Origin of the sequence: Variovorax boronicumulans (assembly GCF_030812215.1) — a bacterium.
GTDB lineage: Bacteria > Pseudomonadota > Gammaproteobacteria > Burkholderiales > Burkholderiaceae_C > Variovorax > Variovorax boronicumulans_C.
This window is the reverse complement of record NZ_JAUSSG010000001.1, coordinates 167,585-222,928: the sequence shown is the minus strand read 5'-3', so window position 1 is coordinate 222,928 and position 55,344 is coordinate 167,585. Positions and strand designations below refer to the sequence as shown.

At 67.8% G+C, this 55,344-nt stretch carries 53 protein-coding genes (2 of these 53 only partly in view); 26 read left to right on the top strand and 27 right to left on the bottom strand.

Annotated elements, in window-relative coordinates:
• The 6 genes from sfnG to J2W23_RS01060 all read left to right on the top strand — a co-directional run.
• Positions 1-241: the 3' portion of a dimethylsulfone monooxygenase SfnG gene (gene sfnG, locus J2W23_RS01085; protein ID WP_307647355.1), read on the top strand. The gene continues 902 nt to the left of window position 1, outside the view; the window shows 241 of its 1,143 coding nt (coding positions 903-1,143); its start codon lies off the left edge, out of view; its stop codon occupies positions 239-241.
• A 136-nt stretch (positions 242-377) separates the two neighbouring features.
• Positions 378-1,211: an ABC transporter ATP-binding protein gene (locus J2W23_RS01080; protein ID WP_307648041.1), complete on the top strand. Its 834-nt coding sequence runs from the start codon at positions 378-380 to the stop codon at positions 1,209-1,211.
• Positions 1,211-2,107 (top strand): branched-chain amino acid ABC transporter permease, encoded by an 897-nt coding sequence (locus J2W23_RS01075; protein ID WP_307647354.1) that lies wholly within the window; start codon positions 1,211-1,213, stop codon positions 2,105-2,107. Before J2W23_RS01080 ends, J2W23_RS01075 begins: the two co-directional genes overlap by 1 nt.
• Before the next feature lie 3 nt (positions 2,108-2,110).
• Positions 2,111-3,115: a branched-chain amino acid ABC transporter permease gene (locus tag J2W23_RS01070; protein WP_307647353.1), complete on the top strand. Its 1,005-nt coding sequence runs from the start codon at positions 2,111-2,113 to the stop codon at positions 3,113-3,115.
• 57 nt (positions 3,116-3,172) lie between these two features.
• On the top strand, positions 3,173-4,495 hold the full coding sequence (locus J2W23_RS01065) for an ABC transporter substrate-binding protein (RefSeq protein WP_307647352.1): 1,323 nt from the start codon (positions 3,173-3,175) through the stop codon (positions 4,493-4,495).
• Positions 4,496-4,525: 30 nt separating this feature from the next.
• Positions 4,526-5,296, top strand: a complete 771-nt coding sequence (locus tag J2W23_RS01060; protein WP_176657971.1) for an ABC transporter ATP-binding protein — start codon at positions 4,526-4,528, stop codon at positions 5,294-5,296.
• Here J2W23_RS01060 and J2W23_RS01055 read toward each other — a convergent pair.
• The 9 genes from J2W23_RS01055 to J2W23_RS01015 all read right to left on the bottom strand — a co-directional run bounded on the left by J2W23_RS01055 (position 5,251) and on the right by J2W23_RS01015 (position 15,175).
• The gene (locus tag J2W23_RS01055) at positions 5,251-6,183 is read right to left on the bottom strand and encodes an SdiA-regulated domain-containing protein (RefSeq protein ID WP_307647351.1); all 933 of its coding nucleotides are present in this window, start codon (positions 6,181-6,183) and stop codon (positions 5,251-5,253) included. The genes J2W23_RS01060 and J2W23_RS01055 overlap by 46 nt on opposite strands.
• A 143-nt stretch (positions 6,184-6,326) precedes the next feature.
• Positions 6,327-6,779 (bottom strand): hypothetical protein, encoded by a 453-nt coding sequence (locus J2W23_RS01050; RefSeq protein ID WP_176657969.1) that lies wholly within the window; start codon positions 6,777-6,779, stop codon positions 6,327-6,329.
• A gap of 153 nt (positions 6,780-6,932) precedes the next feature.
• Complete coding sequence (locus J2W23_RS01045) at positions 6,933-8,318, bottom strand: amidase (RefSeq protein ID WP_176657968.1); 1,386 nt, start codon at positions 8,316-8,318, stop codon at positions 6,933-6,935.
• A gap of 62 nt (positions 8,319-8,380) precedes the next feature.
• Positions 8,381-10,030, bottom strand: a complete 1,650-nt coding sequence (locus tag J2W23_RS01040; protein ID WP_176657967.1) for a dipeptide ABC transporter ATP-binding protein — start codon at positions 10,028-10,030, stop codon at positions 8,381-8,383.
• Between the two features lie 2 nt (positions 10,031-10,032).
• Positions 10,033-10,968 carry an ABC transporter permease gene (locus J2W23_RS01035; protein ID WP_307647350.1) on the bottom strand — a complete coding sequence of 312 codons (936 nt, stop codon included), beginning with the start codon at positions 10,966-10,968 and terminating at the stop codon, positions 10,033-10,035.
• 35 nt (positions 10,969-11,003) lie between these two features.
• A complete protein-coding gene (locus J2W23_RS01030; protein ID WP_307647349.1) occupies positions 11,004-11,945 on the bottom strand; it encodes an ABC transporter permease in 942 nt (313 codons plus the stop codon).
• Between the two features lie 116 nt (positions 11,946-12,061).
• Positions 12,062-13,645 (bottom strand): ABC transporter substrate-binding protein, encoded by a 1,584-nt coding sequence (locus J2W23_RS01025; protein ID WP_307647348.1) that lies wholly within the window; start codon positions 13,643-13,645, stop codon positions 12,062-12,064.
• A gap of 6 nt (positions 13,646-13,651) precedes the next feature.
• Positions 13,652-14,188 carry a MarR family winged helix-turn-helix transcriptional regulator gene (locus J2W23_RS01020; RefSeq protein WP_176657963.1) on the bottom strand — a complete coding sequence of 179 codons (537 nt, stop codon included), beginning with the start codon at positions 14,186-14,188 and terminating at the stop codon, positions 13,652-13,654.
• Between the two features lie 270 nt (positions 14,189-14,458).
• Positions 14,459-15,175, bottom strand: coding sequence for a Crp/Fnr family transcriptional regulator (locus J2W23_RS01015; RefSeq protein ID WP_176657962.1), 717 nt, complete (start codon positions 15,173-15,175; stop codon positions 14,459-14,461).
• A 186-nt stretch (positions 15,176-15,361) separates the two neighbouring features.
• On the opposite strand from J2W23_RS01015, the gene J2W23_RS01010 reads away from it, so the two are divergent.
• From J2W23_RS01010 to J2W23_RS01000, 3 genes are all read left to right on the top strand, one after another.
• Positions 15,362-17,563 carry a xanthine dehydrogenase family protein molybdopterin-binding subunit gene (locus J2W23_RS01010; RefSeq protein ID WP_307647347.1) on the top strand — a complete coding sequence of 734 codons (2,202 nt, stop codon included), beginning with the start codon at positions 15,362-15,364 and terminating at the stop codon, positions 17,561-17,563.
• A gap of 10 nt (positions 17,564-17,573) precedes the next feature.
• Positions 17,574-18,032 carry a (2Fe-2S)-binding protein gene (locus J2W23_RS01005; RefSeq protein ID WP_013541876.1) on the top strand — a complete coding sequence of 153 codons (459 nt, stop codon included), beginning with the start codon at positions 17,574-17,576 and terminating at the stop codon, positions 18,030-18,032.
• Positions 18,033-18,102: 70 nt separating this feature from the next.
• Positions 18,103-20,097 carry a sensor histidine kinase gene (locus J2W23_RS01000; protein ID WP_307647346.1) on the top strand — a complete coding sequence of 665 codons (1,995 nt, stop codon included), beginning with the start codon at positions 18,103-18,105 and terminating at the stop codon, positions 20,095-20,097.
• Between the two features lie 21 nt (positions 20,098-20,118).
• Here the strand turns inward: J2W23_RS01000 and J2W23_RS00995 are convergent, their stop codons facing one another.
• On the bottom strand, positions 20,119-20,463 hold the full coding sequence (locus J2W23_RS00995; RefSeq protein WP_307647345.1) for a c-type cytochrome: 345 nt from the start codon (positions 20,461-20,463) through the stop codon (positions 20,119-20,121).
• A gap of 162 nt (positions 20,464-20,625) precedes the next feature.
• Here J2W23_RS00995 and J2W23_RS00990 point away from each other — a divergent pair, with 162 nt between their 5' ends.
• Entirely contained in the window at positions 20,626-21,297 is a 672-nt protein-coding gene (locus tag J2W23_RS00990; RefSeq protein WP_176657958.1) for a hypothetical protein, read from the top strand.
• 63 nt (positions 21,298-21,360) lie between these two features.
• Here J2W23_RS00990 and J2W23_RS00985 read toward each other — a convergent pair whose 3' ends face one another.
• The 5 genes from J2W23_RS00985 to J2W23_RS00965 all read right to left on the bottom strand — a co-directional run bounded on the left by J2W23_RS00985 (position 21,361) and on the right by J2W23_RS00965 (position 25,112).
• The gene (locus tag J2W23_RS00985; protein ID WP_052810687.1) at positions 21,361-21,549 is read right to left on the bottom strand and encodes a hypothetical protein; all 189 of its coding nucleotides are present in this window, start codon (positions 21,547-21,549) and stop codon (positions 21,361-21,363) included.
• A gap of 152 nt (positions 21,550-21,701) precedes the next feature.
• Entirely contained in the window at positions 21,702-22,508 is an 807-nt protein-coding gene (locus J2W23_RS00980; RefSeq protein WP_176657957.1) for a PPK2 family polyphosphate kinase, read from the bottom strand.
• Positions 22,509-22,551: 43 nt separating this feature from the next.
• Complete coding sequence (locus J2W23_RS00975; protein WP_176658957.1) at positions 22,552-22,986, bottom strand: RNA-binding S4 domain-containing protein; 435 nt, start codon at positions 22,984-22,986, stop codon at positions 22,552-22,554.
• Positions 22,987-23,005: 19 nt separating this feature from the next.
• On the bottom strand, positions 23,006-24,424 hold the full coding sequence (locus J2W23_RS00970) for a sensor histidine kinase (RefSeq protein WP_307647344.1): 1,419 nt from the start codon (positions 24,422-24,424) through the stop codon (positions 23,006-23,008).
• A gap of 7 nt (positions 24,425-24,431) precedes the next feature.
• Positions 24,432-25,112 (bottom strand): response regulator transcription factor, encoded by a 681-nt coding sequence (locus J2W23_RS00965; RefSeq protein ID WP_176657955.1) that lies wholly within the window; start codon positions 25,110-25,112, stop codon positions 24,432-24,434.
• Positions 25,113-25,251: 139 nt separating this feature from the next.
• Between J2W23_RS00965 and J2W23_RS00960 the strand changes: the two genes are divergently transcribed.
• From J2W23_RS00960 to J2W23_RS00950, 3 genes are all read left to right on the top strand, one after another.
• Positions 25,252-26,211, top strand: a complete 960-nt coding sequence (locus tag J2W23_RS00960; RefSeq protein ID WP_176657954.1) for a Bug family tripartite tricarboxylate transporter substrate binding protein — start codon at positions 25,252-25,254, stop codon at positions 26,209-26,211.
• A gap of 96 nt (positions 26,212-26,307) precedes the next feature.
• The gene (locus J2W23_RS00955) at positions 26,308-26,859 is read left to right on the top strand and encodes a tripartite tricarboxylate transporter TctB family protein (protein WP_307647343.1); all 552 of its coding nucleotides are present in this window, start codon (positions 26,308-26,310) and stop codon (positions 26,857-26,859) included.
• Between the two features lies 1 nt (position 26,860).
• On the top strand, positions 26,861-28,384 hold the full coding sequence (locus J2W23_RS00950) for a tripartite tricarboxylate transporter permease (protein ID WP_307647342.1): 1,524 nt from the start codon (positions 26,861-26,863) through the stop codon (positions 28,382-28,384).
• Between the two features lie 61 nt (positions 28,385-28,445).
• Here J2W23_RS00950 and J2W23_RS00945 read toward each other — a convergent pair whose 3' ends face one another.
• The 6 genes from J2W23_RS00945 to J2W23_RS00920 all read right to left on the bottom strand — a co-directional run bounded on the left by J2W23_RS00945 (position 28,446) and on the right by J2W23_RS00920 (position 37,537).
• Positions 28,446-29,387, bottom strand: coding sequence for a peptidoglycan-binding domain-containing protein (locus J2W23_RS00945; protein ID WP_176657951.1), 942 nt, complete (start codon positions 29,385-29,387; stop codon positions 28,446-28,448).
• A 191-nt stretch (positions 29,388-29,578) separates the two neighbouring features.
• Entirely contained in the window at positions 29,579-30,829 is a 1,251-nt protein-coding gene (locus J2W23_RS00940; protein ID WP_307647341.1) for an acyltransferase family protein, read from the bottom strand.
• Positions 30,830-30,876: 47 nt separating this feature from the next.
• A complete protein-coding gene (locus J2W23_RS00935) occupies positions 30,877-34,017 on the bottom strand; it encodes an efflux RND transporter permease subunit (RefSeq protein WP_307647340.1) in 3,141 nt (1,046 codons plus the stop codon).
• An 18-nt stretch (positions 34,018-34,035) separates the two neighbouring features.
• The gene (locus tag J2W23_RS00930; protein ID WP_307647339.1) at positions 34,036-35,253 is read right to left on the bottom strand and encodes an efflux RND transporter periplasmic adaptor subunit; all 1,218 of its coding nucleotides are present in this window, start codon (positions 35,251-35,253) and stop codon (positions 34,036-34,038) included.
• Positions 35,250-36,776 (bottom strand): efflux transporter outer membrane subunit, encoded by a 1,527-nt coding sequence (locus J2W23_RS00925; RefSeq protein WP_176657947.1) that lies wholly within the window; start codon positions 36,774-36,776, stop codon positions 35,250-35,252. The genes J2W23_RS00930 and J2W23_RS00925 overlap by 4 nt, the downstream gene beginning before the upstream one ends.
• Positions 36,773-37,537: a TetR/AcrR family transcriptional regulator gene (locus tag J2W23_RS00920; RefSeq protein ID WP_373423854.1), complete on the bottom strand. Its 765-nt coding sequence runs from the start codon at positions 37,535-37,537 to the stop codon at positions 36,773-36,775. Before J2W23_RS00920 ends, J2W23_RS00925 begins: the two co-directional genes overlap by 4 nt.
• Before the next feature lie 139 nt (positions 37,538-37,676).
• Here J2W23_RS00920 and J2W23_RS00915 point away from each other — a divergent pair, with 139 nt between their 5' ends.
• The 10 genes from J2W23_RS00915 to J2W23_RS00870 all read left to right on the top strand — a co-directional run bounded on the left by J2W23_RS00915 (position 37,677) and on the right by J2W23_RS00870 (position 47,471).
• Positions 37,677-39,200, top strand: a complete 1,524-nt coding sequence (locus J2W23_RS00915; RefSeq protein WP_176657945.1) for a sigma-54 interaction domain-containing protein — start codon at positions 37,677-37,679, stop codon at positions 39,198-39,200.
• The gene (locus tag J2W23_RS00910; RefSeq protein WP_176657944.1) at positions 39,197-39,460 is read left to right on the top strand and encodes a hypothetical protein; all 264 of its coding nucleotides are present in this window, start codon (positions 39,197-39,199) and stop codon (positions 39,458-39,460) included. Before J2W23_RS00915 ends, J2W23_RS00910 begins: the two co-directional genes overlap by 4 nt.
• A gap of 157 nt (positions 39,461-39,617) precedes the next feature.
• A complete protein-coding gene (locus J2W23_RS00905; RefSeq protein WP_013541857.1) occupies positions 39,618-40,805 on the top strand; it encodes a substrate-binding domain-containing protein in 1,188 nt (395 codons plus the stop codon).
• 164 nt (positions 40,806-40,969) lie between these two features.
• A complete protein-coding gene (locus tag J2W23_RS00900; protein WP_307647337.1) occupies positions 40,970-42,427 on the top strand; it encodes an extracellular catalytic domain type 2 short-chain-length polyhydroxyalkanoate depolymerase in 1,458 nt (485 codons plus the stop codon).
• Positions 42,428-42,474: 47 nt separating this feature from the next.
• Positions 42,475-43,239 carry an ABC transporter ATP-binding protein gene (locus tag J2W23_RS00895; protein WP_176657942.1) on the top strand — a complete coding sequence of 255 codons (765 nt, stop codon included), beginning with the start codon at positions 42,475-42,477 and terminating at the stop codon, positions 43,237-43,239.
• A complete protein-coding gene (locus tag J2W23_RS00890) occupies positions 43,236-43,961 on the top strand; it encodes an ABC transporter ATP-binding protein (protein WP_176657941.1) in 726 nt (241 codons plus the stop codon). The genes J2W23_RS00895 and J2W23_RS00890 overlap by 4 nt, the downstream gene beginning before the upstream one ends.
• A complete protein-coding gene (locus tag J2W23_RS00885; RefSeq protein ID WP_042580076.1) occupies positions 43,958-44,938 on the top strand; it encodes a branched-chain amino acid ABC transporter permease in 981 nt (326 codons plus the stop codon). Before J2W23_RS00890 ends, J2W23_RS00885 begins: the two co-directional genes overlap by 4 nt.
• Before the next feature lie 10 nt (positions 44,939-44,948).
• Positions 44,949-46,016, top strand: a complete 1,068-nt coding sequence (locus J2W23_RS00880) for a branched-chain amino acid ABC transporter permease (RefSeq protein WP_176657940.1) — start codon at positions 44,949-44,951, stop codon at positions 46,014-46,016.
• Positions 46,013-46,903, top strand: coding sequence for an alpha/beta fold hydrolase (locus J2W23_RS00875; RefSeq protein WP_307647336.1), 891 nt, complete (start codon positions 46,013-46,015; stop codon positions 46,901-46,903). Before J2W23_RS00880 ends, J2W23_RS00875 begins: the two co-directional genes overlap by 4 nt.
• 61 nt (positions 46,904-46,964) lie before the next feature.
• Entirely contained in the window at positions 46,965-47,471 is a 507-nt protein-coding gene (locus J2W23_RS00870; RefSeq protein ID WP_176657939.1) for a DUF1993 domain-containing protein, read from the top strand.
• Positions 47,472-47,511: 40 nt separating this feature from the next.
• On the opposite strand, the gene hemH is transcribed toward J2W23_RS00870, so the two are convergent.
• The gene (gene hemH, locus J2W23_RS00865; RefSeq protein WP_307647335.1) at positions 47,512-48,531 is read right to left on the bottom strand and encodes a ferrochelatase; all 1,020 of its coding nucleotides are present in this window, start codon (positions 48,529-48,531) and stop codon (positions 47,512-47,514) included.
• Between the two features lie 15 nt (positions 48,532-48,546).
• Here hemH and J2W23_RS00860 point away from each other — a divergent pair, with 15 nt between their 5' ends.
• The gene (locus J2W23_RS00860) at positions 48,547-49,278 is read left to right on the top strand and encodes an HAD family hydrolase (protein WP_307647334.1); all 732 of its coding nucleotides are present in this window, start codon (positions 48,547-48,549) and stop codon (positions 49,276-49,278) included.
• A gap of 4 nt (positions 49,279-49,282) precedes the next feature.
• Here J2W23_RS00860 and J2W23_RS00855 read toward each other — a convergent pair whose 3' ends face one another.
• A complete protein-coding gene (locus tag J2W23_RS00855) occupies positions 49,283-49,588 on the bottom strand; it encodes an NIPSNAP family protein (RefSeq protein WP_176657936.1) in 306 nt (101 codons plus the stop codon).
• 121 nt (positions 49,589-49,709) lie between these two features.
• Between J2W23_RS00855 and J2W23_RS00850 the strand changes: the two genes are divergently transcribed.
• Entirely contained in the window at positions 49,710-50,351 is a 642-nt protein-coding gene (locus tag J2W23_RS00850; protein WP_307647333.1) for a LysE family translocator, read from the top strand.
• Positions 50,352-50,364: 13 nt separating this feature from the next.
• Here the strand turns inward: J2W23_RS00850 and J2W23_RS00845 are convergent, their stop codons facing one another.
• From J2W23_RS00845 to hpnC, 4 genes are read right to left on the bottom strand one after another with little or no spacing between them, the layout of a single operon-like run.
• Positions 50,365-50,667: a hypothetical protein gene (locus J2W23_RS00845; protein ID WP_176657934.1), complete on the bottom strand. Its 303-nt coding sequence runs from the start codon at positions 50,665-50,667 to the stop codon at positions 50,365-50,367.
• On the bottom strand, positions 50,664-51,923 hold the full coding sequence (gene hpnE / locus J2W23_RS00840; protein ID WP_307647332.1) for a hydroxysqualene dehydroxylase HpnE: 1,260 nt from the start codon (positions 51,921-51,923) through the stop codon (positions 50,664-50,666). The genes J2W23_RS00845 and hpnE overlap by 4 nt, the downstream gene beginning before the upstream one ends.
• Positions 51,920-52,759 (bottom strand): presqualene diphosphate synthase HpnD, encoded by an 840-nt coding sequence (gene hpnD, locus J2W23_RS00835; protein WP_176657932.1) that lies wholly within the window; start codon positions 52,757-52,759, stop codon positions 51,920-51,922. The genes hpnE and hpnD overlap by 4 nt, the downstream gene beginning before the upstream one ends.
• Positions 52,756-53,670 (bottom strand): squalene synthase HpnC, encoded by a 915-nt coding sequence (hpnC, locus tag J2W23_RS00830; RefSeq protein ID WP_307647331.1) that lies wholly within the window; start codon positions 53,668-53,670, stop codon positions 52,756-52,758. The genes hpnD and hpnC overlap by 4 nt, the downstream gene beginning before the upstream one ends.
• A gap of 147 nt (positions 53,671-53,817) precedes the next feature.
• Between hpnC and J2W23_RS00825 the strand changes: the two genes are divergently transcribed.
• Positions 53,818-55,344: the 5' portion of a potassium transporter Kup gene (locus J2W23_RS00825; RefSeq protein ID WP_307648040.1), read on the top strand. Its footprint extends 318 nt past the window's final position; 1,527 of the gene's 1,845 nt are visible here — the first part of the coding sequence; the start codon lies at positions 53,818-53,820; its stop codon lies off the right edge, out of view.

The following is a 55,344-nucleotide window of genomic DNA, read 5'->3' as shown; positions in this document are numbered from 1 at the left end:
CGTGCAATACAACGACGGCTTTCGCACCAACCTCATCGGCACGCCGCAGCAGATTGCCGAACGCATCGTGGCGCTCAAGGCCATCGGCGTGGACCTGATCCTCACTGGCTTCCTGCACTTCATCGAAGAGGTGGAGTACTTCGGCGAGAAAGTGCTGCCGCTGGTGCGCAAGCTCGAAGCCGAGCAGGGCGCAGCGAATGCCGGCAAGCAAAGCAAGCCGGCATTGGAAGCCGTGGCATGAGCCGCCGGGCCGCCCCAAGGCGAAATCCGCAGCCGAAAGCGGAGGTCTTTCAATGAACCTGGCGATGGCGATGGCGATGCCCGATCTTTTCTTCGAGGCGGGTCCGGTCTCGCTCGGTGCCGATCCGGTGGCCTTCATGCCGGCGGGCCGCGCGGCACCGGCCGGGAAAGACACGGGCACCTCGGCCGTGCTGCGGCTGGAAGGCGTCGACCTGTCCTTCGGTGGCGTCACCGCGCTGTCGGGCGTGGATCTCTCGATCGCCAAGGGCGAGATCCGCGCCGTCATCGGGCCCAACGGCGCCGGCAAGAGCTCGCTGGTCAACGTGATCAGCGGGCTGTACCGGCCCGACCGCGGGCGCGTGTGGATCGGCGGGCGCAGCTTCGGCCATGTGCCGACGGCGCGGCTGGCCCGGCTGGGCATCGCGCGCACCTTCCAGAACCTCGCGCTCTTCAAGGGGTTGAGCGTGCGCGACAACATCGTGCTGGGGCGCGTCGATGCGGCGCGCTCGACCTTCGTCGAACAGCTCATCGGGCTCGGCCGCGCGCGGCGTGAACGCGACGATGCGCGTGCGCGTGCCGACGCGATCATCGGCTTCCTCGGGCTCGGCGCCGTGAGCGAGCGGCTGGCCGGCACGCTGGCCTATGGGCTGCAGAAGCGTGTCGAGCTAGCGCGCGCGCTGGTCGCCGCGCCGCAACTGCTGCTGCTCGACGAGCCGATGGCCGGCATGACCGTCACCGAGAAAAGCGAGATGGCGCATTTCGTGCGCGCCGCGCGCGACGAGTTCGGCACCACCATCCTCCTGATCGAGCACGACATCGGTTTGGTGCTGGGCCTGTCGGACCGGGTGGCGGTGTTCGACTACGGCCGCAAGATCGCCGACGGCACGCCGGCCGAGGTGCGCAGCGACCCGGCGGTGATTGACGCCTACCTGGGCGTGGCCCACGACGACGACCAGGCGGAGCAGGGCTGATGGACGCCTCCGATCTCAGCTTCTTCGCCGAGGTGCTCATCGGCGGCCTGCTTTCGGGCGTGATGTATTCGCTCGTGGCCATCGGCTTCGTGCTGATCTACAAGACATCGGGCGTACTCAACTTTGCGCAGGGCGCGCAGCTGCTGTTCGCCGCGCTCACTTTCGTGAGCCTGGTGGAGCGCGGCGTGCCTTTTGCGCTCGCCTTGCTGCTGACCTTCGCGCTCATGGTGCTGTTGGGTCTGGTCATCGAACGCACCGTGCTGCGACCGCTGGTGAACCAGCCGCCGATCACGCTCTTCATGGCAACGTTGGGCCTCTCGTACGTGATCGAGGGCGTGGCCCAGCTCGTGTGGGGCACGCAGGTGCATGCGCTGGAACTGGGCATCGCGGACGAGCCGCTGCAGTTCCTCGGCATCATGGTCTCGACCTTCGACCTGTTCGCCGCCGCAACGGCCGGCGTGATGGTCGCGCTGCTCTCGGCTTTCTTCCGCTACACCCGCGTGGGCCTCGCGTTCCGCGCGGTCGCCGACGACACCTACGCGGCGATTGCCGTAGGCCTGCGGCTGCCACGCATCTGGGCCACGGTGTGGGCCGCGGCCGGTGTCATCGCGCTGGTGGCCGGGCTGCTGTGGGGCGCGCGGCTGGGCGTGCAGTTCTCGCTCTCGCTGGTGGTGCTGAAGGCGCTGCCGGTGCTGGTGCTGGGCGGCTTCGATTCGATCCTGGGCGCCATCGTCGGCGGGCTGGTGATCGGCGCGCTCGAGAAGTTGGCCGAGGTGTACATCGGGCCTTTCGTGGGCGGCGGCATCGAGAGCTGGTTCGCGTATGTGGCGGCGCTGGCATTCCTGCTGATCCGGCCGAGCGGGCTGTTCGGGCAGAAGCTGGTGGAGCGCGCCTGAGCCATGCGTACCGTTTCCGTGCCTCCATGGACCTGGCCGCTCGCGGTGCTGGCTGTCGCCTTCGGCGTCGTGCCCTTCATCGCATCCGGCTACGTGTTCGACGCGCTGCTGATTCCGTTTCTCGCGCTGTCGCTCGCGGCAGTCGGCCTCAACCTGCTGACGGGGTATGCAGGTCAGCTCTCGCTGGGCACCGCGGCCTTCATGGCGGTCGGCGCCTTCGCGGCCTACAACTTCAACCTGCGCGTGGAAGGGCTGCCGCTGCTCGTGAGCATCGGCCTCGCGGGGCTGGCCGCCACGGCCGTCGGCCTGGTGTTCGGCTTGCCGAGCCTGCGGCTGCGCGGCTTCTATCTCGCGGTGTCGACGCTGGCCGCGCAGTTCTTCGTGCAATGGGCGCTCACCAAGTTCAGCTGGTTCAGCAACGACAACGCCTCGGGCGTGATCGATGCGCCCACGCTCGAAGTGGCGGGCATGGTGTTCGATACGCCGCTGGGCCGCTACATCTTCTCGCTGAGCATCGTCACCGTGCTCACGCTGCTGGCATGGCGCCTTGTGCGCACGCAAACGGGCCACCACTTCATCGCCGTGCGCGACAACGAACTGGCCGCGCGCGTCATCGGCGTGCCGGTGCTGCGCACCAAGTTGCTGGCGTTCGCGGTGTCGTCGTTCATCGTCGGCGTGGCGGGCGTGCTGTGGGGCTTCGTGTACCTGCGCACCGTGGAGCCCGCGGGCTTCAACCTCGACCGCTCGTTCCAGATCCTCTTCATCGTGATCATCGGCGGGCTCGCGACGATCCGCGGGGCTTTCTTCGGCGCGGCGCTGATCGTGGTGTTTCCGCTGCTGCTCTCGCGCGCCGGCAGCTTCTTCTTCGGCAGCTGGTTCGATTCGGGCGTGCTCGACATGAGCCAGCGCATCGTGCTGGGCGCACTGATCATTTTCTTTCTCGCTGTGGAGCCGCAGGGGCTGGTCGCCCTGTGGGACCGCGCGCGCAAGCGGCTCGCACCGGCCTGAGCCCACGCAGGCACGCACCTTTCCTTTTTCCTTCGCATCCTCAGAACCTTCACCACCATGTCCTTCCTCAAGCACCTGAAAACCGCGGCCCTGGCCGCCACCCTGTCCGTGGCCGGCCTGCAGTTCGCGCATGCCGATGGCAACGAGCAGTTCTTCCCGCTGCAGAGCTACCGCGTCGGTCCCTATGCGGCCGGCGGTACCGGCTTCTTCGGCGGCTTCATCGACTACCTGAACCTGGTCAACACGCGCGACGGCGGCGTGGGCGGCGTCAAGCTGACCTGGGAAGAGGGCGAGACGCAGTACGAGGTGGAGCGGGGCGTAGAGGTGTATGAGCGCCTCAAGCAACGCCCCGGCATCGCGACCTGGAACCCGCTGTCGGTCGGCATCGCCTATGCGCTCATCGACCGCGTGACGGCCGACAAGGTGCCGCTGCTCACCATCAACCACGGCCGCACCGATACCACCGATGGGCGCGTGTTCAAGTACATCTTTCCGTTGCTGCTCAACCCGTACAGCGAAACCTCGGGCATCGTGAACTACATCGCGGGCAAGGCGGGCGGCACCGACAAGCTCAAGGGCAAGAAGATCGTGGTGCTGTACCACGGCTCGCCCTACGGCAAGGAGACCATTCCGGTCTACGAGTTGCTCGCGAAGAAGTACGGCTTCACGCTGCAGCAGATCGAGGTGCCGCATCCGGGCAACGAGCAGCAGTCGCAGTGGCTCACCATCCGCCGCGTGAAGCCCGACTACGTGGTGCTGCGCGGCTGGGGCGTGATGAACCCGGTGGCACTCAAGACGGCGCAGAAGACGGGCTTTCCGGTCGATCACATCGTGGGCAATGTGTGGTCCAACTCCGAGGAAGACGTGATCCCCGCGGGCGATGCGGCCAAGGGCTACGTGGCCATCACCACGGTGGCGGCCGGCGCGCAGTACCCGGTGCTGCAGGACATCAGCAAGATCGTGTACGGCGCGGGCAAGGGCAACCTGCAGGACACCAGGCGCATCGGCAGCGTCTATCACAACCTGGGCGTGCTCAACGGCATCCTGAACGTGGAGGCGATCCGCATCGCGCAGGCGAAATTCGGCAAGCGCACGCTCACCGGCGACGAGATCCGCTGGGGCCTGGAGAACCTGAAGATCGACGAGGCGCGCGCCGCCGCGCTCGGCGCCAAGGGCCTGTTCCACTCGATCAACGTGACCTGGGACAACCATGAAGGCGACGGCCGCGTGGCCTTCCAGCAATGGGATGGCAGCAAGTGGAACGTGGTGTCCGACTGGATCGCGCCCGACTGGAAGCTGCTGCGCCCGATCATCGAGAAGTCTTCGCTGGCGTACGCCAAGGAAAAGAACGTCAAGGTGCGCAAGAGCATCGATGACTGAACGAGGCCGGCCCGCAAGGAGGCCACTGCAATGACCACACCGCTGTTGCGCATCGAGGCCGTCGAGGCGGCCTACCAGCGCTCGATCGCGGCGCTGCACGGCGTGAGCCTGGAGGTGCGCGCCGGCGAGATTCATGCGCTGCTCGGCGCCAACGGGGCGGGCAAGTCGACCACGCTCAAGGCGGTGTCGAACCTGCTGCCGGCCGAGCGCGGGCAGGTCACGGCCGGGCGCATCGTCTTCGACGGACACGACACGGGCCGTACCAGCCCGGCCGACCTCGTGCGGCTCGGCCTGGTGCAGGTGCTGGAGGGGCGCCACTGCTTTCGCACGCTGACGGTGGAAGAGAACCTGCTGACCGGCGCACTCGGGCGCAGCGCGCGGCGTTCGGAAGCAGTCGAGGACCTGGCGCGGGTCTACGCGATCTTTCCGAAACTGAAGGACCGGAGAAAGACCCTGGCGGGCCTCAGCTCGGGCGGCGAGCAGCAGATGACGGCCATCGGCCGTGCCCTGATGTCGCGGCCCCGATTGCTGGTGCTCGACGAGCCCTCGATGGGATTGGCGCCGCTGGTGGTGCGCGACATCTTCGAGCAACTGCGGCGGCTCAACCGCGAAGAGGGCCTGTCGATTCTCGTGGCCGAGCAGAACTCCACCGTGGCGCTGCAATACGCCGACCGGGCGACCGTGCTCGACGCCGGCATTGCAGTCTTGAGCGGCGATGCGCCGGCTTTGCGCCAGCGCGCCGACATCCAGTCTTTTTATTTCGGCGAAGGCGCTGTCGCGGACGCGCGCTCGAAGCGATAGAACAGGTTGGGTTCGGACAGCAGGTAGAGCCTGCCGTCAGGGCCGACGGCAACCCCTTCGGGCTGCGGCACCTTGCGCTGCAGGCCGTTGAATCCGCGCCACAGCGGCAGCATGCTGACCGGGCGTCCGTCCGGCGCGTATTCCACGATCAACGCCGACTCGTCGCTCAGGAGCAGCAGATGCCCGGTCTCGTCATGCACGGTGACCGACGAAAGGTCGCTCATGAACAGCGAGGCCGCGCGCGAGGATTTCCATTCGCTGATGTCGATGTTGAAACCGCTGGAGGGCGTGGACGGGTCCAGCCCGGTGACCATCAGCACACGCATCGGAAGCTTTTCGCGGACCACATACAAGCGCTTGTGCACGCCGTCCCAGGAAATGCCCTCGAAGCTGCTGTTGTGCAGCTTGTCGATGCCGATGCCCAGGCTCGGGCGGCCGGCCACTGACACCCGCTGCGTATCGCGGCCGATCTGCACCCAGTACATGCGGTGGCTGTCCTCGTCCGAGATCACGTAGCTGTCGCCCTGCACGTAGGTGATGCCCTCGGGGTCCTTCACCCCGTCGAGCGCGACGACGCGCAGGAGCCGGCCCTCGGTGGTGAGTTCCGCGATCTGCGGCGGGCGGTTGATGACGGTGAAGAGGGTGCCGGTTTCGGTGTTGAAGGTCAGCCCCGAGGCATTGCGGGTCAGGCCCTGGATCGGCATGCCCTCGACAGCCACCTGGTAGCCCGGCAGCCACAGCGAGGTGCCCGCCCATTGGGATGCACCGAGCGTCGTGCTCAGCCAGTAGTAGCCGAAGGCCAGGACCTTGAAATACCAGACGAAGAGCGCGCCGAGTGCCAGGACGACGGCATAGAGGAGGGGCTTGCGGAAACTCGGGCGGGTCATGCGGCCGAGTCTAGGGGCTTCGAAAGCGACAGGATGCCGCTCGATGATTGCGCGCCGTCGTGCGCAACCCGTGCCCGGCGAATCCGCCGTTGCGGTGTAGCGAAGGCCGCGGACCGGGCCTTCGCTACGGCTGCTTCACCGCGTTACTTGACCGTGGCCGGTGCCGCCGGATTGCCGCCGGTGCTGGCAACGTTGGGTGCCAGCGTGCTCTGGACCTTGTCGGGGAAGCTGTACATGCCGCCGGAAGCTGGATCGACGATCAGCATGCCCAGGAGGCCTCCCAACATGATGTTGGCAACGTACCAGCCGCTGACCTGGCTATCGACATGTTGCGAGGCGTCCGCGAAGCCGTCTTTTTTCATGTTGACCGTGTAGGCCTCGGACTTGAAGTACCCCGCGCCGCGCTTGAGGGTGACCGTGGACGGCGTGGTGCCGGTGTGCACTGCTTCGCCCGCCCGGTTGGTGATGGTGAGCGCGGCGCCTTCGGGGGCGCTGCTGAAGACGACTGGCTGGGTGGTGCCGTTGAAGATGCTGGCGCAACCGCTGAGGCACACCACGACGGCAGCCGCTGCGGCCGCTTGGGACAAACGGATCATTTCTTCTCTCTCCCTGAGGAACTTATTGGGGCCGCAATGCTATCCAGCTTCGCAAGGGGCCCTGCTGAACTTTCACACGCTTCCATCAAAAAGATGTCGGCGTGCTGACGAACGGCTTGCGCGGCTACCGCCGCACCGCGATGCCTTGGCCCGTCACACAGGTTCTGGCCACGGTGCCTGCGCCCCGCGCACGGACTCGTAGAAAGCGGCCATCTGCAGCACCCCCAGGTCGTCGAACCGGCGTCCGGCGATCTGCAGGCCGATGGGCAGGCCGCTTGCGGCGTAGCCGCAGTTGATCGATGCCGCGGGCTGCTCCGACTGGTTGAACACCGAGGTGAAGTGCGAGTCCTTCAGCGGATTTTCCGGACCGCTGTTGATGGCTTCCGCCGCGAACGGAAGCACCGGCGACACGGGCGACAGCACGTAGTCGTACGGCTGCGTGGCGGCGACGGTCGCCGCGCGCAATGCCTGCATGCGCGTGAAGGCCCGGAAGGTTTCCTCGGGCGAGAGCGAGCCCGCGAACTCGCCCGCCGCATGGATGTAATCCGCCGCCAGCCTGGCGCGCTCCAGCGGCATGGCCGCCAGGTCGACGCGGCAGCGCATGGTGAAGAAATGCGCCATGCCCATGCGCATCTCCAGCGTGGTCCAGTCGGCGAGCGGCTCCACGATGGCGCCTGCCTGCTCGAAGAGGCGTGCCGCGGCCAGCACGGCTTCTTTCACTTCGGGGTCGATCGGCCAGCCGCCCGCGGTGTCGGTCCACAGGCCGATGCGCAGGCCCCGCACATCGCGGCCGAGGTGCTCCCATGCAATGTCTTGCGCCGGCAGGCTCATGTAGTCGCGCGGATCGGGGCGCGAGACGACCTTCATCAGCAGCGCGGCGTCGGCGACGGTGCGCGTCATGGGGCCGATCACGCGTGCGGCCGCCGGCGGGTCGACCGGAATCCGTCCGTGGCTGGGCTTGAGCCCGAACACGCCGCAGAAGTTGGCGGGAATGCGCACCGAGCCGCCGATGTCGGTGCCCAGGTGCAAGGGGCCGTAGCCCGCGGCCGCTGCGGCGCCCGCACCGGAGCTGGAGCCGCCGGTGTTCTTGCTGAGGTCCCAGGGGTTGCGCGTGAGCGCATGAAAGCTCGACGGGGCCGCGCCCAGGAAGCCGAAGTCCGGCATCGTGGTCTTGGTGACGATGACCGCGCCCGCTTCGCGCAGGCGTGCGGCCGCGGGCGCATCCGCCGCGGCGGGCGACAGCACCGTGGCGGCGCTGCCGATCGGCGACGGCGTGCCGCGCGTGGCGATGTTTTCCTTGAGCGTGACCGGCACGCCGTCGAGTTCGCCCTGCGGCGTGCCCTGTGTCCATCGCGCTTCGGAGGCCCGGGCCGAGGCGAGGGCGGCTTCGGCATCCAGCCCGTAGGTGGCGTGGATGCTCGGCTCCCAGCGTTCGATGCGCGCGAGCACGGCCTTTGTCACGTCGACGGGAGAGAGGGTGCGGGCGCGATAGCGCTCGAGCAGTTGAACGGCGCTGAGGGCGTACAGGGGTGTGTCCATGATGTTGTCTTTGTTTGCGGGTCGAGGATGTTGATCGGAGCCAGTGGTCGATGCGCGTTGCATCAGCCCTGGCCGAATGCGTAGCCCTGACCAGGGGCCGCGGCCAACAGGGAGCGGGTGTAGGCCTCGCGCGGCGACAGCAGCACGTCGCGCGCGGTGCCTTGCTCGACGATGCGGCCCTTGTGCATGACGATCAGCCGGTCGCAGATCTGGCTGGCCACGCGCAGGTCGTGCGTGATGAAGAGGATGCCGATGGACAGGCGCTGCTGGATCTCCGCGAGCAGCTTGAGGATCTGGTCCTGCACCGACACGTCAAGGGCGGAGACGGCCTCGTCGGCAATCAGCACCTGGGGCTCGCAGGCCAGCGCGCGCGCAATGCACAGGCGCTGCCGCTGGCCGCCGGAGAACTCGCTCGGATAGCGGTGCAGCACTTCGGGCTTGAGCCGCACCAGGTCCATCAGCTCCTCGGCGCGCTGCCAGGCCTTCTCGGGAGAAAGGCCGAAATTCACCGGCCCCTCGATGATCGACTGGCCGACCGTGCGGCGCGGATTCAGCGAGCGGTTCGGGTCCTGGAACACCACCTGCACCATGCGCCGGAATGCCGAGAGCCGGGCGCGCGGCGCGTGCTGCGCCTCGAGGTGGGGCACCCAGACCTCGCCGCCGGTCGGCTCGATCAGTCGAGCGATGCAGCGCGCCACCGTGGACTTGCCCGAACCCGACTCGCCCACGATGCCCACGGTTTCGCCGGCACGCAGCTGGAGCGACACGTCGGTTGCCGCATGCACCGTGCGGCGCTTGCCGGGCCAGGAGCCGGAGCGGTAGGTCTTGGTCACGCCGCGCGCGTCGAGCAGCGGCGGTGCGTCGGCGACGGGAGGGCGCGAGGCGGGTTCCAGGCGCGGCACGGCGTCGAGCAGCATGCGCGTGTAGGGCTCCTTCGGCCGGCGCAGCACGTCGTCCTTCGGGCCGCTTTCGACCTGGCGGCCCAGCTGCAGCACCACGACATGGTCCGCGATGTCCGCGACCACGCCGAAGTCGTGCGTGATGAACAGCACGGCCGTGCCGTTCTCCTGCTGCATCTCGCGGATGAGCGACAGGATCTCGGCCTGCGTGGTCACGTCCAGCGCGGTGGTCGGCTCGTCGCAGATCAGCAGCGCGGGGCGCAGGATCAGCGCAATGGCGATCACGATGCGCTGCCGCTGTCCGCCCGAGAGCTGGTGCGGATAGGCGTCGTAGATGCGCTCGGGCTCCGGCAGCTTGACGCGCGCGAAGATGGCCAGCACCTTCTGCCTGCGCTCCGCGGCGCCGAGCGCCGTGTGCTCGGCCAGCATCTCGTCGACCTGCGCGCCGCAGCGCATCACCGGGTTGAGCGCCGTCATCGGCTCCTGGAACACCATGGCCATGCGGGCACCGCGCCATGCGCGCAGGCGCGCGGCGTCGGCCGCAAGGACGTTCTCGCCCAGCACCTCGATGTGTCCGCCCGAGGGCTTGAGCGAATCGGGCAGGAGCCCCATCACGGCCTGGGCGATCACCGACTTGCCGGAGCCCGATTCGCCCAGCAGGCACACGACCTGGCCAGGCATCACGTCGAAGGAAACGCCGCGAACGGCATGCGGCCGGTCCGCGCCCTGGGGCAGGTCGATGCACAGGTCGCGCACGGCGAGGCAGGGCGATCCGGCGGCGGGCCGGGGAGTGGAAAAAGGCGTGCGTGCCATGCTCAGCTCCCGCGCTTGTTGAACTTGGGATCGAGCGCATCGCGCAGGCCGTCGCCCAGCATGTTCACCGCCAGCACCGTGGCGGCGAGGAAGGCGCCGGGCAACAGCACGGTCGATGGATGCGAGGTGAAATACGCGCGGCCCTCGGACATGATGTTTCCCCAGGTCGGCACGTCGGAAGGCAGGCCGATGCCGAGGAACGACATGACCGCTTCCGCCAGCATGGCCGCTGCGCAGACGAAGGTGCCTTGAACGATCAGCGGCGCCACGGTGTTGGGCAGGATGTGGCGCAGCATCAGCTTCCAGGCGGGCGTGTCCAGCGCAATGGCCGCCTCGACATACGGCTCTTCGCGAACCGACAGCACGACCGAGCGCACCAGCCGCGCCACGCGCGGCGTCTCGGGAACGACGATGGCGAGGATCACCGTCCACAGGCTCGGGCGCCAGACCGCGACGAGCACGATGGCGAAGAGGATGCCGGGGATCGCCATCACCCCGTCCATCACCCGCATGATGGTGCCGTCGAGGCGGCGAAAGTAGCCCGCGACCATGCCCACCAGCATGCCGAGCGCGATCGAGCCCAGCGCGACCGCCACGCCCACCGACAGCGAGATGCGCGCGCCGTAGGCCGTGCGGCTCCAGATGTCGCGGCCCATGCTGTCCGTGCCCATCGGGAAGAAGCGCTGGAAGCTGTCGCCGGCCAGCGTCGTGAATTCGGCATGTGCGCCCGGCGACAGGTGCGAGTTGGCCGGGTCCATCGCGTTGGGGTCGATGGTGTAGAGCCACGGGGCCGCGACCGCCAGCACGACCATGAGGCACAGGAGCACGCTGCCCGTGCGCACGGCGGCGTTCGCGAAGACGCGGCGCGGCAGGGAGGGCTTGGGGCGGCTGCGCGGCGCGGCGGCCGCCGTGTCCGCCGGCAGGGAAATCGAAGTCATGGAAAGGGTCTCCGAAAGAAAGAGGGCCGCGTGGGTCAGTAGCGGATGCGCGGATCGAGCAGCAGGTAGCTCAGGTCCACCAGCAGGTTCACGACCACGTAGACGAGCGAGAAGAAGAGGGTGATGCCCTGGATGAGCGGGTAGTCGCGCGAGAGCACCGCGTCCACCGTGAGCTGGCCGAGGCCCGGTATGGCGTAGATGGTCTCGGTCACCACCACGCCGCCGATGAGGCCGGCCACGCTCAGGCCGATGATGGTGGCGATCGGCACGGCCGCATTGGCCAGCGCATGGCGAATCAGCATGCGCCGCTCGGAGATGCCCTTGGCGCGCGCGGTTCGCACATAGTCCTCGGTCAATGCCTCGGAAACCGCCGCCCGCGTGACCCGCGCGATCAGCGCCGCATACATCACGGCCAGCGTGACGCAGGGCAGCACCAGGTTGCGCAGCCACGGGCCGACGCCTTCGCCGATGCGGTTGTAGCCCTGCGACGGCAGCCAGCCCAGCTGCATCGAGAACAGCCAGATCATCAGGTAGCCCGCGACGAACACCGGCACCGAGAAGCCGAGGACCGACGCGCTCATGATGAAGCGGTCGAGCCGGCCGCCGCGCCGCGAAGCCGCCAGCACGCCCAGCGGCACGGCGATGAGCACGGTGAGCACGACGGTCACGGCAGCCACCGAAAGCGTGGGCTCCAGCCGTTGGCCGATCAACTCGGTCACGCTCATCTTGTAGAAGTAGGAATAGCCCAGGTCGCCGCGCAGCACGTGGCCCAGCCATCCGAAGAACTGGCTGACGACCGGTGCGTCCAGGCCGAGCTGCGCGCGGATGCGCTCGATGTCCTGCACGGTCGCTCCGTCGCCCGCGATGGCCGCCGCGGGATCGCCGGGCGTCATGCGCAGCAGGAGAAAGACGATGACGGCCACGATCAGGAGCACGGGTGCCGTGGCCAGGCCGCGCCGCAACAGGAAGTTGAGCATGTGAGAAGGTCTCGTTCGAGCGATGGATCGGCTGGCGCGGGCAAAGGAACTCCCCGACCGGCCGCAACGCGTGCAACCGGTCAACGCCTCGATGAGAGAAAGAGAAGGGGCGGCGCCTACTTCTTGCGCACGTTCCAGTACAGGACGGCGGGCGAAGGCAGCAGGCCGCTCACCACGCCACGGCGCACGGCCGTGGGGGCCTTGCCCTCGCCGAGCGGCGCGATCACGCCGCCTTCGAGCACGCGCAGCTGGATCTGCGTGGCGATGTCCTTGCGCTGCGCGATGTCGGCCGTCTCGATGAACCGCGTCTTCAGCTTTTCCAGCTCGGGGTCGACGGGCCAGCCGAAGTAGCCCTGGTCGTCGTTGCCGGTCAGCGGGCTGTAGGTGATGGGGCTGCTGGCGTCCACGCCGCCCCAGAAGGTGATGAAGGCATTCCAGCCGCCGTTTTCCGGCAGGTCTTTCTTCGTGCGGCGCGTCACGAGCGTGGCCCAGTCGGTGGTCTGCACGTCGACGTTGAAGCCCACCTGCTTGAGCAGTTGTCCGTAGATGGCCGGCAGCTTGTTCAACGCCGGTGCATCGCCCGGCAGCAGGATGACGACCGGCTTGCCGTCGTAGCCCGACTCCTTCAGCAGCTTGCGGGCTTCCTCGAACTGCGGCTTGCCGGTGAAGAAGCCCGTCTTGTCGCTCGCATAGACCGAGCCGCACAGGTAGATCGAGGTGCAGGGCTTGTAGAAGTCGCGGAAGGTGGCCTGGGCGCGCAGCATCGCTTCCTGGTTGATGGCGAGCATGGCGGCCTTGCGCGCCTTCGGGTTGTTGAAGGGCGCGACCTTGTGGTTGTAGATCACGGTGAACGGGCCTGCGGGCATCACGTCGACCAGCTCGATCTTCTGGTTGGTTCGCATGTCGGTGTAGCCGGAGGAGGGCACGGTCTCGAGCATGTCGACCTCGCCGTTGAGCAGGGCGTTGACCTGCGTCTGCGGGTCGCGCAGCAGCACCCATTCCACGCGGTCCAGGTTCACCACCTTGCCGCCCGCGAGGCCCGAAGGTGCTTCCTTGCGCGGCACGTAGGCGGCATTCTTGCGATAGATCACGCGGTCGCCGGGGCGAAAGTCCGCCTTGGCCAGCGTGAAGGGGCCGGAGCCGATCATCTCTTCGATCTGCTTGTCGGCGGGTGTCTCTGCCACGCGCCTGGGCATGATGAACGGCACCAGCGGATTGGGCTTGCCCAGCGCATCGAGCACCACGCCGAAGGGCTGCTTGAAGGTCATGCGAAAGGCGTTGGGGCCTTCCGCGGTGATGCTGTCCATGGCCTCGTACATCTTCTGGCCGAGCGTGTCGCGCTTGGCCCAGCGGGCGAGCGAGGCGATCACGTCCTGCGAAGTGACGGGCGCGCCGTCGTGGAACTTCAGGCCCGGACGCAGCGTGAAGGTCCAGACCTTGTTGTCGGGGCTGGTGGTGTATTTGTCCACCATCTGCGGCTTGATGGCGCCCTTCTCGTCCATGCCGAAAAGGGTGTCGTAGATCATGAAGCCGTGGTTGCGCGTGATGTTGGCGGTGGTCCAGATCGGGTCGAGGATCTTCAGGTCCGACGAAGGCACGGTGCGCAGCACGGTGTCGGCAGAAGCCGTGGCCGAGAACGCGAGAGCCAGTGCCGGCAGGGCGGCCGCGAACGCGCGGCGCAGCGAGAGGGAAATAGCCATGAAGCCTTACTTCTTTCGAGAGGTGCCAGAGGCAGGTGGTGAAGAGGAATCCGCAGACTTGCTTTCGCGCAGCTGGGCCAGCAGAAATTCGAAGATGTCGCGCGAACCGGCTTCCGCATCGATGATCTTGTGCAGGATGCGGCGAAGGGTGTCGACCTCGGCCACGGTGAGGCAATCGAGGAAGCGCGCTTCCATTTCCTTCCCGATGGGCTCGGCCTGCAGCACGAGGTCGATGCCGGAGGGCGTCAGGCACAGGTGGATCTGCCGGGCGTCTTCGCTGCCGATCTGGCGCTGCACCAGCTCGCGTTGCACCAGCGAGCCCACGAGCTTGGACACCAGCGTCTTCTCGATGGCGCAGGTCTGCACCAGCTGGCCCATCGTGATGCCGGGTGCGCCGCCGATCATGCGAAGCAGCCGCACGTCGCGGATCGACAGGCCGACTTCGATTTCGTACACGCGAGAACCACGGTCTCTCGTTCGCTCGGAGGCCAGGTCGAGCAGGACGTTGATGTAGTCGGTTTTCAGTTCGAGTGGGGCATGCATGGTCGAATGAGAGAAATCTTCAATAGTTGAAGTATTCAACTATCTGGAGTGCTTACGCAAGTGCTGGGCCAGGTGACGAGGGAAATCACCTAGGAGCAATGCTGTCGAGGTGAAGAGGGACGAGGCGCCGCTTTTTGCGAGGCCGAGGCAGTCACATGGCTGCCGTCATGAGGCACGTGCTTGGTGCAGCGCGTGCACCAGAATGCCGACGCTTTCCGGCCGGTTCGCCGAAGCTTTGCGCGCCCGGGCCTGCCGCTTGCCTGGCCTGGCCTATCGGCGCGCGTACGTCGTCGCGACTGATTCGGCCTCGCCGAGATAGCCGCGCAGCCCGGCAAGATCGAGCACCTCGACGCCGCCATGCTCCACGCGCAGCAGCCCCGCGCGCTCGAGCTCGTGCAGCGCCCGGTTCGCACGCTGGCGCGAGACGGCTGACAGGAGGCCGATCTCGTCCTGGCTCAGGCGCACGAAGCTGCTGGTCTGCGGATAGAGCACCGGGTCGAACAGGCTGGCCAGGCAGCGTGCGACACGCGCGTCGGGGCCCAGCAGGCGGTCGAATTCCATGAGGCCGATGAACAGGCTCAGGCGCGCGTTGATGTGCGACAGCAGGAACCGGTTGAATTCGATGTTCGTCGAGAGCAGCCGTTCGAAGGTGTGGCGCGGCACGCAGGCCACGCGGGTCGGCCGCATGGCCACGCCGTCGTAGCGCCACGGTCCGGGCTTGAGCAGCGAGCCTTCGCCGGCCCACCCGCCGGTGGTCACGCCGGTGAACGTGGAGACGCGGCCGTCGGCCAGCGAGACCGACATCTTCACCAGGCCCTCGATGACACCGATCCAGAGATCGGCAGGCTCGCCGCGGCGCAGCACGAAACCGCCGGCCGGCACCTCGCGCTCGTGCGACTCGCGCACCACGCGGTCGAGCTCCTCGGCCGTCAGGGTCTGTGCCCACAGGCTCTCGCGGAGCATGGTTTCCATGGCGTTCGACGACATACGTGCTTTCCTTGCTCGCTTGCTTGCTTTTCAGCTGGCTGGCTTGCTCACTCCTCCACCCGCGTGGGCCTGCATGGAAAGGCCCGCGGATCCGCGCGTAAGGAATGTCTTTGAAACGACACTCCTGGCGAAACGATCATGACATATTGACTCCTGTTCGCCACAACCAGAAGACAGGAGACAAGGATGGAACATTCCGAATCCGGCGCGGTCCCCACGCATGTGCCGCTCCAAGACGAACCACCCGGCATGCGCCGGCGGGACCTGTTGGGGTACGCGGCTTCCGCGCCTTTGGTTTCAGCCGCAGCCGCCGCAACCGTGGGTCTGGGCGGGCTCGCTGCCCCTGCCTCGGCCGAGGCAGCGATCCTGCCGATGACACCGCCCGACACGACCGACCTGATCGACATCGGCGATGCGGTCACGCTCACCGCGCTGCCGACCATGCCGCTGGTCAAGGTGACCCCCATCGCCAATGGCCGTGTGCGGCTGGAGCTTCCGCGGCTGGAGTCGGGGCAGGGCATTGCCACCGCCGCCGCGATGATGCTGGCCGACAAGCTGCGCCTGCCGCTCAGTGCCATCGAGGTCGGCTCGGCGGACGCCAGTCCCGAGCTGATCTTCAACCAGCTCACGGGTGGCTCGTCGAGCGTGCGTTCGCTGCATGCCGGCATGCCGGTGCTCGGCGGCCTGGGCGGGCTGCTTTCGGGCAACGCGAACGCGGTGGTCGGCCAGCGCACGACGCGGCTCGATGCGCTGGACATCGTGACCGGCCGCAAGAAGTTCTCGATGGACCAGGCCGTGCCCGAGGCCAAGCCGACCATGGTGTGCCGGCCGCCGACCATCAACGGCAAGTTCGTGCGCATCAACAACCTGAACACGGTGATGGCGATGCCGGGCGTGCTGGGCATTGCGCCGATCCCACCGACGAACGGCATCGTGCCCACGCCGCCCGGCGTGGCGGTGATGGCCGAGACCTTCGGGCAGGCCTGGGCCGCGGTGAATGCGCTCGATGTCACCTGGACGGCCGGTCCGGTCGCGGGCGAGTCGAACGCCAGCATCCAGCAGAAGCTCAAGAGTGCGCTGCTGCCGTTCCTGCTGCCGCCGCTGGGTGCGCTCACGGTCGAGGGCGAGTTCGAGTTCGCGGCGGTCTCGCACTGCCCGATGGAGACCGAATGCGCCATCGCCGACGTGCGCGCCGACCGGGCCGAGATCTGGTCGGGCCTGCAGAGCCCGATCGTCACGCAGCAGGCCGTTGCCATCGAGCTGGGCCTGCCGCTGGACAAGGTCAAGGTGCATGCGGTGCCCTCGGGCGGCTCCTTCGGGCGCCGGCTGTTCTGGGACGCGACGCTGCAGGCGGTGCAGGCCTCCAAGGCGCTGGGCCGGCCGTGCCGCCTGATGTACCACCGCACCGACGACATGCGCCACGGCCGCGTGCGCCCGCCCATGTTCCACCGGGCGCGCGCGACGATGCTGCTGGGCCAGGTCATCGCGTTCGAGCAGCGCATCGCCGGGGTGCGGCTCGATACGCGCCACGGCTTCGGCGAGATGCTGGGCGCCGCGGCCATCGCGCTGCCCAACGGCTTTCCGCAGACGGTGGGCAACTTCGCCATCGAGCAGGTCATGTTCAAGACCATGGTCACCTCGCCCTACAACTTCGGCGTGACCACCAAGCTCCTGACGCCGGTGGCGATGGACATGAACACCTGCTCCTACCGCTCGGTGCACATCCAGCCCTCGCGCTTGGTGGAGGAGATCCTGGTCGACGACATGGCCCGGGCGCTGCGCAAGGACCCGGTCGCGTTCCGCCTCGAGTACCTGCGGCTGCCGCGTGCACGCGCGGTGTTGAAGGCCGCGGCCGAGGCGGCGCAATGGGGCAAGGCGATGCCCGCAGGCTTTGCGCAGGGCGTGGGCGTGCACCAGGAGTCGAAGTCGTTCACCGCCTGCATCGTCGAGATCGACGGGCGGGTGCCGACCGACGTGAAGGTGGTGCGCGCCACCATCGTGATCGACGTCGGCACGCCGATCAATCCCTCGGGCATCGAGGCGCAGATGCAGGGCGGGCTGTGCGAGTCGATCTCCATCGTGCTGACGGCGGGGCTGCACATCCAGAACGGCCTGCCGCTGGAAGGCAGCTATTCGCAGTACCACTTCGCGCGCATGAAGAACTACCCGAAGGACGTGAAGGTCATCATCATGCCGGCCAGCACCGGCGAGGCCATCGGCGGGCTGGGCGAGGTGGGCCTGTCGGCCAGTTCGGGCGCGATCGCCAACGCCTACGCGCGCGCCACCGGGCGCAAGCCGCGCAGCTTTCCGCTGAACTTCCCGGTCGATTTCACTCCCATCCCCCCGGGCAAGCTGCCCACGCCGGTCGTCGTGCCGGTACCCGCCTGAGGAGGCCACCATGCCCGTGCAATCTTTCAAGGTGAACGGCAGCAATGTCGATGTCGAGGCGCCCGACGACATGGCGCTGCTCTGGGTGCTGCGCGACAAGCTCGGCATCACCGGCCCGAAGTACGGCTGCGGCATCAACGTGTGCAAGGCCTGCACCTGCCACGTGGACGGCAAGGCGGTCACGACCTGCTCGACGCGGGTGGCCGACGTGCGGGGCCGGCAGGTGACGACCATCGAAGGCCTGGCCAACGGCAACGTGCTGCACCCGGTGCAGCAGGCCTGGATGAACCTGGACGTGCCGCAATGCGGCTTCTGCCAGCCGGGGCAGATCATGGCCGCAGTCGATCTGCTGCGGCGCACCCGCAACCCGACCGACGCGGACATCGATGCCATCGAGAACGTGTGCCGATGCGGCACCTATGGGCGCATCCGGGAGGCGATCAAGGCGGCCGCGGCCATGATGGGGTAGCGGGAAGCGCGTCCGCGAAGGGCGAATCCGTCATGCGGATGGAAGGTGCGGGAGACATAATTGTTAACTAATGCACGCATCTCCCGCCGATTCCAACCGCCGCACCGGGCCGGGCCGCGGGATCGCAAGGTTGTGCTGCCTGACCCTGTCGCTGGCTGCGCTGTTCCTCGCGCACGCGGCACACGCGGCCGATGCCGCGCCGCAGTCCGATGGCGCCGTTCATATCACCCGCGCCGAACTGCTGTCCGTTCCCGGCACGGGATACACCGCGCCTCCGCAGCGCGTCGAGGACGCCCAACTGCCGAACGACGGATGGCAGGAAATCGAGCTCCCGCACACGGCCGGGCGTGAACTGGTCCCCACGCCGCTGGGCGGCGTGCGGACCGTCACCGACTGGTACCGCATCGACCTGTCGGGTCGGCTGCTGCCATCGAAACAGCAGCGTCTTCTTTATCTCCCGCGCTGGAAGACGCTGGGCCATATCGCGGTGTACGGCGATGGCGTGCTGCTCTACCAATCGCACGGCAGTCCGATCCACAACGGCTACAACCATCCGCTGCTGCTGCCCCTGAACGCGACCGATGGCGCGTTTTCCCCGACCTCGGTGCTGATCCGCGTGGACCGCCTGCGCAGCAGCGGGAGCGGGTTTTCCACCGTGTGGGTGGGCGACCAGGCCTCGCTGAACTGGCGCTACCAGATCCGCGAGTTGCTGCAGGTGCAGGTGCCGGCGATGGGCAGCGCCGCGTTCCTGGCGGTGGGCGCATTCGCCTTCGCGGTATGGCTGGGCAAGCGGCGCGAGTCGCTCTACCTGCTGTTCTTCGTCATCTCGGCGCTGGCCTTCCTGCGGACGCTGCATTACTACGCGGGCGGCAACTACTTTCCGGTCTCGGACGAGCTGTTCGAATGGATGACGGTGTCCTCGCTGCTCTGGCTGATCGTTGCGATCCACCTCTTCCTGGAGCGCCTGCACCAGCAGCCCTCGCCCTGGCTGACCCGCCTGTCGATTGCGCTGGTCGCGGCCTGCAGCATCGCCACGCTGCCGCACCTGTCGCCGTCCATCGCGAGCCTTTACCTCATCACGCCGCTGCTCAACCTGATGGTGCTGCCCGTCGCGGTGCTGATCTTCGCGGTGAACCTGCGCAAGGCGTTGCGTGCCAAGCTGCCCGAGGGGCGGCTGGTGGCGGGCTGGACGGTCTTTGCCGTCACGTTCACTTCCTACGACGGGCTGCTGCAGAACAACCTCGTGAGCCCGGAGAGCGTGTACACCTCGCCCTACGCGATCATCAGCCTGTTCTTCGTCTTCTCCTACATCATGTTCGAGCGGTACACCGGCGCGTTTGCCGAGGTGGCCCGGCTGAACAAGGGGCTCGCGCAGCGCCTGCAGGCGCGCGAGGCCGAGCTGGAGCAAAGCTACCAGCGGCTGCGGGTGATCGAGAACCAGCAGATGCTCGATGCCGAGCGCCGGCGCCTGATGCAGGACATGCACGACGGGCTGGGCTCGTCGCTCATCAGCGCCATCCGTTCGGTGGAGCGGGGCGCCATGACGGATGCCGAGATCTCCGACGTGCTCAAGGGCTGCATGGACGACCTGAAGCTGGCGATCGATTCGATGGAGAGCGTGGACGCCGACCTGTTGCTGCTGCTCGCCACCCTGCGTTTTCGCCTGGCGCCGCGCATCGAGAGCGCCGGCGTGGCGCTGCGCTGGGAGGTGCAACCCGTGCCCGCGCTGCCCTGGCTGGACCCGGGGAGTGCGCTGCACATCCTGCGGATCATGCAGGAGTGCATCGCCAACGTGCTGCGCCACACGCGGGCCACCACCATCGGCTTCAGCACCGCGACGGCGGGTGAGGGCGTCTCCGTGGTGATCGAGGACAACGGTGCGGGTTTCGACGTGCAGGAAGCCCTGCAGCGAAGCGGCCGGGGCCTGCGCAACCAGCAGCAGCGCGCCATGGCGATCGGCGGGACGGTGAACTGGGAGTCCGGCAGCGGCGGAACCCGCTTCACGCTGTGGCTGCCGCTTCAGCGCAAGGTCGATGCAGAAAAGGCAGTGCGGGCTGCTGCCTGATGATGCGCGGGCGCTTTGGCGTTACTTCGGGCCCTGGCTTTTCGCCACCGAAGGCTGCGAAAGCACCCAGGTCGCCAGCACCCGCGAGTCGGCCTCCGACACCAGGCTTTGCCGCGGCATGATGACCCGGCCCCAGGTGCCGACACTGCCGTTGCGGATCTTCTCGGCCAGGCGCGGCGCCGCGTCCGGATCATTGCGATAGCGCTCCGCGATCTGCGCGAAACCCGGGCCGACCTGCTTGTGGACGAGCCCGTGGCAGGCGATGCAGCCGTTTTTCCTCAGGAGGTCCATCGGCGCGGTCTGCGCGATGGCAACGGACGCGCTGTTCAAAAGCAACATCAGGGCGGCGATCGGGAGGAGCTTCATGCGGGGTCGTAGGTACTTTGATTTGCGGCCCGCCGAGAGCGGGAACGCATGGTCGCATGCCGCTGCATCGGTCGTCGTGCATTCGCGACAAGTCGATTCAAGAGTAACTATATGTATGGTTAAATCCGCGGAACTACCGCGAAAGAGGACGAGGGAAACCCCATGAAGCTGTTGCTGAGCATTGCGTTCGCCGCTGTGGCCCTGATGGGCTGCACCGCCAGGGCGCCGCTGGTGCCGACCGAACCCGGCACCGGGTCTGGACTCACCTACGTCCCCATGGTCGCCATGGAAGGCGTCGACAAGGTTCGCTACGACAACGACGTGCAGGCCTGCCGCACCGCAGCCACCCGCATCACCGCACGCAGCGAGACCGGCGACACCATGTGGCTCGCGCTGGGCCTCGGCCTCATCACCGTGCACGGCCAGGGCATCGTGGCCGCCGCTTCGTACACCGGCATCAGCGCCGCCGTCATCGACTGGAACGGCCGTCCGACCTCGGAGCTCATGGCCGAGCATCAAGAGATCGCCATCGTCCATTGCATGGCCAAGCGCGGCTACCGCAACCTCGACCCCGATGTGCGCGACACCTTCTACGGCCACACCTTCGATCCGGTCGTCGCCGCCAAGCCGCGCCGTACAGGCATCGACACCTACAACGTCGAATCGCTCGCCAAGGCCGGCCGCTGCAACGTGCAGCCGCGCGCCGAACTCACGGCCAAGGGCCCGGGCTTCGAGTCGTACAACGTGCCTTGCGAAAACGGCGGGACCTGGGCGGTGCGCTGCGAATTCGGCAAGTGCCGCGTGTTGGCGCAGGCGCCGGTCCGCCGTTCCTGACCGGGTTTCTTCAGGCCAGACAAAAGCCGGCTTTCATGCCGGCTTCTTTTTTATGGGGCTCCTTCAGCGCCAGACGTAATGTCCCGGCACGCGGCGGCCATGCTCGCGGTGCGCCGGCACCCAGACCTTGTGCTTGCGGTGATGCGGCGCTGCATGCGGGCGGTCGTAGCCCGGTCCGTGTCGGGGCGCCGGTTGCGCGAGTGCGGCGCTCGAGAGCACACAGGCGGCGAGAACGAAGAGTATCTTTTTCATGTTGGAGTCCTTCGGTTGATGAATGCACCTGGAGCAGGTACACCATGAACCTTAGTTTGCAGAGGTGCCCTGCCTCGTAGGCCGGCGAGCACTTTACAAACAACACGTTGCGACGGCACGACGCCGCTGCAACCAGCGGCACGGGCTTTTTCTTACTTGACGATCATTCCCTTGAGCGCCGGGTCCGGCGGCGGGGTCTTGAATTTCATCTGCCGCAGCGTCTTCATGAGCAACTGCGCAATCATCAGGTTGCGGTGCCGCTTGCTGTTGGCCGGTATCACGTACCAGGGCGCATGCTCGGTCGAGGTGGCCGCCAGGGCGTTTTCGTAGGCGCGCTGGTAGGCGCTCCACTTGGTGCGCACCTCCAGGTCGCCCATGCTGAACTTCCACTGCTTGCCGGGCGTGTCGATGCGGGCCTGCAGGCGCTCGCGCTGTTCGTCCTTGTCGATGTGCAGCATGCACTTCACGATGACCGTGCCGGTCTCGACCAGGAGGCGTTCGAAGTCGTTGATCTGCGCATAGCGGCGCTTGGCCTCGGCCTTGTCGATCCAGCCTTCGACCACCGGCACCAGCACGTCTTCGTAGTGGCTGCGGTTCCACACCGCGATCTCGCCGGTGCGCGGCACGACGGCATGGCAGCGCCAGAGATAGTCGCGCGCCCGTTCTTCTTCGGTCGGCGCCTTGAAGGCCGCCACGCGCACGCCCAGCGGGGAGGTGCGCGAGAACACCCAGCGCACCGTGCCGTCCTTGCCGCTGGTGTCCATGCCCTGCAGCACCAGCAGCACCTTGCGGCGACCTTCGGCGTGCAGCAGGTTCTGCAGCTCGTCGAGCTCGACGGCCATGGCGTCGACTTCTTCGCGCTGCGCCGCTTCGTCGCCCTCGCAGAAGGCGGTGTCGCCGGGATCGATCTGCGAAAGCTTGAACTTGCTGCCGACACGGTATTTCTTGAAGCTGGCCATGAACCGGAACCCCTTGAAGAAGGAAAGCCGACAGCGTACGCGATCAGCGCTCGGTGTCTTCCGGGTCGATCGACGCGCTCCAGCGGTTGTCCCATTCGGCGTGGCGCACCGCGCCATCGAGGTCGCGCCGGTCGCGCTTGGTCGGGCGTCCCTGCTCGATGGCCAGGGCGGGTTCGCTGCCCATGCGGCGCTGTTCGCGCAGCGCGGCCTGTGCGGCGATGCTTTCGGCCGTTTCCTCGTAGAGCAATTGCGCGACGGGCGCCGGCCCGCGCTGGCCGCTGATGCCGCGCACCGTCACTGTCCGCGTCTGCACGCCCAGGCGCATCGTCACCGTGTCGCCGGTTTTCACCTCGCGCGATGCCTTGGCGACATCGCCGTTCACCTGCACCCGGTTCTTGCCGATTTCCTCCGCGGCCAGCGAACGCGTCTTGAAGAAGCGTGCGGCCCAGAGCCATTTGTCGATGCGCAGACGTTCCATGGGTTCCATAGGTGGGAATTCAATTGTGCCGCCAGAGCGGAAGGTGCACGACAGCATCCAGCCCGACCACGCGTGCGGTGTTGCCCTGCGCGGTGCGGTTGTCCAGGTCGATGCGGCCGTCCAGCGCCAGCACGATCTCGCGGCAGATCGCCAGGCCCAGCCCCGAGCCGCTGGACGTGCTGCCGGCGGAGAACGGCGCGAACAGGCGCTGCCGCAGTTCGGGCGAAATGCCCGGTCCTTCGTCGCGCACGGTGAGCACCGCCTGGTCGCCCTCGGCCCGCACGATCACCGACAGCGCCGCGCCCTGCGGGCTCTGCTTGATCGCGTTGTGCAGCAGGTTGCGCGTGAGCTCCTGCAGCATCCACTGGTGCGCGCGCACGGCCACCGGCTCGCCCGCGGCCAGTTCGAAATCCAGTGCCTTGTCGGCCACCAGCGGCGACAGGTCGAGCACGATGTTGCGCACCACCTCGCCCAGGTCCAGCGTCACCGACTCGGGCTGCTGGCGCAGTTGCTCCACCTTGGCGAGCGAGAGCATCTGGTTGGCCAGCATCGTGGCGCGCTCGACCGTCTGGCTGATCTCGCCGAAGGCCTGCTCGGGCGCCACGTCGCCGCGGCGCGCCGACTGCACCTGCGCCTTGAGCACCGCGAGCGGCGTGCGCAGCTGGTGGGCGCTGTCGCGCACAAAGCGCTTCTGGTGATCGAGCAGCCGCTGCAGCCGGCCCATCACCTCGGTGGTGGCGTCGATCAAGGGGCGCAGCTCGCGCGGCGCGTCGGGCGCATCGATGGGCGAGAGGTCGTCGGCCGGCCGCTTCTCGATGGCTTCGCCCAGTTCGCGCACCGAGCGCGTGGCGCGGTGCACCACGAACACCGTGACGCCGGCGATCACGCCCATCAGCAGCAACTGGCGCCAGAGCGTGTCGAGCAGCAGCTTGCGCACCAGCGTTTCGCGCAGCTCGAGCGTCTCGGCCACCTGCACCACGGCCATGCCGCGGCCGCGCGCGCTGGCCACCGGCTGCAGCAGCACCGCGACACGAACCGGCTGCCCACGGAACTGCGCGTCGTAGAAATCGACCAGCGCCGCATACGCGCTGCGGTCCGGTATGCGGCCGCGCCAGAACGGCAGCTCGACGAAGCCCGAGATCAACTCGCCGTCGAGCGCGGACACGCGGTAGAAAAGCCGGCTGCGGTTGTCGGCCTCGAAGGCCTCGAGCGCGGAGTAGGGCACGATCGCGCGCAACTGCGCCTTCTCGTCGTAGCCCTCCACGTCGAGCTGCTCGCCGATGGTCTTGGCCGAGGCGAGCAAAGTGCGGTCGTAGGCGGTGGTGGCGGCCGCGAGGCTCTGGCGGTACAGGCTCACGCTGTTGATCACGATGAACACCGCCACCGGCGCGAGGATGCCGAACAGCAGCCGCGCGCGCAGCGAAGACACCTTCTTCATGCGGCCTTCATGCTTCGGGCCGCAGCAGATAACCGAGACCGCGCATCGTCATGAGCACCGCGCCCGTGCCCACCAGCTTCTTGCGCAGGCGATACACCACCACTTCGATGGCCTCGTACTGCACATCGGTTTCGCCCGGAAACACCAGCTCGAACAGGCGCTCCTTGGTCACCGCATGACCCGGCTTCATCATCAGCGCCTTCATGAGCGCGAGTTCGCGCGGCGTGAGCTCCAGCAGGTCGGCGCGGTTGTAGATGGCGCCGTTGTCGGGCTCGAAGCGCAGGCCGCCGATCTCCTGCGGGTTCAGGCCCGTGTCGGGCCCGGCGCTCTGGCTGCGCCGGCGCAGCGCGCGGATGCGGGCTTCCAGTTCGTCCAGGTCGAAAGGCTTGGGCAGGTAGTCGTCGGCGCCGGCGTTGAGGCCGACGATGCGGTCGCCCACCGTGCCGCGGGCCGTGAGCAGCAGCACCGGCGTGCGCAGCCCCTCGGCGCGCGCCTGCGCCAGCACCTGCAAGCCGTCGAGGTTCGGCAGGCTCAGGTCGAGTGCCACCACGTCGGGCTCGATGGCACGCCATTGCGCCACCGCCTCGGCCCCATCGCCGCACACGCGCACGTCGATGCGGCGGCGGCCGAGCGTGCGCTGCAGCGTGATTTGCATCGAGGGATCGTCTTCGACCAGCAGCAGCTTCATACGGGAGGGGGCGGAATGGATACTTTGGTGTTTTCCCCAGTCCGGCGGACAGCCAACTGACAGCGGGGCGGCGCATGATAGCGGCTCAGGTCCGAGTCAGGTTCCTCTCATTTCCCTTTCAGCCCCTCTGGAGACAACGATGCGTCGCGATACCTTTTTGAAGTCCCTGGCCGCTCTGGCCGCCGCCGGCGCGTTGCCGCTCTCGGCGCGTGCCGCTGCCAACGTCAAGATGATGATCCCCGCCAACCCGGGCGGCGGCTGGGACACCACCGGCCGCGCATTGGGCAAGGCCCTGAGCGATGCCAAGGTGGCCGATACCGTCACCTACGACAACAAGGGCGGCGCCGCCGGCGCACTGGGCCTGGCCCAGTTCGTGAACGGTTCCAAGGGCGATCCCAACGCGCTGATGGTCATGGGCTCGGTCATGCTGGGCGGCATCATCACCGGCAAGCCGCCGGTCAAGCTGGAGCAGGCCACGCCCATCGCGCGCCTGACCACCGAATACAACGTGTTCGTGCTGCCCGCCAACTCGCCCCTGAAGACCATGAAGGACGTGGTCGACCAGCTCAAGAAGGACCCGGGCAGCGTCAAGTGGGGCGGCGGTTCGCGCGGCTCCACCGAGCACATCGCCGCGGCCATGATCGCGCAGAAGGTCGGCGCCGATCCCTCCAAGATCAACTACGTGGCCTTCCGCGGAGGCGGTGAAGCCACCGCCGCCATCCTGGGCGGCAACGTCACCGTCGGCGGCAGCGGCTACAGCGAGTTCGCCGAATACATCGCCGCCGGCAAGATGAAGGCGATTGCCGTCACCTCGGCCCAGCGCCTGCCCGGCATCAACGTGCCCACGCTCAAGGAGCAGGGCATCGATGTGGAAATCGGCAACTGGCGCGGCGTGTACGGCGCCCCCGGCATCTCGGCCGAGCAGCGCAAGGCGCTGACCGACATGGTGCTGGCCGCACTCAAGAGTCCGTCGTGGGCCGAGTCGCTGAAGAAGAACGACTGGACCGCGGCCGTGCTGTCGGGCGAAGCCTTCGCCAAGTTCGTCGATGACGATTTCGCCAGCCTCCGGGCCATCATGACCAAGTCCGGCATGGTCTGACCCCCGGCACACCAATGCCTGCCGAATGGCACGCTGTCCTCGCAAGAGACGACAGCGTGCCGTTTTCAAATCCAGCACCACATTCCGGGAGCAAAAATGACAACTCCAGATTCCTCGGTCTCGCCGTCTGACGCGGCGGCGCAAGCAGCGGCAGTCTGGCCGCAAACCCTCGTCGGCGCGGGCGTCCTGCTCACGGGCCTCGCACTGGCCTTCGGTGCCATCGACATCTCTTCCGAAGCCGGCTACGGCGGCGTCGGCCCCAACTTTCTGCCCTGGCTGGTGTCCGTGGTGCTCGTGCTGTGCGGCGCCTGGATCCTCTGGGAAGCGCGCACCGGCGGCTTTCGCGAACTCGATCCGCCCACCGGTGCCGACCGCGCCTACTGGCCCGGCTTCGTCTGGGTCTCGGCCGGGCTGCTGCTCAACGCGGCGCTGATCACCACGCTGGGCTTCATCCTGAGCTGCACGCTGTGCTACGTGCTGGCCGTGCAGGGCCTTCGCCGCGCGAGCGGGCAGGCCGGCGTGAACGCACCGCGCACCTGGGTCATCGATTTCGTCACCGGCGCGCTCATCGCCGCCCCGGTGTTCTGGATGTTCACGCAATTCCTGGCCATCAACCTGCCCGGCCTCACTTCCACTGGGTGGCTCTGACATGGAAATCTTCAACGCACTCATGGCGGGCTTTGCCGCCGCCATCACGCCCGTCAACCTGCTCTGGTGCCTGGTCGGCTGTGCGCTCGGCACGGCCGTCGGCGTGCTGCCCGGCATCGGCCCGGCGGTGGCCGTGGCCATGCTGCTGCCGATCACCGGCAAGGTCGACATCACGGCCTCGATGATCTTCTTCTCGGGCATCTACTACGGCGCCATGTACGGCGGCTCGACCACGTCCATCCTGCTCAACACGCCCGGCGAAACCGCCAGCATGGTGACCGCGATGGAGGGCAACAAGATGGCCAAGAGCGGCCGGGCGGGCGCGGCGCTCGCCACCGCCGCCATCGGCTCCTTCGTGGCCGGCACCATCGCCACGGTCGTCGTCACGCTGTTCGCGCCGTTCGTGGCCGACTTCGCGGTCAAGCTCGGACCGCCCGAGTATTTCCTCCTGATGCTGCTGGCCTTCACCACGGTGAGCGCGGTGCTCGGCAAGAGCACGCTGCGCGGCATGACGGCGCTGTTCGTCGGCCTGGCGGCCGGCTGCATCGGCCTGGACCAGATCTCGGGCCAGGGCCGCTACACCGGCGGCGTGCCCGAACTGCTCGACGGCATCGAGATCGTGCTGGTCGCGGTGGGTCTCTTCGCGGTGGCCGAGGTGCTCTACGCCGTGCTGTACGAGGGCAAGGTGGTCGAGGGCCAGAACAAGCTGAGCCGCGTGCACATGACCAAGCGCGACTGGAAGCGCTCGATTCCCGCCTGGCTGCGCGGCACCGCCATCGGCACGCCCTTCGGCTGCATCCCGGCCGGCGGCACCGAGATCCCGACCTTCCTGAGCTACGCGACCGAGAAGAAGCTGGCCAAGGACAAGGAGGCCAAGGCCGAGTTCGGCACCACCGGCGCCATCGAAGGCGTGGCCGGCCCCGAGGCCGCCAACAACGCCACGGTGACGGCCGCGCTGATCCCGCTGCTCACGCTCGGCATCCCGACCTCCAACACCACCGCCATCCTGCTCGGCGCGTTCCAGAACTACGGCATCCAGCCGGGCCCGCAGCTCTTCACCACCTCGGCCGCGCTGGTGTGGGCTCTGATCGCCTCGCTCTACATCGGCAACGTGATGCTGCTGGTGCTGAACCTGCCGATGGTGGGCCTGTGGGTCAAGCTCCTGAAGATTCCGAAGCCGCAGCTCTACGCCGGCATCCTGATCTTCGCGACGGTGGGCGCCTACGGCATGCGCCAGAGCGCGTTCGACCTGTTCCTGCTCTACGGCATCGGCCTCCTGGGCGTGGTGATGCGCCGCTTCGATTTCCCGACCGCCCCCGTGGTGGTCGGCATGATCCTCGGCCCGCTCGCCGAAGCGCAGCTGCGCAATGCCATGTCGATCGGCGAGGGCAGCGCATCGGTGTTCTTCCAGCGTCCGATGTCGATCGCGCTGGTGGTCGTCGTGGTGGCCGTGCTGGTGCTGCCGCGTGTGGCCAAGCGCATGAGCGAACGCAAGCTGAAGCGGCTGGCGCAACTGGACGCCTGACCGTTCTTCTGCGCTTGCTCTTCGAAATGCCGCGGCGCCCAGGCCCCGCGGCATTTTTCTTTCAGGCTGCGGCGACCGGCGCAAGGAAGTAGGCCGTCTCCTGCTGCAACTGGCCATAGGTGTAGGCGTTGCGCGCGATCACGCTCTTGTTGCCTTTGCTCTTGTCGTTGGGGTCGGGCCCGAACGCATTGCCGTCGATGCTTTCCATGCGGTCGTTGGCGTTCGAGGTGACGATGAAATGGTGGTTGCGCCCGCCCGGCTTGATGCCGCTCACCACGCCGATGCAGCCCGGGAACACCGCCGAATAGCTGGTGATGCGCTGGAACACGGCGTCGTCGAACACGTTCTTGCTGTGCTGCGCCCAGCCGCCCGGCACGTTGATGCCGGCGGTGCGGTACACGAAGATGCAGAAGATGCCGCACCAGGCGCACAGGTCGTTGGCGTTGCGCCAGTTGCCGGCGTCCATCTCCTGCCATTTCTGCACCGCCTGCGCGGTGATGGTGGGGCAGCGGCCGATGTAGGCGCCGGGCACGTTCGCATCCTGGAAGATCTTCTGCAGCGCCAGGCCGCCCTGGCGCGGCCGGTTCGGGCTCGAGGGGTTCGCGCACAGCGCCGCGGCGATGCGCTCCAGGCTCTGGCTGGGCTGCGACGACGCGGTCCAGCCCCACTTGGCCAGCACCGCTTCCGCTGTCGCCACCACGCTGGCGCCCAGCTCGGCGCCCGCTTGCTTGCCCGGCGGCGGTGGCGGTGCGGGCGGCCCACCCAGTCCCAGCACCTGCGCGATCAGCGTTTCGAGCGCACCCCAGGTCAGCGCGCCGACGACGGCGTCGGGCACCAGCTTGCAGAAGCCCTGGTATTCCTTGACCTTGGAACTGGTCATGGGCCCGAACTTTCCGTCGGTCACCAGTTGCGGGAGCCGGGAGGCCACCCATGCATTGAGGGCCGATTGCAGCAGCGAGACATCGGGGCCGAAGGAGCCGAATCGCAGGGTGGGGCGTGTCATGGCGGGGCCTCTGTCTCGAGTGAAGGGCAGGGGAATTATTCGAAGACGCGCGCGCTTGCGAAATCCGCCATGCAGCCTATTTCACAGGCCGAACGGGACAACCATTGCCGCGCCATGCTGGCCGTTCGCGCTGCGTCCGATGGGTTTGGCCGCACCGACGCGGCGCGCCGCGGCCAGGTGATCCGTCTCGATCAGGAGTTGGCGGCCTGCGCGGCAGGCAGGCCCCGCAACCCGGACCGCGCACGCTTGCCTTGCGCGATGCCTGGCTTCTCCACCAGCCGGTAGCTCGCCACCGAGGCCGCCACGAGCAGCAGCGCGCAAAGGGTGCCGACCAGCCAGTACTGCGCCGCACCGGCCATCGCGAAAGCCCGCACCGGCGGCAACGCGAAGACGGCGGTCAGCGCAATGCCCTGCAGCAGGTAGATGCTGTAGCTCGCTGTGCTCATGCGCCGCGCCGCGCGCAGGGCCAGCAGGCCGTAGAGCGTGCTGCCGGCGCAGACCAGGTGGAAAAAGACCCAGAGCAGCACGGCCTGGACGGGGCCGGCCATGTGCGGGAACCCGAAGAGCACGGCGCCCATGCAGCCCACGGCAAGCAGCGACGCCGCCCCAGCCGGCAGGCGCGAAGCGAGCCGGCTCGCGCCTTCGTGCCGCACCAGCCAGGCCGACATCATTCCCATGAGGAACGACGCCAGCACCCAGAGCAGGGCGCCGATCACCAGCGCCAGCGTGGGGTGCGAAGGCGAGACACCGGCCGACTGAAGCGCCGCGAATGCCAACGCCAGCAGGCACAGCAGCAAGGCCCCACCGACAAAGCGTGGCGTGCGCCCATGGCGCGCGAGCGGCGCCATGAGCCAGAGCGATCCGTAGAAGAGCCACTCCACGAAGACCGTCCAGGTCACGCCCGCGAGGATGAACCGCGTCCCTTCGTAGCCGTTGACGTCGGGCTGCATCGGCACGATGCCCAGCGCCAGCCATTGCAGCGCGCCGCCCAGCACGGACCAGACCGGCTCCTTGAGCGCGAACCCGGTCTTGCAGGCGACGACGAAGAGCATCAGCCCGACCGCCACTAGGTACATCGGGCCGATGCGCCAGAGCCTGCCGATGTAGAGGCTGCGCCAGTCGGGCCGGCCCTTGGTGTCCAGCAACTTGCCCCAGAACAGGAAGCCCGTGATCATGAAGAAGACCCCCACGCCGACCTGCCCGAGCTGCGTGGGGAAGCCGGTCGGTGGAAAGGTCCACACGCCGTTCCCGAGGTAGCCGTGGGTCACCATCAGGTGGTGCACGAAGACGCTCAGCGCGAGAAAGCCGCGCAGCCCGTCGAGCGTTGTGGTGCGCTGGTCGCGCGACAGCGGCTCGTCGGCGGCGCGAAAGACCGGCAGGGCCAGCGCGAGGAGCACCACCCCCATGAGCACGACGTACGGCCAGGCGGAGAAGACGCTCATCGCTTACCTCGTGTCGTCGTGTTCGATGCCGCAGGCAGGCTGGGGATTCAGGCGCCCGTGCGCGCGGGCGCACTGCCGCCGTCGGCCGGGGCTTCGCGCAGGTCGTCGTCGATGTGCGGATCGGCCGGCTGCCCGCGCAGCTTGCGCACGGTGCGCCGTATCCAGTGCTCGATGTCGTCGATGTAGGTGAACACCGCCGGCACCACCAGCAGGCTCAGCACCGTCGAGGTGATCAGTCCGCCGATCACCGCCATCGCCATCGGCGAGCGGAAACTCGAGTCGGCGGCGCCGAAGCCCACGGCAATCGGCAGCATGCCGGCGCCCATGGCGAGCGTGGTCATGATGATGGGCCGCGCGCGCTTGTGGCAGGCGTCGCGCAGCGCGTCCCAGCGGTTCATGCCGTGGTCGCGGCGCGCGACGATGGCGTACTCGACCAGCAGGATCGAGTTCTTCGTCGCGATGCCCATCAGCATGATGAGCCCGATCAGCGAGGGCATCGAGAGTGCCTTCTGCCCGATCAGCAAACCCACGAAGGCGCCGCCGAGCGCGAGCGGCAGCGCGCACAGGATGGTCACCGGGTGCAGGAAGTCCTTGAACAGCAGCACCAGCACGATGTAGATGCACAGCACACCCGTGAGCATCGCGAGGCCGAAACTCGCGAAGAGTTCGGTCATCACTTCCGCATCGCCCACTTCGGTCACGCGCACGCCGGGCGGCAGCTTCTGGATCGAGGGGAGGTTCATCACCGCCGTCTTCGCATCGCCCAGGCCCACGCTGGAGAGTTCGATCTCGAAGTTCACGTTGCGCGAGCGGTCGTAGCGGTCGATCACGGCCGGGCCGCCTTCCATGGTGAGCGAGGCCACCTGGCTCAGCATGACGGGGCCGCGTGCGCCGGGCACCGAGAGGCGGCCGAGCAGGTCGAGGTCCTTGCGCGCCGAGTCTTCCAGCTTCACCACGATCGGCACCTGCCGCTGCGCAAGGTTGAGCTTGGCGAGCGACTGGTCGTAGTCGCCCAGCGTGGCCACGCGCAGCGTCTCGGCAATGGCGGCGCTGGTCACGCCCAGGTCGGCGGCGCGCGCGAAGTCGGGGCGCACGGCGATTTCGGGACGGATCAGGCTTGCGGTGGAGGTGATGTTGCCCAGGCCGTGGATGGTGCGCAGGTCTTTCTCGACCGCGCTGGCCGCGGCTGCCAGCGCGAGCGGGTCTTCGCCGGTGAGCGCCAGGATGTATTTTTCGCCCGAGCCGCCCAGGCCCACCGTGCTGCGCACGCCGGGCAGGGTTTCCAGGGCGGTGCGGATCTGGTTCTCGATCACCTGCTTGCGCGGCCGGTCGCCGCGCTCGTCCAGCTTGATGGTGAGCGTGGCCTTGCGCGTCTCGGGCGTGCCGAAGCTCGCGAACGGGTCGCCGCCCGCGCTGCCGCCGGCCACCGTGGTGTAGACGCTCTTCACGTGCGCGATCTTCATCACGCGGTTGCGCGTTTCCTCGGCGGCTGCCGTGGTCTGCGCGAGCGTGGAGCCCGGCGCGAGCGACAGGTAGATCTGCGTCTGCGAGTTGTCGTCCGGCGGAATGAAGCCGGTCTTGAGCAGCGGGATCATCGCGAGCGAGCCGAAGAAGAAGAGGGTGGCCAGCACCATCGTCTTGAAGCGGTGGTGCGTGCTCCATTCCACTGCGCGCATGTACCAGCGCAGCCAGCCGGGCTCTTTTTCTTCGCCGACCACGGGCTTGAGGATGTAGGCCGCCATCATCGGCGTGAGCACCCGCGCGACCACCAGCGAGGCGAACACCGCGAGCGATGCCGTCCAGCCGAACTGCTTGAAGAACTTGCCGGCCACGCCGCTCATGAAGGCCGTGGGCAGGAACACCGCGATCAGCGTGAAGGTGGTGGCGATCACCGCCAGGCCGATTTCGTCGGCCGCCTCCATCGCTGCCTGGTAGGGCGTCTTGCCCATGCGCAGGTGCCGCACGATGTTCTCGACCTCCACGATCGCGTCGTCCACCAATATCCCGACCACCAGCGAGAGCGCGAGCAGCGAGATGACGTTGACCGAGAAGCCCAGCACGAACATGCCGATGAACGCCGGGATCACCGACATCGGAAGCGCCACGGCCGAGACGAAGGTGGCGCGCCAGTCGCGCAGAAACAGCCACACCACGATCACCGCCAGGATGGCACCCTCGTACAGCAGGTGCAGCGAGCCGTTGTATTCCTCTTCCACCGGGTCGACGAAGTTGAAGGCTTCGGTCAGCTCGATGTCGGGACGCTGCGCGCGCATCTCGCCCAGCGCCTTCTGTATCGCGCGGCCCACTTCCACTTCGCTGGCGCCGCGGCTGCGGGCCACTTCGAAGCCCACCACCGGCTTGCCGTTGAGCAAGGCGCCCGAGCGCGGCTCGGCGATGGTGTCGCTGATGCGCGCGACCTGATCGAGCCGCACGCGGCGACCGTCGGACAGCACGATCTGGATGTCGTTGAGCTGGTCGGCCGACTGCACGGTGGCGAGCGTGCGCACCGGCTGTTCGCTGCCGCCCAGGTCGAAGCGGCCGCCCGCGCTCTCGACCTGCACCTGGCGCAGCTGGCGCGAGATGTCGGCGGCCGAGGCGCCCAGCGCCTGCAGCTTGCCCGGGTCCAGGTCGATGTGCACCTGGCGCGTGACGCCGCCCACGCGGTTCACCGCGCCCACGCCGGGCAGCGCGAGCAGCTTCTTGGTGACGTCGTTGTCCACGTACCAGCTGAGCGCCTCGGCGTCCATTTGCGACGAGGCGATGGTGAAGGCCAGCACCGGCTGGCCCGCGAGGTCCAGCTTGGTGACCACCGGGTCGCGCACGTCGGCCGGCAGGTCGGCGCGCACGCGCTGCACCGCGGAGCGCACGTCGTCCACGGCTTCCTGCACCGGCTTTTCGAGACGGAACTCCACGATCAGCGTGGCGGCGCCGTCCTGCACCTTGGTGGTGATGTGCTTGAGGCCCTGCACGGTGGCGATGGAGTTCTCGAGCTTGCGCGCGACGTCGGTTTCCAGCTGCGAAGGCGCGGCACCGGGCAGCAACGCCGAGACCGTGACGGTCGGCAGGTCGATGTCCGGAAAGTTCTGCACCTTCATCGCGTTGAACGACAGCAGCCCACCGAAGGTGAGCAGCACGAACAGCATCACCGCCGGAATCGGGTTGCGTATGGACCAGGCGGAAACGTTCATGGCGTGTCCTTGTTTGTCTTACTTGGCGACCGCGGCGGATGCCGCGGATTTCGCCGGCTGGGCCGCTGCCGCTGGTGCGGCAGGCGGCGTTGCCGCCACCACGCGCACGAGGTCGCCGTCGTTCAGGAAGCCCGCACCCTGCACGACGACCTGTGCGCCCTCGGGCAGCGCGCTGGTGATCTCGATGCGGTCGTTCAGCCGGCGGCCGATCTGCACCTTGATCTGCGAGACGCGGTTGTCGGGCTGCAGCACGAACACGTTGTTGAAGCCGTCGCGCGGAACGATGGAGGCCTGCGGCACCGTGGGCGCCGAGCTGCGGCCGAGGTCGAAGTCGCCGCGCGCGAACATGCCGGCCTTCACGCCGGTGTTCTGCAGCACCGTGGGCAGGTCGACGTAGACCAGCGCCGCCCGCGTCTGCGGATCGACCGTGGGCGCGATGCTGCGCACCTTGCCGCGCACCTGCGCGCCGCTGGCGCTGACCACGAAGGCGGGCGTTCCGACCGCGATGCGTGCGAGCTCGGCCGAGGTGACTTCGGCGCGCCATTCGAGGCGGCCCTGGCGGATCAGGCGGAACAGCTCGGTGCCGGCCGCGACCACGCTGCCCACCGTGGCGGTGCGCGCGGAAATCACGCCGTCGTCCGGCGCCAGCACCTGCGTGTTGCGCCCGCGCACCTGCTGCGCGGCCAGCACGGCCTCGGCGGCTTCGACGCGCGCCTTGGCGGTCTGCTCGGTCGTCTGGTACTGGTTGATCTGCTGCTGGCTGAGGGCGCCCGTGGCCTGCAGCGTCCGGGCGCGCGCGGCGTTGCCGGCGGCATCGGCCGCGGTGGCGCGGGCTTCGGCCAGCGAGGCGCGCGACTGCGCGATGTCGGCCTGCACCGTCTCGGGCGAGAAGACCGCGAGCACCTGGCCCTTCTTGACCACGTCGCCCACGTTCACGCGCACCTCGGCGAGCCGGAGGCCGTTGGATTCGGAGCCGACGACGGCCTCCTGCCAGGCCGCGACGTTGCCGTTGGCAGCGAGCGTGACGGTCAGCTCGGTGGCTTCGGGCTTGGCGACGGTGACGGTGAGCGCGGGCTTGGGCGCCGCGGCGCCGTCCTTGACGTCCTTGGATTTGGCTGCCGCGGCCTGCTCGGCCGGCGTGCCCGAGGGCTTGCGCACGAGCCACACGGCCGCGACGACGACGATGACGAGCGCCAGCAGCGCGATGACGAGGGTGGAACGCTTCATTGTTTTCATGGTGACGTCGCAACCTTAGAGGTCGAGGAGGAAGTCGTTGACGAGGACGCTGACGAGGAGGCTGGAGATTCAGGCCGGTTCCAGCCGCCGCCCATCGAGCGGTACAGCGAAACCCAGGCTTCGGCGCGTTCGCGCTGCAGCGTGACGCGCGCGGTCTGCGCGGCGAAGAGGGTGCGGCGCGAGTCTTCCAGCTCGAACAGGCTGGCCAGGCCGCTGCTGTAGCGCGCCTGCGTGGCGTCGAAGGAGGCCTGGTAGTTCTTCACCGCATTGTCGGCATCGGTGGTGCGGGCTTCGGTGGCGTCGAGGTTGACGAGCGCCTCTTCCACCTCGCGCACCGCCTGCCGCACGTTCGCGCGGTAGAGCGACACGGCCTCGGTGTAGCGCGCCTTGGCCGCGTCGGTGTTGGCCGCGCGCGCGCCGAAGTCGAGCAGCGGAACGGTGAGCGACACCGGCCCGACCGTCCAGGTCTCCAGCGACTCGCGAAAACCGCTGGTGCGGATCTGCGTGCGGCCGATGGAGCCCGAGATGCTGAGCTTGGGATAGCGTTCGGCCTCGGCCGAGCCCACGTCGGCACTGGCCGAGGCCACGGCGAGTTCGGCGGCGTACACGTCGGGCCGCTGCGACAGCGCCGCTGCCGGCACGCTCTCGATGCTGCCCATCACCACCAGCGCGCGCTGCGTGTGCGAGACGGCGAGCTTCTGCGCGAGCGTGGGCTCGTCGATGCCGGTGAGCGCCACCAGCGCCTTGCGCTGGATCGCGCACTGGGCGCGCTGCTGCGTGAGGCGGCCCGAGGCGTCGGAGGCGCTCGCGCGGGCGAGGGCCGCATCGGCCGGGGCGGTGAAGCCGGCGCCCGCCGACAGGTCGGTGAGCCGCGCGGTTTCGCTGCGCGACCTGGCATCGGACTCGGACACGCGCAGCTGCTGCCGGCAGGCGCGTTCGGAGAAATAGGCGTTGGCGGTTTCCGCCGCGACGGCCACGCGCGCGTCGTGCCATTTGGCGGTTGCGCTGTCGAGCTTCTGCTGGGCCGAATCGCGGTCGGCGCGCAGGCGCCCGAAGAGATCGATCTCCCACTTCGATTGCAGGCCGGCCTGCAGCGTGGTGAGCGGCGCGGTGGCGGCTTGGGCGCTGCTGCTCGATGAGGAGGAACTCGCGCCACCCCCGCTGAAGGACGAACCCGAGACGCCCCGGCTCGCCGACGCCGTGCCGTCCAGGCTGGGCAGCAGCGCCGCGCCGGCCTGCACGCGCGTGGAGCGCGCCTCGGCCACGCGCGCCGCGGCGCTCGCGAGGTTGGGGCTGGCGTTCTCGGCCGCGGCGATCAGCTCGACCAGCAGCGGGTCGTCGAGCTGACGCCACCAGTCGGCCAGCGATGCGAGCGAGCCGCCGTGTGGCAGGGGCGCATTCCATTGCGGAGGGAAGGGCGCCTCTACCGTGGCCGGCGGGCGCGTGAGGCCGCAGCCCGCGAGGGCCAGGCTCAAGCCCAGCGGGAGGAGGCAGCGGGAGGCAATCAGTCGGAGTCGTCTCATGTCTTCTTTCTCGCGGTGCGTGCCGGGGAGGAGGCAGGCGCGGTTGCGGCTTTCTCGTCGGCGGCCACGGCCTTTCGGCGCGCGGCTTCGGCCTGCACCAGCGCCAGCGCGTAGACGGTGAGCCGGTTGGCCCAGGTGTCGATGCTGCGCGGCGTGCGCAGCAGCGAGGGGCGCACGGCCTCGATGAAATCCTGGTTCACGTACAGCTGCATCGACAGCCCCGTGATCGCGAAGGTCAGGCGGTGGATGTCGTCGTCGGCGCGCTCCAGCTTCAGGTGGCGGCACAGCAGCTCGACGATGGCGCGGTGCGGGCCCTTGATGTCGCGCTCGATCTCCTTGGCCCACTGGCTGGTCGGCTCCAGCATCTCGCGCATGTGCAGCTGGATGCACTGCCGCACGATCTCGCCCTGCTTGAGCGGCTCGATCACCGAGGTGAAGCAGATGCGCAGCGCCTCTTCGAGCGTCAGGTCGGGGGTGCTGAAGATCGCCACCAGGTCGTCGGAGTCGCCGCCCATCGGCTCGGTGAAGCAGGCGCCGTACAGGCCGTTCTTGTCGCTGAAGTAGTAGCTGATGGCCGAGATGTTGACGCCGGCCTCGCGGGCGATCTCGCGGGTGGAGGTCTTGGCGAAACCCTTTTGCGCAAAGAGCCGCAGCGCGGTGTGCAGAAGGCGATGCCGTGCCTCGGCGCCGTCGGCGCGCGGTGCCCGGGGCGCACGAGGCGGCGTGGAAATGATGGGATCCCTCGCGTTCATGCCCGGCATTAAACCACGGACGAAATCAAACGATTGATTTACTTAAGGGATGCTGAAGACCTTTTTTCCGTTGGCGCCGTTCCAGGCGTTTCCGGCGCCGCATCGGCGCCGGATTTGTTGTCTTTCGATGCACAGTTACGATCCGCCCATGCCTGCTGCCCCAGCCGTTCCCCCTGCCTTGCCCCTGGATGCCGAAGGCATCCTCGCGCTCGCTGCGCGCTCGATGTTCCACCTGTTCTCCAGCATCAGCCAGGGCATGTTCCTGGTCGACAGCAGCGGGCGCATCGTGTGGGTGAACGAGGGCTACCGGCGCTTCCTGCCGGCGCTGGGCTTCTCCTCCATCGACCAGTTCCTGGGCCACATGGTCGAGGACGTGATCCCCAACACGCAGATGCGCCGCGTGCTCGAAACCGGCGAGCCGATTCTTGTGGACCTGCTGACCAACAAGGCGGGCACCTTCGTGGTCAGCCGCATTCCGCTGCGTGAGGAGCGCGAGGGCGGGGCAGGCGATGTCATCGGCGCCATCGGCATCGTGCTGTTCGACCAGCCCGAGACCACGCTGCAGCCGCTCATCAGCAAGTTCGCGCTGTTGCAGCGCGACCTGGACGATGCACGGCGCGAACTGGCCAGCCAGCGCAACAACCCGCTGTACCAGCACGCGCCCGACGGCCAGCGGCGCTCCAAATACACCTTCGCGAGCTTCATCGGCAGCAGCCCCGCGGCCGTGGAGGTCAAGCGCCATGCGCGCCGCGCGGCGCAGTCGACCAGCCCCGTGCTGCTGCTGGGCGAAACCGGCACTGGCAAGGAACTGCTGGCGCATGCGATCCATGCATCATCGGCGCGGGCCAAGGGCATGTTCGTCAGCGTCAACATCGCCGCCGTGCCCGACACCTTGCTCGAAGCCGAGTTCTTCGGCTTCGCCCCCGGCGCCTTCACCGGTGCCGACAGGCGAGGGCGCGAAGGCAAGTTCAAACTGGCCGACGGCGGCAGCCTCTTCCTCGACGAGATCGGCGATATGCCGCTCGGCCTGCAGGCCAAGCTGCTGCGCGCGTTGCAGGAGGGCGAGATCGAACCGCTCGGCTCCAACAAGCTCGTTCCCTTCGATGCGCGCGTGATCGCCGCCACCTCGCGCGACCTGCCCGAGCTGGTGCGCCGCGGCCTCTTTCGCGAAGACCTCTATTACCGCCTCAACGTGCTGCCGCTGCGCGTGCCGCCGTTGCGGGAGCGGCGCAGCGACATCCCCGCGCTGGTCGAGGCGTTGGGCGAAGACATGGCGCTGCGCAGCGGCGAGGCACCGCCCGAGCTCACGCCCGATGCGCTCGCGCTGCTCGCGGGCCAGCACTGGCGCGGCAACATCCGCGAACTGCGCAACGTGCTGGAGCAGGTGACGATGCGCAGCGATTCGCAACGCATCGACGCCGTGCAGCTCGAACGCATCCTGCGGGAGGCAGGGCTGGAACAGATCGAGCTGCCCGACTTGTCGCATGCGAATGGCGACGAAGAAGCCGCATTGCTGCGGCCGCTGGCGCAACAGGTCGCCGAGCTGGAGCGCAAGGCCATCGCCGCCGCGCTCGCATCCACGGGCGGCAACAAGCTCGCGACCTCGCGATTGCTCGGCATTTCGCGCGCGACCTTGTACGAGCGCATGACGAGCCAGGGGCCATCGTCATGAGCGTGCGAGCCCTGCGTTCCACCTTTGGCCCCAACTGCCACTGGTGCGGCCTTCCCATGGATTTCGACGAGCCGCACGGCCGGCCCGAGTCCGCGACCATCGAGCACCTTGTCGACTCGACCCTGGGCGGCGTGCGCAACCAGAAGCACCGCCGCCTCGCCCACGCCATCTGCAACCACACGCGCAACGAATTCCGGATGCAGGCCGAGCGCGAATTCCAGCGTTGGATCGCGGTACGGCAGGCTTCTGGCAAACCCTGACTGAAAAAAAGACAATTGCCTGAAATTCAGTCATGACAAGTGTTCTGAAATCAGGCGGCAAGGGCATCTTCCCAATGAAGAAACCTTTGTTATCAATGAGTTGGGTGCGTGGCACGAACTGTGCAATATTCAGTCACCACTTTCAGGAGACATAACGATGATCCGTCGCCACCTCGTCGCGCTGGCCGCGCTTTCCGCCTGCGCCGCTGCTGCCCCCGCCTGGGCCCAGTCCAACGAAATCCGCATCGCTCACATCTACAGCAAGACCGGTCCGCTGGAGGCCTACGGCAAGCAGACCCAGACCGGTTTCGCGATGGGGCTGGACTACGCCACCGGCGGCACGATGACGGTCAACGGCAAGAAGCTGGTGGTCATCGAGAAGGACGACCAGGGCAAGCCCGACCTGGGCAAGTCGCTGCTGGCGGCCGCGTACTCCGACGACAAGGCCGCGCTGGCCGTCGGCCCGACCGCTTCGGGCGTGGCGCTGGCGATGCTGCCGGTGGCCGAGGAGTACAAGAAGATCCTGCTGGTCGAGCCCGCCGTGGCCGACTCGATCACCGGCGACAAGTGGAACAAGTACATCTTCCGCACCGGCCGCAATTCGAGCCAGGACGCGATCTCCAACGCGGTGGCGGTCGACAAGGCCGGCGTCACCGTCGCCACGCTCGCGCAGGACAACGCCTTCGGCCGCGACGGCGTGAAGGCCTTCGGCGCCGCGCTCAAGAAGGCGAAGCTGGTGCACGAGGAGTACCTGCCGCCCGCAACCACCGACTTCACCGCCGGCGCGCAGCGCCTGATCGACAAGCTCAAGGACCAGCCGGGCCGCAAGATCATCTGGATTGTCTGGGCCGGCGCGGGCAACCCGTTCAAGATCGTCGACCTCGACCTCAAGCGCTACAACATCGAGATCGCCACCGGCGGCAACATCCTGCCGGCCATGGCCGCCTACAAGGCGCTGCCGGGCATGGAGGGCGCCGCGTACTACTACTTCGGCATCCCGAAGAACCCGGTGAACGAAGCGATGGTGTCGGCGCACTACAAGCAGTTCAAGACGCCGCCGGACTTTTTCACGGCCGGCGGTTTCTCGGCCGCGATGGCGGTGGTGACGGCGCTGAAGAAGACGGGCGGCGACACCAACACCAACAAGCTCATCAGCACCATGGAAGGCATGAGCTTCGACACGCCCAAGGGCAAGATGACTTTCCGCAAGGAAGACCACCAGGCGATGCAGTCGATGTACCACTTCAAGATCAAGGTCGACCCGGCGTTCGCCTGGGGCGTACCCGAATTGGTCCACGAGATCAAGCCTGAAGAGATGGACATCCCCATCAAGAACAAGCGCTGAGCGCCCACCCGATCCCGCGGCCCTGAGGAAGGCCGCACTCCCATTTCGCCCCGGATGGCCGCCGGGCGAAGCGCCAGCCTGCGTCCGCGCAAGCCGGCGTGATCCACGGCCGATTCGTCAGTCTGCAAGCAAGCGTTCGATACCCACAACACTAGGAGACAGCGATGCAAGCGATGAGAAGGAACTGGAAGGGACTGGCCGCCGCTGCGGCCATGGCGATGGCGGCGCACGCCGCGACGGCGGCGGTGCCGCTGCCGTCGCTCGGCGCCAATCCGGCGGAGGTGAGCGTGTCGGGCCTCTCGGCGGGCGGCTTCATGGCGGTGCAACTGCACGTGGCCTATTCGGCCACCTTCAAGCGCGGCGCCGGTGTGGTCGCCGGCGGGCCGTACTACTGCGCCGAAGGCTCGGTGCTCAACGCCACCGGGCGCTGCATGACGCACAGCACCAGCATCCCGGTGTCCACGCTGGTGAGCACCACCAACAGCTGGGCCGCGAGCGGCGCGATCGACCCGGTCTCGAACCTCACGGGCTCGAAGGTCTACCTGTTCTCCGGCACCGCCGACAACACCGTCAAGCAGGCGGTGATGGACGACCTGAAGACCTACTACCAGAGCTTCGTGCCGGCCGCCAACACGGTCTACAAGAACAACCTGGGCGCGGGCCACGCGATGGTCACCGACGACTACGGCGGCGCCTGCGGCACCACCGCCACGCCCTACATCAACAACTGCGGCTTCGACCTCGCGGGCGAGATCCTTGCGCACCTGTACGGCCCGCTGAACCCGCGCAACAACGGCACGCTGGGCGGCACCTTCACCGAGTTCAACCAGGGCGAGTTCGCCGGTGGCTCCGGCATGGCCGCCACAGGCTGGCTCTACACGCCCGCAGCCTGCGCCGCCGGCAGCGGCAGCAGTTGCCGCGTGCACGTGGTGCTGCACGGCTGCAAGCAGAACTACACGGACGTGAGCGACCAGTACGTGAAGAAGACCGGCTACAACCGCTGGGCCGACACCAACAACATCGTCCTGGTCTACCCGCAGACCAGCACCGCCGCTACCAACAGCTGCTGGGACTGGTGGGGCTATGGCAGCGTCAACTACGCGAAGAAGTCCGGCCCGCAGATGGCCGCCGTCAAGGCCATGGTCGACCGCGTGACCAGCTCGGGCGGCGGCTCGTCGCTGCCGGCACCCACCGGCGTGGGCACCTCGGGCGCGACCGCCAGCAGCATGGTGATCGGCTGGGCCGGCGTCTCGGGCGCCACCGGCTACAACGTGTACCGCGGCGGCAGCAAGGTGAATGCCGCGCCGGTCGCCGGCACCAACTACACCGACACGGGCCTGGCCGCCTCCACCACCTACAGCTGGACCGTGGCCGCGCTGGACGCGAGCAACGCGCAGGGCGCGATGTCCACGGCCGCCACCGGCACCACCACCTCGGGCGGCACCGGCGGCACCTGCTACACCGCGAGCAACTATGCGCACACCCTGGCCGGGCGCGCCTACGCGTTGTGGGGGCTGACCTATGCCTACGGCTCGGGACAAGCCATGGGCCTGTGGAACATCTACGTCACCACCACGCTGAAGCAGACCGGCCCGAACTACTACGTGATCGGCACCTGTTGAGGCCGGTCGACTTCGACACTCTTTTCTTTCTGCAATGACCATCAACGATGCTTGAGACCCGAGACCTGACCATCCGCTTCGGTGGGCACGTGGCCGTCAACAGCGTGAGCTGCGCTTTCGCGCCGGGCACGCTGACGGCCATCGTCGGCCCCAACGGGGCGGGCAAGACCACCTACTTCAACCTGATCTCGGGGCAGCTCAAGGCGAGCGCCGGCACGGTGTCGCTCGACGGGCAATCGCTCTCAGGCATGTCGCCGTCCGCGCGCACGCATGCGGGGCTGGGGCGGGCCTTTCAGCTCACCAACCTGTTCCCCAACCTCACGGTGCTGGAGAACGTGCGCCTGGCGGTGCAGGCCACGCGCGAGGGGGCGCACCGGCGGGGCCTCAACTTGTGGAGCATCTGGAGCGACCACAAGGCGCTGACCGAGCGCGCGGACCAGATCCTTGCGGATGTGGCGCTGAAATCGCGCGAGCACGCCACGGTCGCGAGCCTGCCGCACGGCGACCAGCGCAAGCTCGAAGTGGCATTGCTCATGGCGCTGGAGCCCAAGGTCTTCATGTTCGACGAACCCACGGCCGGCATGAACGCGGCCGAGGCGCCGGTCATCCTCGACCTCATCCGCAAGCTCAAGCAGGACAAGACCAAGACCATCCTCCTGGTCGAACACAAGATGGACGTGGTGCGCGAGCTTGCGGACCGCATCATCGTCTTGCACAACGGCACGCTGGTGGCCGATGGCGAGCCGGCCGAGGTGATCGCCTCGCCGGTGGTGCAGGAGGCCTACCTGGGCATTGCGAAGGAGGCTGCATGAGCACGAACCTGTTGACGCTTGAAGGCGTGCAGACGCACATCGGGGCGTATCACATCCTGCACGGCGTGGACCTTGCCGTGCCCAAGGGCCAGCTCACCATGCTGCTGGGCCGCAACGGCGCGGGCAAGACGACGACGCTGCGAACCATCATGGGCCTGTGGCATGCGTCGCAAGGCCGGGTGCGCTTTGCCGACAAGGACATCACCGCGATGCAGACGCCGCAGATCGCGGGCCTGGGCATCGCCTACGTGCCCGAGAACATGGGCATCTTCTCGGACCTCACGGTGAAGGAAAACATGCTGCTCGCCGCGCGCGGCGCAAAGAATGCCGCGCAGATCGACGACACGCGCCTGAAGTGGATCTTCAAGCTCTTCCCCGCAGTCGAGAAATTCTGGAACCACCCGGCCGGCAAGCTCTCGGGCGGGCAGAAGCAGATGCTGGCGGTCTCGCGCGCCATCGTGGAGCCGCGCGAACTGCTGCTTATCGACGAGCCCAGCAAGGGCCTCGCGCCCGTGATGATCAACAACATGATCGACGCCTTCGCCGAACTCAAGGCGAGCGGCGTGACGATCCTGCTGGTGGAGCAGAACATCAACTTCGCCCAGCGCCTGGGCGACAACGTCGCGGTGATGGACAACGGCCGTGTGGTGCACAGCGGCTCCATGGCGGCGTTTTCCGCCGACGCGCAACTGCAGCAATCGCTGCTCGGACTGGCCCTATGAAACTCGACTTCGACTGGAAGCCGCTGCTGCTCGCTCCCATCCTCGCGCTGGTCGCGCTGCCGCTCACGGGCTCGTTCTCGACCTGGCTCACGCTCACGGTCGCGGGCCTCGCGATGGGCATGATCATCTTCATCATCGCCTCGGGCCTCACGCTGGTGTTCGGCCTCATGGACGTGCTGAACTTCGGCCATGGCGTGTTCATCGCGCTCGGCGCCTTCGTGGCGAGCAGCGTGCTTGGCCTCATGGGCGACTGGACCGGCTCGCAGGAACTCTGGCGCAACCTCGTGGCGGTGTTCCCGGCGATGCTGGTCGCGATGGCTGTCGCGGGCGCGGTCGGGTTCGCCTTCGAGCGCTTCATCGTGCGGCCCGTCTACGGCCAGCACCTGAAGCAGATCCTCATCACGATGGGCGGGATGATCATCGGCGAAGAACTCATCAAGGTGATCTGGGGCCCGGCACAGGTGCCGCTGCCATTGCCCGAGGCGCTGCGCGGTTCGCTGTTGATCGGCGATGCGGCCATCAGCAAGTACCGGCTGCTAGCCGTCGCCGTGGGCGTGGTGGTGTTCGGCCTGCTGGCATGGACGCTCGGCCGTACCAAGATCGGCCTCCTGATCCGCGCCGGCGTGCAGGACCGCGAGATGGTCGAGTCGCTGGGCTACCGCATCGGCCGGCTCTTCGTCGGTGTGTTCGTGGTGGGCAGCGCGCTCGCGGGCCTGGGCGGCGTGATGTGGGGCTTGTTCCAGCAGAACCTCGTGCCGCAGATGGGCGCGCAGGTCAACGTGCTGATCTTCATCGTGATCATCATCGGGGGGCTGGGCTCGACGGGCGGGGCGCTCATCGGCGCGCTGCTCGTGGGCCTCATGACCAACTACATCGGCTTCCTGCTGCCCACGCTCACGCAGTTCGCGAGCATCTTCCTGATGGTGGCCGTGCTGCTGTGGCGGCCGCAGGGCGTTTACCCAGTGGCGAACCGTTGAGGAAGACGACATGTTCCTGAAACGACTTCTCTCCAACGACATGCCGCGCAGCCGCCTCCTGGCGCTGCTGCTGGTGGCGCTGTTCATTGCGCTGGCGTTCGCGCCATTCATCTTCCCGGGCGTGAAGGCGCTCAGCGTCGCGGCCAAGATCCTGGTGTTCGTGGTGCTGGTCGCGAGCTTCGATCTGCTGCTGGGCTACACCGGCATCGTGAGCTTTGCGCACACGATGTTCTTCGGCATCGGTGCGTACGGCATCGCGATTTCCGCATCGCGGCTCGGGCCCAGCTGGGGTGCGGTGCTGCTGGGGCTGGGCGCGGCGCTGGCGATCTCGCTGGTGCTGTCGTTCGCCATCGGCCTCTTTTCGCTGCGGGTGCGGGCGATCTTCTTCGCGATGATCACGCTGGCCGTGGCATCGGCGTTCCAGACGCTGGCCTCGCAGCTGTCGGACTTCACCGGCGGCGAAGACGGCCTGACCTTCAAGCTGCCCGAGCTGATCTCGCCGAGCTTCGAGTTTTCCGAAGAGCCGTTCCTCGGTGTTTCGCTCGATGGCCGGCTGCTCTGCTACTACCTGCTGTTCGTCGCGGCGGTGGTGCTGGTGCTCGCGCTGCTGCGCATCGTGAATTCGCCGTTCGGCCGCGTGCTGCAGGCGATCCGCGAGAACGAGTTTCGCGCCGAGGCCATCGGCTACCGCGTGGTGGTGTACCGCACGACGGCGGCCGTGCTGTCGGCGCTGTTCGCCACGCTGGCCGGCGCGATGCTCGCGATCTGGCTGCGCTACAACGGGCCCGACACCTCGCTGAGCTTCGAGATCATGATCGACGTGCTGCTGATCGTGGTGATCGGCGGCATGGGCACCATCTACGGCGCGGCCATCGGCGCGGTGCTGTTCGTGGTGGCGCAGAGCTACCTGCAGGACCTGCTGCGCCTGGGCAGCGAAGCGGCGAGCGGGCTGCCGTGGCTCGCGGCGCTGCTGTCGCCCGATCGCTGGCTGCTGTGGCTGGGCGTGCTGTTCGTGCTGTCGGTGTATTACTTCCCGACCGGCATCGTCGGCAAGCTGCGGGCGAGGGCGGCACGATGAGCGACAACAACTTCATAGCGCCGTTGTCGCGCTACGCGCAACTCGCGGGCCGCGAGATCCACTGGCTCGAATGGGGCGCGCCCGATGCCCCGGTGGTCATCGCCTGGCATGGCCTCGCGCGCACCGGCCGCGACATGGACGAACTGGCGCAGCACTTTGCCGCGCGTGGCTTTCGCGTGATCTGCCCCGACACCATCGGCCGCGGCCTGAGCCAATGGAGCCCGCTGCCCGACGAGGAATACCAGCTCTCGTTCTATGCGCGCATCGCCAATGCGCTGTGCGACGAGCTGCGCCTGGGCCGTGTGCACTGGGTGGGCACCTCGATGGGCGGCGCGATCGGCACGGTCTGCGCGTCGGGCCTGTTCGAGCCGCGCATGAAGGCGCGCATCGCGAGCCTCACGCTGAACGACAACGCACCGCAGCTCGCAGAGGCGGCCATCGAGCGCATCCGCGCCTATGCGGGCCAGCCGCCTTCGTTCGACACGGTGGCTGAGCTGGAGGCGTTCTTCCGCACCGTCTACAAGCCCTACGGCTGGCTCAGCGATGCGCAATGGCGCCGCCTGACCGAAAGCTCCACCCGCCGCCTGCCCGACGGCCGCGTCACGCCGCACTACGACCCGGCCATGGTCAGGCAGTTCAGCGCGCACGACAACGACTACCTGATCTGGCCGCACTACGACGTGATCGAGGTGCCGGTGCTGTGCCTGCGCGGCGCCGAGTCGGACCTGGTGCTGCCCGAGGCCGTCGAGGAAATGCGGCGCCGGGGTCCGGGCGCGCAAGGCCTGCTGGAGGTCATCGAAATCCAGGGGTGCGGTCACGCGCCCGCGCTCAACGTGCCCGAACAACTGGAGCCCATCGAGGGGTTTATCCGCGCCGCCGGTCGCTGAATGCAGGGCGGCATCACAATCGCCGCCGGTTCATTCCAACCACTACAAGGCTCACCTCACCATGGCGCTTTCGATGTACGACATTTCGGTCCCGGTCTTCACCCGCGGACTCGGCCAGCTCCTCCACCTGTTCGACAAGAGCCTGGCGCACGCCAAGGCCAATGGCATCGACACCGCCACGCTGGTCGATGCCCGTCTCGCGCCCGACATGCTCACGCTGGCCGGCCAGGTCCAGCGTGCGAGCGATGCCTCCAAGCTCGGCGCGGCGCGCATCGCGGGGATCACGGCCCCCAGCTTCCCCGACGAGGAAAAGACCTGGGACGACCTCGTGGCCCGCATCCGAAAGACGCAGGATTTCCTCGCCACCATCGACCGCGCCCTGATCGACGGCCAGGAAGAGCGCCCCGTGACCATCAAGCAGCGCGAAGGCGAGGCGCACTTCACCGCGCAGCGCTACCTGCTGCAGTTCGCGCTGCCCAACTTCTTCTTCCATGTGACCACGGCCTACGACGTGCTGCGCCACAGCGGCATGCCGATCGGCAAGCTGGATTACCTCGGCAAGTTCTGAGCGCCCGCCAGGGCGCCGTGGCGCAACGGGGTGTCGCCGGCTATCGCGTCGGCCAGCCGGCGAGGTTGCGTTCGGCAATGCCCGCGAGCGCAGTGATCCATGCCGGGCTGTCGTTGAGGCAGGGGATGTAGTTGAACGCCTGGCCACCCGCGTGCAGGAAGGCCTCGCGGCCCTCCATCGCGATTTCTTCCAGCGTCTCGAGGCAGTCGGCCGGGAAGCCCGGGCACACCACGTCGACCCGCTTGATGCCTTTCGCGCCGAGTTCGCGCAGCGTCGGCTCGGTGTAGGGCTCGAGCCACTTGGCGCGGCCGAAGCGGGACTGGAAGGTGACGCGGTACTGCGCTTCGGAAAGACCGAGCCGCGCCGCAAGCAGACGCGCGGTTTCGAGGCACTGCGCCTGGTACGGATCGCCGAGCGCGATGTTGCGCGCGGGAATGCCGTGGAAGCTCATCAACAGCACTTCGCCGCGGCCTTCGGTCTTCCAGTGGCGCTCGATGCTCTGCGCGAGCGCATCGATGTAGGCGGGGTCGTCGTGGTACTGGTTGACGAAGCGGAATTCGGGAATGCAGCGCTGCTTCCTGCTCCAGTCGTTCACCGCATCGATCACGCTCGCGGTGGTCGTGGCCGAGTACTGCGGATAGGCCTGCAGCACCAGCACGCGCGTGGCGCCTTCGGCCAGCAGCGCATCCAGGCGGGATGCGATCGATGGGTTGGCGTAGCGCATCGCATCGCGCACCGCGACGCGGTGGCCGCGTTCGCCGAGCCAGCCGGACAGGAGCAGCGCCTGCTTCTGCGTCCACACCTTCAGCGGCGAGCCCTCGGGCATCCAGATGCTCGCGTACTTGGCGGCCGACTTGGCGGGCCGCGTGCGCAGGATGATGCCGTGGAGGATCAGCGCCCAGAGCAATTTCGGAATTTCGACCACGCGCGGGTCACCCAGAAACTCGGCGAGGTAGGGCCGAACTGCGGCGGCGGTGGGGGCGTCGGGGGAACCCAGGTTGCACCAGAGGACAGCGGTGCGGTCATTGGAGGAACTGGCGTTCGTCGTGGCTTGAGGCATGCGATATTCTCAGGCATGACCTCCGCCCCCACAGCGCCGGCGAACGCCGCGCCGCTCGATGTTCAACGCATCTGCGCGATCTCGCTCGACCTCGACGACACCCTCTGGCCGATCTGGCCGACCATCGAACGCGCTGAAGCGGTGCTGCAGGAATGGCTCTTGCGCGAGGCGCCCAAGACCGCTTCGCTGCTGCTCACGCCCGGCATCTTGCGCGAACTGCGCGAAGCCACCGAGAAGGAGCGCTCGGACCTTGCACACGACCTGAGCGCGTTGCGCCGCGAATCGATCCGCACCGCGCTGAAGCGCTCCGGCGAAGACCCGGCGCTGGCCGATCCCGCCTTCGACGCCTTCTTCGCCGAGCGCCAGCGCGTGACCCTTTATGACGACGCGCTGCCCGCGCTCAAGTGGCTGAGCGAGCGTTATCCATTGGTTGCCGTATCGAACGGCAATGCCGACATCCACCAGACCGGCGTAGGCCGGTGGTTTCGCACCGCGTTCAATGCCCGCGCCTTCGGCAGCGGCAAGCCGCATGCGCCGATCTTCCGCGCCGCCGCGGCCTCGGTCGGGCTCTTGCCCAAGGATGTGCTGCACGTGGGCGACGACGCCGAGCTCGACGTGGTCGGCGCGCTCAACGCCGGCATGCAGGCCGCGTGGCTGGTGCGCGACGAGCGCCCCTGGGTGCATGGCGCGCGGCCGCAGCTGATCGTGCCGAACCTGCACGCGCTGTGCATGGCGCTGGGCGCCTGACGCTCTATTCGAAGACTGGCCTGAAGAAGCTGCGCTCGTAGCTGAGGAAGCAGCGCGTGTCCTCTGCGTACTTGAACGCGGCCTGGCACTCCGGGTCCTGCATCGAGTCGGCGCGATATTTCTCGTAGGCGGCCAGGCTCGGAAAACTGAACATCGCCAGTGCAACATCGTTGGCGCCTTCCGACGGAAGGAAGTAGCCGTGGTGCTTGCCGCCGAACTTCTCGACCAGCGGAATCCAGAGCTTGCCGTAGTGCTCGAATTCCTTGAGCTTGTAGGCATCGACGATGTAGCGCAGGTAGCAGGTGACCATGTTTTTTCCCGGAGGTGAGGGGTAATCGGCGCGGCCCGGGCGGGCGGCAGACCGTCGGACTATAGTTTCCCGCTCCCCCTCTCTGCATCCCTCGATCACCTTTCGCGCAGGAACCCCGAAAGTGCACCTCTCCAACTGGCTCATCTTCTGCGGCGTCACGCTGCTCGTCGCCTTCACCCCCGGTCCGGCCGTGCTGCTCGCGGTCTCGAACTCGATCTCGGTGGGCCCGCGACGCGCGATGATCAGTTCGCTGGGCAACGCGGTGGGCCTGTTCATGGTGTCGGCCGCCGCGATGGCGGGGCTGGGCGTGGTGCTCACGACCTCGGCTTCCGCGTTCATGGTGCTGAAGGTGGCTGGCGCGGCGTATCTCATCTACCTGGGCATCAAGCAGTGGCGCAACCGGGCCAGCGTGTTCTCCGACCTGGCCGCGACCGGCGCCCCCGCCGCACCGCGCGCCGCGTGGCGTCTGTTCGGCAACGGCGTGACCGTGGCGCTCACCAATCCCAAGGGCATCCTTTTCTTCTCGGCGCTGTTCCCTCAGTTCCTCGTGCACGACGCGCCGATCCTCGGGCAGTTCGCGGTGCTCACCGCCACCTTCGCCGCGGGCTCGGTGCTGTCGCATGCGTTCTATGTGCTGCTCGCGCGGATGCTGAAGAAGCAGTTGTCCGATCCGTGCCGCTCGAAGCTCTTCAATCGCGTGTCCGGCGGCGCTTTCGTGCTGCTGGGGTTGAGCCTGCTGCGCTTGCCCAACAAGGCGGCCTGATCGGGCTGGTCGATCAGTCGAGCGCGAACTGCTCGCGCAACGCGGCGCAGAAGTCCGCGGTGCCGCCGAGCGAAAAGGTGAGGGTGGTGAAGCGCGGGTCTTCGCGCGTCTCCTGCAAGTCATAGTCCCAGGTGGCGCCTTCGTCGAGTGCGCCGCGTGCATCGGGGAATGTGGCCTCCGCCCACGCGATCACTTGTTCGATCTCGGCACGCACCTCGGGCACTTTCTCCGGCGCAGTCGAGGCCATGGCATCGAAGGTGCCGTGGCCTTCGGTGTCTTCGCTGTAGTCGAAGTCGAGGTAGCGCAGTTCGGTCATGGGGTGGTCGATGCCCTGGCGGCCGCCAGTCCGCTGAGCACGGCGCCTTCCAGCGTGGCGGGGTAGGGGCCTTCGGTGTAGTCGCCGCAGGCCTGCAGGCCGGGCGCAATACGCATCGGTGGCCGTGCGAGCGCGGGCGTGCAGGCGAAGGTGGCGCGTTTTTCGACGACGGTCTGGATGATCTCCAGCGAGGCCTGACCCAACTGCGTCGCCGCTTGCGCGATCACTTGCTGTTCCAGTGTTTCGCGCGAGGCTTCGTTGGCGCTGATGACCAGCGCGAGCACGCCGTCCGGACCGCCGAGTTGGCTGCGGTCGAACACGAACTGTGCGGGTGCCGTGGCCGGATCGCCGCGCAGGGCCAGCATCGGTTCCGCCAACTTCGAGGCGCCGCGCACGTAGACCGTGGCGATGGCCTCGAAACGCAACGCCTCGGTGGCCTCGCACCAGCCATCGGCCGGCAAGCCCGATGCACGAACGAGCCGCGCGGCATCCCAGGGGGCGCAGGCCAGGATGACCTGATCGAAGCTTTCGTCGTCGACGCGCCACTGCCTGGCGTCCGGTGCGATGGCCCGCACGCGCGCGCCGATGCGCAGCGTCGCGCCGTGCTTCGCCAGCCACGCCATCGCGGCATCCGGGAACAGCGCGCCGAGGTCCAGGCGCGGCAGCAGCAGGTCCGCACCGCCGCTTCCGCTGAAGAGCGCGTCGTGCAGCACGCGCAGGAACACCTCGCCGCTCGACTGGGCGACCGGCGTGTTGAGCGCGGAGACGCACAGCGGCTCGATCAGCTCCTGCATCACGCGCGGCGTGAGGCCGGCGCAGAGCGTGGCCACCGTGGTGTCGGGGGCGCAGCGGAATCCACCGAGGCGCCATCCGACGGCGGTGCGCAGCAGCGAGGACTTGTCCCGCCATGTCCAGCCCCGCGCCGTGAAGATGCCCGCCAGCAGGTCGAGCGGCGCTGGCAGCCGGGGAAGCTTCAACCCGCCGCCATCGGCGAATCGCAGCGAGAGCGGCAGGCGGTGCAGTGCTTTTTCGACATCGACACCGACCTCACCCATCAGCTTCAGCGTGGCCGTGTAGGCGCCGATGAGGATGTGCTGCCCGTTGTCCAGCGCCATCCCGTGCATGTTGTCGACGCGCCGGGCGCGTCCGCCAGGCATGTGTGCGGCCTCGAACAGCGTGACCGGGTGACCGAGCCGCGTGGCCTCGACCGCACAGGCGAGGCCGGCCCAGCCGGCGCCGATGACGGCCGTCTTCAAATCCGCCCCAGGGCCTGGACTTTCCACGCCAGCCAGAACTTGCGCACCGGCGTCAGGCTCACGCGCTGGTTCAGCACCTGGAAGTTGTCGCGCTCGATTTCGCGCAGCAGCGTGCGATAGATGCTGGCCATCATCAGGCCGGGCTTCTGCGCGCGGCGGTCGGCCACGGGCAACAGGGCGAGCGCCTCGTCGTAGGCGGCATGCGCGCGCTCGGCCTGGAACTTCATGAGCGCCACGAAGCGGTCCGAGTGCACGCGGTTCAGGATCTCGTGCGCCTTCACGTCGAACTGCTGCAGCTCGTTGACCGGCAGGTAGATGCGGCCGCGCAGGGCGTCTTCGCCCACGTCGCGCAGGATGTTCGTGAGCTGCAGCGCCAGCCCGAGCTTGTGGGCGTAGGCGGTGGTCTGCGGATCGGTCTGGCCGAAGATGCGCGCGGCGACCTCGCCCACCACGCCGGCCACCAGGTGGCAGTAGCGCGCGAGGCCGGGGAAGTCGAGATAGCGGGTCTGGTCCAGGTCCATCTGGCAGCCGTCGATCACCTCGTGCAGCTGGCGCGCCTCGATGCCGTAGGCCGCGGCGTGCGGCATCAGCGCCTGCATCACCGGATGGCGCGGCGTGCCGGCGAAGGCCTGGGCAACTTCGGTTCGCCACCAGGCGAGCTTGGTGGCGGCCACGCCGGGGTCGCTCACTTCATCGACCACGTCGTCGACCTCGCGGCAGAAGGCATAGAAGGCCGTGATGGCGGCTCGGCGCGGCTTGGGCAGGAACAGGAAGGCGTAATAGAAACTGCTGCCCGAGGCGGCGGCCTTGTCTTGCACGTATTGCTCGGGATTCATCGGGGAGGCGCTGCTTTCATGGGGCGCCATTGTCTCCGCATCCGCAGCGCCTTCCAGAGCAAGATGGGCGCATCGGACTTGCCGACGGTGGGGCGCTGGGAGAAGGTGTCGAAGCCCAGGTCGGTGATCTTGTCGAGGATGCGAAGGCCCCCCTGCACGACGAGGCGCAGCTCCCAGCCCGCGCGGCCCGGCAGTCGGTGCACCAGCGGTGCGCCTTCTTCCATGAGTTCGCGCGCCCAGAAGGACACCACCGAGACCAGGTTGATGGCTTCCTGCGGCGGCGGTGCGGCCGAGAGCGGCTCGAACACCTTGAAGTGCTCGCGCGTGAGCCCGCGCCGGGCGCAGTCGGTCAGCGGAAAGTAGAAGCGCCCGCGCGGCAGGTCCACGCTCGGGTCCTGCCAGAAATTGATGAGCTGCAGCGCGCTGCAGATGGCGTCGCTCTGCGCCAGCGCCTCTGCATCGTGCACGCCGTAGAGATGCAGCAGCAGCCGCCCGACCGGATTGGCGGAGCGGCGGCAGTAGTCGAGCAGCTCGGCGCGGTCGGTGTAGGTGCCGTTGTCGCGGGTCTTCTCGATGTCCTGCATGAAGGCGCTCAGCAGATCGGCCAGAAGCGCCTCGGGCAGGCCGAACCGGGCAATGCTGTGGGCGAGCGGGCCGAAGACGTGCGGCCAGCGCGACGTGGCGAGCGCCTCGCCCTGTGCGGCGGCGGCGAGCTCGTCCCGGTAGGCGCGCAATTCGGCCAGGCGCTGCTCGGGCGATGCATCGCCCTCGTCGGCAATGTCGTCGGCGGTGCGCGCGAAGTGATAGATCGCGGCAATCGGCGGGCGCAGGTGCGGCGGGCAGAGCCACGAGGCGACCGGAAAGTTTTCGTAGTGCGCCGGCGGGGCGGCTTGGTGGGGAGTGGCGGACACGCCACGATTGTCCGCGACACGATGCCCCGGCACTATGCTCGGTGCGTTGCCACTTTGAACAGCTCGCCCATGAACGCACCGGCCCCTGCCTCCCAGGCCCAGACACCAGCGCAAGGCGCAGCAGGGCATCCGGCGGGGCCGGGATTGATGATCGCGGCGCTGGGCGTCGTGTTCGGCGACATCGGCACTTCGCCGCTCTACGCCTTCAAGGAAACGATGAACCCCGAGCACGGCGTGCCGTTCTCGCCCGATTCGGTGCTGGGGCTGCTGTCGCTGATTTTCTGGGGGCTGATGTTCGTGGTGACGCTGAAGTACGTGGTGTTCGTGCTGCGCGCCGACCACGACGGCGAGGGCGGCATCCTCGCGCTGCAGGCACTGGCGCGTAGCGCGGTCGCCGGACCGAAGACCAAGCCCTGGGTGTGGAACGCGATCGGCCTGCTGGGCCTGGTGGGCGCGGCCATGTTCTACGGCGACAGCCTCATCACCCCCGCGATCTCGGTGCTCTCGGCGGTCGAGGGGCTGGAGGTGCAGGCGCCGGTGCTGCAGCGCGCGGTGATCCCGATCACGGTCGTCATCCTTGTGGCGCTCTTCATGGTGCAGAAGAAGGGCACGGGCGTGGTCGGCAAGATCTTCGGGCCGGTGATGCTGCTGTGGTTTGTCGTGCTGGCCGCGGCGGGCCTGTGGCAGGTGCTGCAGCAGCCGCAGGTGCTGGCGGCGCTCGATCCGCGGCGGGCCTTCGGCTTTCTGCTCGAGCACCGCGCGCAGTCGCTCGCGGTGCTCGGCGCGGTATTCCTGGCGTTCACCGGCGGCGAGGCGCTCTATGCGGACATGGGGCATTTCGGCGCCAGGCCGATCCGCCTGGCATGGCTTTTCATCGCGCTGCCGGGGCTGGTGCTCAACTACTTCGGGCAGGGCGCGCTGGTGCTGGCGAATCCGGCCGCCATCGACAACCCGTTTTTCCGGCTCTTTCCCTCGTGGGGCGTGCTGCCGATGGTGGTGCTGGCCGCGATGGCCACGGTGATCGCCTCGCAGGCGGTGATCTCGGGCGCTTTCTCGCTCACCGCGCACGCGATGCGCATGGGCTACCTGCCGCGCATGCGGGTGGTGCAGACCTCGGGCTCGGCCATCGGGCAGATCTATGTGCCGGCCGTGAACTGGCTGCTGATGGTGGGCGTGCTGCTGCTGGTGCTGGGCTTTCGCAGCTCGGGCGCGCTGTCGGCGGCGTACGGCATCGCGGTGTCGATCACGATGGTGACGACCACGTTGCTCGCAGGCATCGTCGCCTGGGGGCTCTGGAAGTGGAACAAGGTGGCGGTGGTGGTGGGCGTGGTGGCCTTCGCGGTGGTCGACCTGACTTTCGTGATCGCCAACAGCCTCAAGGTGGCCGACGGCGGCTGGCTCACGCTGGCGGTGGCGGCCGTGGTGATGGTGGTCTTCACCACCTGGGCCAAGGGGCGGCGGCTGGGGCTGGAGGCTGCTGCAGCCGAAAGCTTGCCGCTGCGTCCGTTCATCGAATCGCTGGCGCAGCACATGCCGCACCGGGTGAGCGGCACCGCGGTGTTCCTGAACCCCGATGCCACGGCGGTGCCGCATGCACTGCTGCATAACTTGAAGCACAACCAGGTGCTGCACGACCAGGTGATCGTGCTGCGCGTGCTGCCCTGCGACACGCCG

What these genes read in the sequence shown, in the direction of transcription:
- J2W23_RS01080 (WP_307648041.1), top strand. Translation starts at nt 378, where the DNA reads ATGCCGGCGGGCCGCGCGGCACCGGCCGGGAAAGACACGGGCACCTCG.
- J2W23_RS01075 (WP_307647354.1), top strand. Translation starts at nt 1,211, where the DNA reads ATGGACGCCTCCGATCTCAGCTTCTTCGCCGAGGTGCTCATCGGCGGC.
- J2W23_RS01070 (WP_307647353.1), top strand. Translation starts at nt 2,111, where the DNA reads ATGCGTACCGTTTCCGTGCCTCCATGGACCTGGCCGCTCGCGGTGCTG.
- J2W23_RS01065 (WP_307647352.1), top strand. Translation starts at nt 3,173, where the DNA reads ATGTCCTTCCTCAAGCACCTGAAAACCGCGGCCCTGGCCGCCACCCTG.
- J2W23_RS01060 (WP_176657971.1), top strand. Translation starts at nt 4,526, where the DNA reads ATGACCACACCGCTGTTGCGCATCGAGGCCGTCGAGGCGGCCTACCAG.
- J2W23_RS01055 (WP_307647351.1), bottom strand. Translation starts at nt 6,183, where the DNA reads ATGACCCGCCCGAGTTTCCGCAAGCCCCTCCTCTATGCCGTCGTCCTG.
- J2W23_RS01050 (WP_176657969.1), bottom strand. Translation starts at nt 6,779, where the DNA reads ATGATCCGTTTGTCCCAAGCGGCCGCAGCGGCTGCCGTCGTGGTGTGC.
- J2W23_RS01045 (WP_176657968.1), bottom strand. Translation starts at nt 8,318, where the DNA reads ATGGACACACCCCTGTACGCCCTCAGCGCCGTTCAACTGCTCGAGCGC.
- J2W23_RS01040 (WP_176657967.1), bottom strand. Translation starts at nt 10,030, where the DNA reads ATGGCACGCACGCCTTTTTCCACTCCCCGGCCCGCCGCCGGATCGCCC.
- J2W23_RS01035 (WP_307647350.1), bottom strand. Translation starts at nt 10,968, where the DNA reads ATGACTTCGATTTCCCTGCCGGCGGACACGGCGGCCGCCGCGCCGCGC.
- J2W23_RS01030 (WP_307647349.1), bottom strand. Translation starts at nt 11,945, where the DNA reads ATGCTCAACTTCCTGTTGCGGCGCGGCCTGGCCACGGCACCCGTGCTC.
- J2W23_RS01025 (WP_307647348.1), bottom strand. Translation starts at nt 13,645, where the DNA reads ATGGCTATTTCCCTCTCGCTGCGCCGCGCGTTCGCGGCCGCCCTGCCG.
- J2W23_RS01020 (WP_176657963.1), bottom strand. Translation starts at nt 14,188, where the DNA reads ATGCATGCCCCACTCGAACTGAAAACCGACTACATCAACGTCCTGCTC.
- J2W23_RS01015 (WP_176657962.1), bottom strand. Translation starts at nt 15,175, where the DNA reads ATGTCGTCGAACGCCATGGAAACCATGCTCCGCGAGAGCCTGTGGGCA.
- J2W23_RS01010 (WP_307647347.1), top strand. Translation starts at nt 15,362, where the DNA reads ATGGAACATTCCGAATCCGGCGCGGTCCCCACGCATGTGCCGCTCCAA.
- J2W23_RS01005 (WP_013541876.1), top strand. Translation starts at nt 17,574, where the DNA reads ATGCCCGTGCAATCTTTCAAGGTGAACGGCAGCAATGTCGATGTCGAG.
- J2W23_RS01000 (WP_307647346.1), top strand. Translation starts at nt 18,103, where the DNA reads ATGCACGCATCTCCCGCCGATTCCAACCGCCGCACCGGGCCGGGCCGC.
- J2W23_RS00995 (WP_307647345.1), bottom strand. Translation starts at nt 20,463, where the DNA reads ATGAAGCTCCTCCCGATCGCCGCCCTGATGTTGCTTTTGAACAGCGCG.
- J2W23_RS00990 (WP_176657958.1), top strand. Translation starts at nt 20,626, where the DNA reads ATGAAGCTGTTGCTGAGCATTGCGTTCGCCGCTGTGGCCCTGATGGGC.
- J2W23_RS00985 (WP_052810687.1), bottom strand. Translation starts at nt 21,549, where the DNA reads ATGAAAAAGATACTCTTCGTTCTCGCCGCCTGTGTGCTCTCGAGCGCC.
- J2W23_RS00980 (WP_176657957.1), bottom strand. Translation starts at nt 22,508, where the DNA reads ATGGCCAGCTTCAAGAAATACCGTGTCGGCAGCAAGTTCAAGCTTTCG.
- J2W23_RS00975 (WP_176658957.1), bottom strand. Translation starts at nt 22,986, where the DNA reads ATGGAACGTCTGCGCATCGACAAATGGCTCTGGGCCGCACGCTTCTTC.
- J2W23_RS00970 (WP_307647344.1), bottom strand. Translation starts at nt 24,424, where the DNA reads ATGAAGAAGGTGTCTTCGCTGCGCGCGCGGCTGCTGTTCGGCATCCTC.
- J2W23_RS00965 (WP_176657955.1), bottom strand. Translation starts at nt 25,112, where the DNA reads ATGAAGCTGCTGCTGGTCGAAGACGATCCCTCGATGCAAATCACGCTG.
- J2W23_RS00960 (WP_176657954.1), top strand. Translation starts at nt 25,252, where the DNA reads ATGCGTCGCGATACCTTTTTGAAGTCCCTGGCCGCTCTGGCCGCCGCC.
- J2W23_RS00955 (WP_307647343.1), top strand. Translation starts at nt 26,308, where the DNA reads ATGACAACTCCAGATTCCTCGGTCTCGCCGTCTGACGCGGCGGCGCAA.
- J2W23_RS00950 (WP_307647342.1), top strand. Translation starts at nt 26,861, where the DNA reads ATGGAAATCTTCAACGCACTCATGGCGGGCTTTGCCGCCGCCATCACG.
- J2W23_RS00945 (WP_176657951.1), bottom strand. Translation starts at nt 29,387, where the DNA reads ATGACACGCCCCACCCTGCGATTCGGCTCCTTCGGCCCCGATGTCTCG.
- J2W23_RS00940 (WP_307647341.1), bottom strand. Translation starts at nt 30,829, where the DNA reads ATGAGCGTCTTCTCCGCCTGGCCGTACGTCGTGCTCATGGGGGTGGTG.
- J2W23_RS00935 (WP_307647340.1), bottom strand. Translation starts at nt 34,017, where the DNA reads ATGAACGTTTCCGCCTGGTCCATACGCAACCCGATTCCGGCGGTGATG.
- J2W23_RS00930 (WP_307647339.1), bottom strand. Translation starts at nt 35,253, where the DNA reads ATGAAAACAATGAAGCGTTCCACCCTCGTCATCGCGCTGCTGGCGCTC.
- J2W23_RS00925 (WP_176657947.1), bottom strand. Translation starts at nt 36,776, where the DNA reads ATGAGACGACTCCGACTGATTGCCTCCCGCTGCCTCCTCCCGCTGGGC.
- J2W23_RS00920 (WP_373423854.1), bottom strand. Translation starts at nt 37,537, where the DNA reads ATGCCGGGCATGAACGCGAGGGATCCCATCATTTCCACGCCGCCTCGT.
- J2W23_RS00915 (WP_176657945.1), top strand. Translation starts at nt 37,677, where the DNA reads ATGCCTGCTGCCCCAGCCGTTCCCCCTGCCTTGCCCCTGGATGCCGAA.
- J2W23_RS00910 (WP_176657944.1), top strand. Translation starts at nt 39,197, where the DNA reads ATGAGCGTGCGAGCCCTGCGTTCCACCTTTGGCCCCAACTGCCACTGG.
- J2W23_RS00905 (WP_013541857.1), top strand. Translation starts at nt 39,618, where the DNA reads ATGATCCGTCGCCACCTCGTCGCGCTGGCCGCGCTTTCCGCCTGCGCC.
- J2W23_RS00900 (WP_307647337.1), top strand. Translation starts at nt 40,970, where the DNA reads ATGCAAGCGATGAGAAGGAACTGGAAGGGACTGGCCGCCGCTGCGGCC.
- J2W23_RS00895 (WP_176657942.1), top strand. Translation starts at nt 42,475, where the DNA reads ATGCTTGAGACCCGAGACCTGACCATCCGCTTCGGTGGGCACGTGGCC.
- J2W23_RS00890 (WP_176657941.1), top strand. Translation starts at nt 43,236, where the DNA reads ATGAGCACGAACCTGTTGACGCTTGAAGGCGTGCAGACGCACATCGGG.
- J2W23_RS00885 (WP_042580076.1), top strand. Translation starts at nt 43,958, where the DNA reads ATGAAACTCGACTTCGACTGGAAGCCGCTGCTGCTCGCTCCCATCCTC.
- J2W23_RS00880 (WP_176657940.1), top strand. Translation starts at nt 44,949, where the DNA reads ATGTTCCTGAAACGACTTCTCTCCAACGACATGCCGCGCAGCCGCCTC.
- J2W23_RS00875 (WP_307647336.1), top strand. Translation starts at nt 46,013, where the DNA reads ATGAGCGACAACAACTTCATAGCGCCGTTGTCGCGCTACGCGCAACTC.
- J2W23_RS00870 (WP_176657939.1), top strand. Translation starts at nt 46,965, where the DNA reads ATGGCGCTTTCGATGTACGACATTTCGGTCCCGGTCTTCACCCGCGGA.
- hemH (WP_307647335.1), bottom strand. Translation starts at nt 48,531, where the DNA reads ATGCCTCAAGCCACGACGAACGCCAGTTCCTCCAATGACCGCACCGCT.
- J2W23_RS00860 (WP_307647334.1), top strand. Translation starts at nt 48,547, where the DNA reads ATGACCTCCGCCCCCACAGCGCCGGCGAACGCCGCGCCGCTCGATGTT.
- J2W23_RS00855 (WP_176657936.1), bottom strand. Translation starts at nt 49,588, where the DNA reads ATGGTCACCTGCTACCTGCGCTACATCGTCGATGCCTACAAGCTCAAG.
- J2W23_RS00845 (WP_176657934.1), bottom strand. Translation starts at nt 50,667, where the DNA reads ATGACCGAACTGCGCTACCTCGACTTCGACTACAGCGAAGACACCGAA.
- hpnD (WP_176657932.1), bottom strand. Translation starts at nt 52,759, where the DNA reads ATGAATCCCGAGCAATACGTGCAAGACAAGGCCGCCGCCTCGGGCAGC.